Source organism: Rickettsia tamurae, from assembly GCF_000751075.1.
Lineage (GTDB): Bacteria > Pseudomonadota > Alphaproteobacteria > Rickettsiales > Rickettsiaceae > Rickettsia > Rickettsia tamurae.
In genome coordinates this window covers 1-57,671 of sequence record NZ_CCMG01000018.1, presented here as the reverse complement: position 1 = coordinate 57,671, position 57,671 = coordinate 1, and the positions used below count along the sequence as shown (strand labels likewise).

Here is a 57,671-nt window from a genome sequence, read left to right as displayed (position 1 = left end):
CTCGGCTATAGTTCGCCGCTTGTCGTTATAGTTTTTATCGGCGGACTTTGGCATGTACTTTCCAAATCCGTAAAATATTCACTTTTTGATGCTACTAAAGAAATGGTATATATTCCGCTCGATAGTGAAATGAAGACCAAAGGTAAAGCTGCCGTTGATGTTATGGGTACTAAAATCGGTAAATCAATAGGTGCTATTATTCAATTCATATCCTTTAGTATTTTCCCGAACGCCGTACATAACGACATAGCCGGCTTATTGATGTTTAGCTTTGTAATCGTATGTATATTATGGCTATATGGCGTGAAAGTTTTATCAAAATATTATAATAAGATGATACAACGTTGATAAGGGTATCCATTCCTGCGAAGGCTTGCTTGCGTTGATACCTAATCGTCATGAGCTACGCAGCCGTAGGCTGCGTGACAATCCAGTAAGAAATAAAAAGATGCTAAAGATTAGCATTTTTAAACTGGATTGCTTCGTCAAAATTTTCAATTTTTCCTCGCAATGACGGGAAAACCAATCCACACAGGAATGACATCAAACCATACAACAAGGTCGGCTTGACCACTAGTGACAATCGTGAAATCGATCCACGTAATAGTTGATCAAACTACTGTATTTTGAGCATCCTCTCCTATTAATCCTTGATCAAGCAAATCAAAAGCCTCATCCAAGCACTTATATACTGCATTTTCTTGAGCTACTTCCGAATAATCTTCGATTAACCCTAGATTTTAACAAGTAATAACAAGTTTAGCTTTTAAACCATCACTCTCTTGATTTTCAATATAATCTAATATTATTTTTGAAACAGCTTGGCTGCTATCCTTTGCTTTTTCATATTTATTTTTTAAGCTCTGTAATCTGTCAACATATACTCTTAACGTCTCTATTTCTTTACTTTGATGTATTAAGCCCTCTGTTTTTTCAATTCTCTGCCTCTTCATGCGGTTCTTTACATTGTCTTACTAAATTTGCTTTTGTAAAATTAGTATTAGCATTATTATGCATTAATAGTGAAAGAATAATTTTGTTTTCTACTGAGTTACGACCACAGTAATGTAATACTTCACCCATCTGTTTATAGTCATTCACCGTAGCACCATATTCAAGTAACATTTTGGCTTTTTTAAAATTACCTGTAACCTCCATTCTCATCTCGTATATTAGGATCAATACCTTTTTGAAGTAACTTTTTAAGATCTGCTAAGTCAGTTATATAATGTAGGGTACTTTTGTTTTCTGGGCTATCTACCGTATCAAAGCTTACATCTTTACTGTTCTTGCTATTAAGACTATTGTTAATACTAACGCATAAATTGTGAAGCACATCTGGAACGGTTTTACATTCTTTTGTATTACCCCCCTTTCCCACACAAGATTTAATAATATTTATCAACTTAGAAATTTTAGGCATAGTTATTTTATTAAAATTCCATGTTTCATGCTATTTTCGACTCGGCATTATATTAATCTATTTTAATCAAAGTCAATGTGAATGGTTAATTTTTATGAATTAACCTTTTATGAATTAACCAATTAATAATATAATTTAAAAATTCTTTTTTCTTGAATGTATTTGTAATATAGTAATAGGCATATTTAATATTTGTAGAGGGAGTAATGAAAAAAAATCCAAAAATCTCATTAATAGGTAGCGGTAACATAGGTGGTACGCTTGCTCACTTAATTAGCCTTAGAGAACTCGGCGATATCGTGTTATTTGATGTGGCTGAAGGAGTACCGCAAGGAAAAGCATTGGATCTCATGCAAGCCGGTACAATAGCCGGGTCTGATATCAAAATAAAAGGCACAAACGACTATAAAGATATTGAAGGATCTGATGCCATAATTATTACTGCCGGTTTACCAAGAAAACCAGGGATGAGTAGAGACGATTTAATTAGCATTAACACCGGTATTATAAAAACGGTTGCAAAGAATGTTAAAAAATACGCTCCTGATGCCTTTGTAATAGTAATTACCAATCCACTTGATGTTATGGTATATGTCATGCTTAAAGAAAGCGGACTACCTCATAATAAAGTAATAGGTATGGCAGGCGTACTTGACTCATCAAGATTTAATCTTTTTCTTGCTGAAGAATTTAAAGTATCGGTTAGCAATGTTAATAGCACGGTTCTCGGCGGTCATGGTGATGCAATGGTACCTCTTGCAAGATATTCTACAATATCAGGCGTACCGATACCTGACTTGATAAAAATGGGCTTATCAAGTAATAAGCGTATTGAAAAAATAATTGATCGTACTAGAAACGGCGGCGGTGAGATTGTTGCATTACTTAAAACAGGTTCTGCTTATTATGCTCCCGCAGCCTCAGCAATAGAAATGCTTGAAGCATACTTAAAAGATAAACGTCAAATTCTAACTTGTACCGCTTATTTACAAGGTGAGTACGGCGTACATGATTTATATGTCGGAATACCTATTATTATCGGTAAAGAAGGTGTTCTAAAAGTAATAGAACTACAGTTAACTACAGAGGAAAAAGCACTATTTGATAAATCAGTCGAGGGAGTTAAAAAACTCATTGAGACGATAAAATAAATGATAAAATTATATTATTGAAGCACAAATGCAACAAGATTTAAAATATTGAATTAATACTAATTATTAGTGTTGTTAATTTAACATAAATGGTATTACATTTTGGTTTATTTTTATTAATAGAGGGAAATTATGAAACATAAGAATGAATTAGACCGGCTAATAAGAAATCTTTATTTAATAAAAAATACTATATTAAAATAATATTTTAGAAACAGATAAACTAGCTATAACACGTACAACTAATTTTATAGAAGCTCTAATAAATAAAATAGACCCTAGAAAACCGGGATCGTATGTTTCTCAGCAACAAACTAACTTCAAAGTAGCAAATGATAAAAATATACAGGGTGCTAGTAAAGAAATTTATCTAAAAAACCTACCTATTAGTATTGGTAAAGTTGAAGGCTTTAAGGAAGACAGAAAAGGTAGAAAAGCAAAGGCTCAACTTGATGTCCTAATATCCCCTTCAGATTTTTCAGAATTATTAAGACTAAGTAATTCATTACCAGTCACTAATGAGCAAGGACTAGAAATAAAGGACAATATTAATCTATTGCAATTGATGGAAGAAGTTGTTCAGAAAGTAGGAAAAAGAACTTATAGAAGCTTCTAAAAATATACTCAGCAAAAGTATATCGTAAATAAAAATTACTTCCGTAATACTAATAATTCAAGCGAATTAGATTTACAATATAAGATGTTGTTAATAGATCATGCAGATAATATCTCGCAAAATATAAAGGAGGCTCTAGTCTTATATGCCGGAAGTAATAACAATAACAAGATTGATATATTATCTGAAGAATTAGCAAATAAATTTAAAAATATATCAAATTTAATAAAGCAAAATGAATCGGTACTACAAAAAGAAACAAGTAAATATTCTCCTTCTTTAGAAACTATACCTGAAGATTCTATACCTAAGTTATCACCGGCAATAGTACATTCCTCAACAGAACTTTTTGCAAAACTAGAAAACTCATTCAATGAACTAGAACAATTCACTGATAAAATATTAATAGATGCCGGCAAATCTTATGTACAACAGGCAAATATTAATCCTAAATCTAATACCGTTTCTAGATCTTCTTCTATTGATTCAGGAATCGGTTCAAGCCAAGAAGAATTATCCACCACATTTGGAAAAAGCGGCTCTATTAATTTAATTGAAGCTCTTGATTTAGCACAAGCGAAAATTTTATCAAATTTAAATACAGCAAAAGATAAGTTAACGGCGACAAAAGAACTACAAAAATCTATCCAACAAAAAGAAGTAAACAATGAAAGACTTACTCAAGAAAAAATAGATAATATTTATAAGACACTAGGTATATTTGAAGAAATTAAGGAATATGAAAAGAGCGAAAATTCACGTGATCCTCGCTTGTTAAATAAAAATTACTATAAGCTAACTGATCCGCGTCAGGAGCGTAGAAGCGATAATATCGCTTTAGAGTGGGATGACGCCGGAATGCTGCCTCCTTCCCAAAATAGTGCCGTTTTAGATAAATTAAAAGAAGCAGTAGATGATTATATATCTGAGCTACAAAATGAAAAGCTATCTAAAGACACATCCCCAAAACAGGTTAATATCGACAATGTATTACCTAAAATACGTAACTTGTTTAATGATGAATTAGCTAAAGATACGCCTCCAAAGCAGGTTGAGACAATAACTCATCTAATGCAGGAAGCAATACCGACTCCTCCTGCTCTTTCCTGGAATACTCATCCTATATTCGGTGATACAATAAAGTTCTTAAAGAGATTTAAAGAAGAGATCGATAAATTTCCACAAGATTATACTAAAGCCTCTACCATACCTCTATATTTAAGTAATGTTAATAGAAATTTAGGAAGAAGTGAATTTTTAGCAAGTATGGTATCGACTTCCCAAAAAGATGAGAGAATTAACAATATATTAGATAAGCTTCAAAAAATTTCTACTAATTGTAGTAAGATAAGTAATAGTGATGATAAGTTTAATAAAGAGATTAAAGAATCTTTTGTAGAAATTAATACCATATTAAAAAATATAATAGAATATAAAGGACCTGAAATAGAATATTTAAATTCCAATATAGAAAAAGTTCAAAAGAATTTATCTAGTTTAGAATCTTTTACTTATGAATTATCTAAAAATACATCTCCGAAACATACCAAGCAATCAACCCAAGAGCAACCTAAAATATCTACAGGAGCAGTTACCGGTATAAAAGATAGAATAGCAAAATTTGAAGCAGACTCTGACAGCAAAATCAAAAAATACTGGACAGAAGAAAAGAAACAGACTGTAGAAAAACAACATGAAAATACTCAATCTGACTATATAACTCCTAAGAAAAATTTTGAATTTGAAAATCGAGGTAAAGAAATTAAAGAGAATAGTACCAAAAATTTAATAAACAAATTTGAAAAAGGCTTTGATAGTAAAATAACAAGATACTGGACATCACCTGAGGAATGGGATAAATGGGAGGAAGAAAAACAGAAAGGTACAGGGAAAGAGAATGAACTAATAAGACCTCGTACAAAATTTGCAATAGAACATTCTAAACATACTCAATCTAAAGAGCCTATATATCATCCAACTCCTGAAAAATTGAATATTAACGAAATAACTCACGATTTAAAGCTAAAAGGCAATACAAAAAGCTTAAAAGACAAATTTGAAAACTTAGCAAAAGAAGCGAAGCAAATTGGGACACAAGCACAGCAAAGCTCCAAATCTTCAAGTAGTCCTAGCATAAAACCTACAGGTCGCAGTAAAGACGGAAGAAATATCTAAGGCAATTGATGTTATTTCTATGTATATTTTAAGTTGTTTTTTGGATCCCGTGGTCAAGCCACGGGATGACAACGAGTGCGTTTTCCGATCCACACAACAAGCCTTTTTACGAGGATGACATCCTACGTAAAACCAACACTGTACTCATTAATATTATAAGCAAAAATATGAAAAAGCTTAAAGTTAGAGATAGTGACTTAAAATTTTGCCACAACAACATACTAAAGAAAGGAGTAGTTGAGGATAGAATAATACCTCCAAAAGAATGTGATAGACTATAAAGCCTCATTTTAACATTAGTCTTAAATAAGGATTGAACAATAATTTGTAGCGGTACTGCATAAAATGCTACAAGCCCTATTAATATAACGGGACAGAGAATATTAAATATTTGTTTGTATAACATTATTTGCATTCCTAAAGCAACAATAATGCTGGCAAATAAAGCCCATGCAATCTGTCTTAAAGGGTTTATTTTATCGGCAAGCAGCCCTGCAAAAACGGCTGATATTCCATAGGTAGTAGTAAGAGCTATATTCATAAATCTTATTTCAGGATGATTTATAAAAGCTATTTTTGTTAAAAAAACTCCTAAGAAAATTACTAAAAAATGGTATACTCCTCCAATAGCACCGTTTACTAATAATGCTATTATAAAGGATAGTTTATTATCTTTTATAATTTGCCGAGCGTCATTTAGAAAGCTTAATACAAGCGAATTTTTCGGCATTCGTCTGTGTTCACGTACTTTTGTACGCTCCGCAGACTCTTCCTTAAATTCATCTTGTCTAAACCTTTCTAAATTTAGCTCTATAGTACCTTTATAATATAAAAATTCGCTACTTTCTTTAAAAAAATTTCTCATCAAAATAGCAAATAAACCAAATATTGCACCGATAAAGAAATTAAAACGCCATAAATATTGGATATCGGAATTACTAGCGTAATAATAAGCTATAGCCGCAAATAATGCCCCTATTTGGCTACAACATGAAACTATTCCTATATTTAAATTTTTCCGATTATTTCCTGTTTTTTCAGCTACATAAACCTTTATTCCGTCAACTTCCCCGGCAAGGCTTGCTAAAAAAACCATTCGACATAATGTTAGTATTACCGTAGCAAAAATACCTATTATCTCAAAGGAAGGAGTAATAGCAATTAATCCGGTAGAAATGCTACTCATGAACATTGATATCTTGATAGATTTAGTACGCCCGTATTTATCTCCGATAAATCCAAAAATTAAAGACCCTAAAGGTCGCACTATAACGGCTGCACTAAGAATGGCAAAAAAACCGAGTAGTTGTTTATCCTGCTCTATATTAGGTAAGAAATTTTGTGCAAGAATACTAGCCGATAAACCGAATAGAGCATAATCATAATAACGGATAATCGTTGTAAAAAATGCAACTAAAAAAGCTGAATTAGACATATAATATTTTCTTTTGGTGACAACATCATATGATACCAACTATTTAGGCTGTCTGAAAGAAAATTAATTTAATCTATTTTTACTCTTTTTGTCTACAAATTATAAGATTTTTTTGAAATATGAATAACTATTCCAACAAAAATCTTATTAATTTTCGCTAAAAAATAAAATTAAAGAATTTCAAGCATTAGTAAAATCTAGAAATAAATATAACATATCATTAGTTGACTCTTTAATTGAATCAAGAAGAAAGGAATTTAATAATGAATATTGCCTAAACATGGTTGCTTTATAGGACATCTTAACCATTCTTAAGTTATTCTTGTAAAGATGCTGTTGCGTGGATTAATTCCACTCCTGTCACACCGTGACTTGACTACGGTATGACACCGAACTTATTTTTCGATTCATGCAGCAAGTTATATTCCTGTAGGTTCTATTTTCTTTCTTTGTACCGCTATAGCTTTTGCTAGTTCTTCTTTATGATTATCTCCTCCTTGAGGCATTTGTTTACCAATATCCTTTACCTCTTTTTTTATAGTCTTTGGAATTGATATAGGTGGTGGCGGAGGCGATGGGGGAATAGGAATACCGCTTCCAGGCATTGGAGGCGGCATCGGTATAGTACCGCTAGGCATAGTTGTAGTATTTTTTGAAGATTGATTAACAGCTTCTGCTTGCTGCTGTTTTATCTTCTCTTCTTTCATACGTTTTATAGCTGCTAATGCTCCTTGTTACTATAAATCTGCAGCTGTCGGTTCTCTTTTTGTAGAAGTTTCAAACTTTTTTTCTCTATCGGAAGCACTATTAATAGTATTATGTTCTTTTTCTATAGCCTTAAATTGATTATTAATAGCTTCTAATTCTGCAACGATTTTCCATCTTTCTTCTCTAGTAATATTAGAATGAGCTTTTTTTCTTCAAGCCCCTTTTTCCTATCTTCTAGTTCTTTCTGTTTTTGCTTTAATTCTTCTATACGTTTATCTATTTTTTCTTCTGTAATCTTTGTTTGCTGCTCGGAAGAATCCTTTACTTGTCTGCTTTGAACTTTTTTCTTTAACTCTTCATCAAAAGAAAGCGGTTTACTTCGTACAGGCTTTCCTAAATTAGAATGTATTAGATCTTCAAAATTTTCTCTAGAAGCTAACGGTTTTTTACTGGTATCAGGTATTTGAGGATCATGTTTTCGTAAATCTTTTGTAATTTCTTGTATATTTTTTTATGAAGTTCTGTAATCGAAGCCACTTTACCTCTCACAAGTTAATTGATTTTAAAGATATAGTAATTAAACCTCTTTTATAGCTTCAACGCAAGCAAAAGTTGCTATTTTTAGTATTTCATTAGCTGTTGCTGTAGCTTGAAGTATTTGAACGGGTTTTTCAAAACCGTTTGTTATAGGACCTATAAAGCTATTTGATGAAAATTCTTGTAACAATTCAGTAGAAATAGCAGCTGAATTTAAACCAGGCATAATTAATACATTTGCAGATCCTGATAATCTACAAAATTTATATAATTTACGTAAATCACCATCTAAAGCCACCTTAACCGACATCTCTCCGTCATATTCAAAATCTACTTTCATGCCGCTCAGCTCTTCTTTGTCTTTGCTAAAATTATCTAGTATATTTACTGCTTCACGAATACGAGCTGTTTTTTCCTTAGAAGAATTACCGAATGTTGAAAAAGAAAGAAGTGCAACACGAGGAGTGATTCCCATATTTTTAGCAATTTCTGCAGTTTGGGTTGCTATTTGTGCAAGTTCCCAGCTGTTTGGATATTCGGTAATACAATTATCAGCAATAATAATATTATTATCTTTAGTAATCATAATTGAATAGCCAAAGATTCTACGATTAGGTTTTGGTGAAATGGCTTTCATGATATCTTCTAAACTATCGATATAACTTTTCGTAACACCAGTTAAAAGAGCATCACCGTCACCGCATGCTACCATACAAGCAGCAAAAATATTCTTATCAGTTTTAACAAGCTTTGCACAATCACGATATAAATAACCTTTTCTCTGAAGTCTTTTATATAAATAATCAGTATATTTCTCTAAACTATCGCTTAAGGCCGCATTCATTATTTGAATTCCGTCTAAGCTAATATCTTGACCTATCTTTTTTAACGTAGCCTCAATTCGTTCAACACGACCAATTATAATCGGATGACCGTATTTCTCGTCTCGCATCATAAGAGCGGCAGAAATTACTTCTTCTTCTTCACCTTCAGCAAAAACAATCCGTTTAAGCGGTGCATTATGAATTTTTTCAGCTAAGAAATTCATATAGTTAGCAGTAGGGTTTAATCTGCCACCTAATTCTTTCTTATATTTACCTATACTAAAATCTTTAACCCTAGCAACGCCGCTTTCTATTGCAGCAACGGCAACCGCCGCTGCCACTACAGTAATTAAACGAGGATCAAAAGGCACAGGAATAATATACTCATTACCGAAAACCATCTTACGCCCTGAGTAAGCTTTATACACCTCTTCCGGTACAGGTCTACGGGCTAAATCTGCAATGGCTTTTGCTGCAGCTATTTTCATTTCCGTATTAATAGTCTTAGCTCTTACATCTAATGTTCCTCTAAAAATATAAGGAAATCCCATAACATTATTAATCTGATTATTATAATCAGATCGCCCTGTTGCTATAATCGCATCATCTCGCACAAGCTTTATATCTTCAGGAGTAATTTCCGGATCAGGGTTAGCCATAGCAAAAATAATCGGATTATTTGCCATCCCCTTCACCATGTCTTTAGTTACTGCCCCTTTTACCGATAACCCTATAAATACATCAGCATTATTTAAGCTTTCCGCTAAGGTTCTAAATTTGGTATCACTTGCATATAGCTCTTTCCATTTATTCATACCTTCTAGGCGTCCTTTGTAAACAACACCTTTAGTATCACATAAAATAATCTTTGATTTATCGACTCCAAGAGCAATTAATAAATCAATACAAGCAATAGCCGCTGCACCTGCTCCGTTAACTACGATTTTTAAATCTTCAAGCTTGCGATTAGTAAGATACGCAGCATTTATTAGCCCTGCGGCGGTAATAATCGCCGTTCCATGCTGATCGTCATGAAAGACCGGTATATCCATTAAAGATTTTAATTTTTCTTCTATAATAAAACATTCTGGAGCTTTTATATCTTCAAGATTAATACCCCCAAAACTATAACTGAGATACTTCACGGCATTAATAAATTCTTCAGGGTCTTCCGTATTCACTTCCAAGTCAATTGCATCAATATCGGCAAATTTTTTGAATAGTACGGCTTTGCCTTCCATCACCGGTTTTGAAGCGGCAGCTCCCAAGTTACCAAGCCCAAGTACGGCAGTGCCGTTAGAGATCACCGCAACTAAATTACCCCTTGCCGTATATTTATATACTTCCTCTAGATTTTTAGCAATTTCAAGGCAGGGAGCAGCAACCCCCGGTGAATAAGCAAGCGATAAATCTTGCTGAGTAACTAAAGACTTTGTTGCAGAAATAGCTATCTTACCAGGCTTATCTTTTTCATGATACTCAAGTGCTTCAGCGTAATTTATTTTATTCATTTCATCCATTTTAGAAATTCCTGTTTTATTTGTTTGTTTGTTTTAATTTATCGTCATTGCAAGAAGAATGTAATTCGACGAAGCAATCTCAGGCAAATTCTTGAGATTGCCGCGCTCCCTATGGTCGCTCGCAATGACGTGATAAATTCACCCCATTATATACATAATAATTGATATAGTAACTACCGAGAAAAAAGTAGTAAATGTTATAATCGACGCCATAGAATCAGGATCACCGTCAAGCTGACGAGATAAAACATAAGCCGTACTCGCACATGGAAGACAGCTATATAATATTCCTACCGATCTATCTAATCCGTCAATAGACATTAACCATAGTACTACTACACTAACTAGAGGAAATGCAACTAATTTAACAAAGCTTGTAAACATTACATTATATAAAAGCTCTTGTCTAATAGTAAAATTAAGCCCTGCCCCAACATTTAGCATACCGATAGCTAAAGCGGCATTAGAAAGGCTATCTAACGTTTTCCTAAGCCCTAAATGTAATTCAAGATTTGAGTAATTAAAAACGAATCCTACTAAACTTGCGATAATTAACGGATTACGCACAATTAATTTCATCATTAAAACAAAACTAGTTCTAATAGTATTAGTAACGGATTTACTAGGGATATAATAAGCGAAAATCATTACCGATAAAATATTGGTAAAAATAATCATATAAGAAGAAATAACGGCAACAATAAAAAGCCCGCTAGGACCAAGCAGCGGGCTACTTACTCCAAAAAAAATGTAGCTATTATAACGAATCGACCCTTGAAAAATGGAAGTAAATTGGACTTTATCTATGTTGTATTTTTTTTGGTAAATTATAAGACCGATTGATACAAGAATAGTGGATATAATAAGAGCCACTACTAATTTAATTATGGATGCAACGCTTAAGTCGGCAGTAGATACGTAATTAAACAGCATGGCAGGGAATAGTACAAAATACGATAATTTCTCAATACCACGCCAAAATTCTTCCGAAGTTAACCATTTATTTTTGATAATACTACCAAGAAGCGTAATTAAAAAAATAGGTAACGCACTACAAAAAATTTCATTCATTTGTTTTCGGTGTCATACCGTGGCTTGACCACGGTATCCAGTTTTATAATATAATTTGTTCATGGTTTTATGACAATTGGTTTATGTAATGTCATTCCTGCGAAAGCAGGAATCCATAGAACTATTCAATTAAATCTTTTCATTCAGGATTAGTTTTTTCTATCAGCTCTATTTTCCAACTACGCTTCCATTTTTTCAAGTTTTTTCTCTCGTAAGTGCTTCTTTAATATCAGTAAATTCTTCTGTATAAACAAGCTTTATAATATTATATTTTGAGGTAAAACCCTTTATTATTTTTTGTTTATGTTCATAAGCACGACGTATTATATTATTAGTAATACCAATATATAAAGTACCATGCTTATTAGCATAATATATATACCCAATACATTTTAATTTTGTAGTTTTATTTTATGGATTCCTGCTTTCGCAGGAATGACATATAGGTTACAACTTCCCTTCAACCAACTTCATCGTTTCTTTTATACCGTAAAGCTTTATAAAAGTCCCAAGTCTTGGACCTTCATTCTGCCCAAGCAATATCTGATATAAATCTTTGAAGTAATCACGCAGATTTTCATACCCTGCTTTCATTCCTATATCATATATTGCTTTCTGAATTACTTCAGCCTCGGTTTGATCGGATATACTAGATAACATATCTAATATACCCCGTAAAATAACCTTATGCTTTTCAGAAGGAGCTAAATATAATTTATGTGCTTTAATAAAGTCATTATAATATCTTATAGCAAATTCTGCTAAGTGGTCAAGATAAGGACTAGTATTTGGAGTTGCTTTTGGCTCATATTTGCTAATAAATCCCCAAAGTACCGATTTATCGGAAGGATTACACACAGAAGTAAGATTTAAAAGCAACGAATAGGTAATTCCAAAAGTCTCAATTTTCGGTACATTTCTGTGATGGATGTGATAAACGGGATTTGCAAAACGCTTTGCCCTATCCTCTTCTAAATGATATTTCTGATTAAAAGTAATATATTCATCAACATTTTTAGGAATTACATCAAAAAACAAACGCTTAGCTCTAGTCGGATTTTGGTACATAAATAATGCCATACTTTCAACAGGAGCATATTTAAGCCAATCATCAACGCTAATACTATTACCTTTTGATTTTGATATTTTCTCACCGTTTTCATCTAAGAATAGCTCATAACATAGCTGCACCGGCGGCTTTCCTCCTAGGATTCGGCAAATTTCCGAATAAAGTCGAGCATTTGCCAAATGGTCTTTGCCGTACATTTCATAATCGACTTTAAGAGCAGCCCAACGCATACCAAAATCCGGCTTCCACTGTAATTTACAATGCCCTCCCGTTACCGGTACTTCTATATAATTACCGGCATCGTCTTTATACGTAACTGTCCCTGCTTTAGCATCCCATTTTTCTATAGGTACTTGCAGTACTTTACCTGTTTTCGGGCATATAGGCATGAAAGGTGAATAGGTAGCCTTTCGCTCTTCCCTAAAAGTCGGTAGCATCAGCTCCATTATCTCATCATATTTCTCAAGCACCTTTAGTAGCATCTCATCAAACATACCCGCTTTATAACTTTCAGTACTGCTATAAAACTCATACTTAAAGCCGAATTTATCAAGAAATGAGCGAAGCTTTGCATTCATATAATGCCCATAACTTTCACATTCCTTGAACGGATCAGGGATAGAGGTAAGCGGCATATCCATATACTGTGCTACCATTTCAGGGTTGGGGATATTACTTGGCACTTTACGAAGCCCGTCCATATCATCGGAAAAGCAAATTAGCTTAGTCGGAATATCGGATAATTGCTCAAACGCTTTCTGCACCATCACCATACGAGCATTCTCACCAAAAGTACCGATATGAGGTAAACCTGAAGGACCGTAACCCGTTTCAAATAATACATAACCTTTTTCAGGAGTTTTACCGTTTAAGCTGTCTAATATCTTCTTAGCCTCGACAAAAGGCAAAGCATTTGACTTAATTGCATCTTCCCAAATTTCTGACATTTATTTTTCTTGCACTTTAATTAATAATCAGTAACAATATACTAAATAATCAGTAACAATATACTAAATTTATTTATTTGTAAAATATCACTTGAATTTTTTGCGATTTTGAAGCCTAAACTAGCGTCATTGCGAGGAGGAATTGTTGTTGCGTGAACCGGTAAAACCCACTGTGTCACCCCGTGGCTTGACCATGGGGTCCATAAAAACAATAAAAAATACTAATAATTTTAGTATTTTTAACTGGATCCCGCGATCAAGTCGTGGGATGGACACTGAAAAAACTGATCCATGCAACAATGCCTTGCGAGAAGCGAAGCGGCAATCTCGTCAAACTTCCTGAGATTGCCACGCCCCTTACAGTCGCTCGCAATGACATTAAGAATAAAAAGCCCATGCCATTTAATACTATTATAAATTACATCAGAAAAGATAGCTATAAAGTTCTACATTTAGGGCTAATTGCAATTTCTATAATAGCACTTGCTACCGCTTATATTGCTGAATATATATTCCATTACACCCCCTGCCCTTTATGCATTTACGAAAGGTTCCCCTATTTAACGCTAATCAAAATTTGCTTAACTGCTTTAATCATCAGACAATTAAGCAAATATACTTTAATATTCATTCTCCTAACTATCCTTAGCTCTTGCATATTATCAACATATCATAGCTTCGTAGAAAGAGGCATAATACAACCAAGTGCTCTTTGTTCATCAATGATCCGTATCCCGAAAGGTTTATCCATCCAGCATATCAAACAAATGTTCTACTCGCAGCCAATCACTTCCTGCACTAAACCCGCTATCAAAATCCTGGGTATTTCCATGACAGAGTATAATCTACTCTTAAATATCAGTATTCTAATCTGTTTACTCCTCGTTTGGTTTTATCCAAAAAAAACTTAGTTTTAAAAACATTCCTAGCTCAACATGGGGTTGTTACATGCATCGGAAATCGGAAAGCCTATTCGATGTCATTCCCGCATGGTTCGAAAAACCTATGATGTCATTCCTGCGAAAGCGGGACTTTGTTGCATAGATCAGATTTCTCGTCATTGCGAGAAAATTGCATAGCAATTGACGAAGCAATTTCAGGAGTTTGTTATTATTTACATGAGATTGCCACGCAGCCTACGGCTGCTCGTAATGACGATTTTGGTATCCACGCAACAACACCTGGGAATGGCATAATCACCATACACTTAAACTCACCGCAAAAATATTAAATTTGATTAATCAATGATTAAAAAGTCAACTATTGACTTGTAAAAATTAAAAGTATTTCGTATAATGCCCATACGATAAAATAACTTAAACTAAATAGGATATTCATATGATGAATCAACAAATTAATACAGAACTTCCAAACGGAAGTACAGTTTTATATAATGCGGCACGTATAGGAAATGTAAATAATGTTAGACTTTTACTTTCACGCTACAGACGCAGAAGGTAAGAAACCTTTAGAATATGCTTCTAACCCAGAAATTAAAGAATTATTAATTAATTCCGCTAATGCACGCTTAGCACTTCCTGAATTTAAAGCAGAACAAAGATTTTCCGAGATGAAGAAAAATATTAAAAATGAGGACGATAAGAATAAACTTATTAATGGATTAATTATGAATCCTGAATTTTATTCTGATATGGATGAAACTACCATAGCGAAATTAATAGAAAAGCTTTTTAATTACAATATTAACGATAATAACCCCGTAACAGCTCCAGTAGCAGCAATACCAACCACTACTTCTACAACAATAGCAGCAGAGGACAATGTACGTACACTGGATCCCGCAAGACATGATACCTTAATTGAACGACATGAAGACAACCGTAAACTACTTGGTATAGCAGCTTCAAGTGGAAATGCAGATATTGTTAAAGAGTTAATTGAGCAAGATGCTAATATCCATGAGAAAGATGAACAAGGAAATACAGCTTTATTTTATGCAAGCACTAAAGAAATAGCTCAAATTTTATTAGACAAAGGGGCAGATTTTAATAACGTTAAAAACAATTATGGACTTACGCCTTTGCATTATGCGGCAGGAGAAGGAAACAAAGAACTCCTTGCTTTTTTACTTGAAAAAAATATAGATGTTAATATTAAGAATGAACAAAGACTTACACCTTTGCATTGTGCAGCTTTTTCTAAAGAATCTGAAATAATTAAAATTTTATTACAGTCCGGTAGTGAAATTGATCCGGTAGATGGATATGGAGCACCCCCTTTCTTTTATCTTACTAGAAATCGTCAGCCGGAAGAAAATAAGGAGCTAATTGAGTTCTTTTTAAATAATAATGTTAACCTTAATATCAAGACAAACATTACTATTCCAACCATTGGAGGAGAGTCAATTTTTAATCACGCACTAACATCAAGAGATAAATGGTTACTTGAGAAGTTATTATCTAAAGGTGTTAATATAGGAGAAGGCGTTCTATTGCGTAATCCATTCGATCACAGTATAGAAGAGCTTGTAAAGATAGGTGTTGATAAAGAAAAGATAGTTTATGCATTAAAAAAATATAATTCTCATATTGATGAGCAAATAAAAATTAACACCATACAAAAATACTTGGGTGCAAAATCAGCCAAAGATTATAAAGACATGGATGTTAATGATTATAATTCACCGGATGAAGAAGGGTTTGCAAAAAATACACACGAAAAATTATTAAAGGATGTTATGCAACGTCTTAAAAACGGTGAAGCTAAGGATGGTATTATTAATACAATATTTGAGTTTAACGTTGATAGTGCTACAAAAGAAGAGTTAATAGATAAAGTTATAAAGTATGACTTTAATGATAATGATCCGGTAGCAGCTCCGGCATTAGTTACTCCTGTAGCAGCCCCTACAGCACCGGCTTCATTAACTACTTCAGAAAAAGAGTTATCAGCTTATGTAAGGGCACGTCTTGATAAAGGAGAAAACGCAGAGGGTCTTATTAATTTCGTATCTTTTTATCAAGGTATTAGTGATGAGACAAGAGACAATTTAATAGATGAAATTTGTAAATATTCTTTCGGTACTGAATTAGCCGGACAAATAGGCTCAAATATTCATTTCTAATTTAACATCTCTTTAAGTTCTTTTAAAGAAAAACTCAGTGGTTTCTAGTACTACCTTACCACTATCAAGTACTATAAGCCTTTTGCCGTAATTTACGGCATCTTCTAAATTATGCGTAATCATAACGGAAGTTATCTTATGCTTCTCTATAATCTCTGCTGTTCTTTTCATCAATTCCAAAGAAGCTTTCGGATCTAAATTTGCGGTATGTTCGTCTAGAAATAACATTTTAGGTGGATGAGCTATGCTAAGTGCAAGCAATATAATCTGCTTTTCTCCGCCGGAAAATTTACCTAATGGCTGTGAAAGTAGGGACAAGAATCGTTCAGGTGAACCTGTAAGCTCTAACACCTCGCTACTTGTTAATCATTCATTACTAGGGAATCTACTTTCCCACAGAATAATATTTTCCTCAAGAGTTAGCTCGGTAAATAGCCTCTCTTCAGCCTTTTGTGTTAATGTAACTAATGTAGAAGCTTTTTGTCCTTTAGGTATTTTATCGATTCTGACTTGATCTAGAAACACCTTTCCGTTAGTAGGTTTTAGATAGCCAGCAAGTATTTTAGCTAAAGTAGTTTCAGCAATTATAGGCTCACTTCTTTCCTTAACTTTGAAATATATTTTTTCTGCATATAAATAAGGTTTCATAATTTTGTCTTTTAAAGCATTTTTATATTGATGTCATTCCCACGTAGGCGTTGTTGCATGGCTCGTTTATGTCATTCTCGCATATGCGGGAATCCTCCGTTGTCATACCGCGACTTGATCGCGGTATCCAAAAATACAACTTAAAAATACTAAAATTTAGTATTTTTAACTGGACCCCGTGGTCAAGCCATGGGGTGACAGTCATTTTCTGGATTCCCGCCTTCGCGGAAATGACATACAGTAAAAATCATAGAGTACTATACCCTACTTCTTACTCACCGTACTCAACGAAATAAACAATACTATCCCTAATATAAGCTTAAGGTTTATGGGGTCAATGCCAATCCGAAGCAACATGCTCAGAGCAATAAAGTAAAATAATATACCTATAAAACAGGAAAATATCTCTTTTAACGCATTAAAATTATTAGCATGGATTAAAATATGACGCCCTATAACAATCGCACCGATACCGACTAGTGCCATCCCAAAACCCATATTAATATCGACAAAACCGTTTATTTGTGCAGATAAGTACCCGTTAAAGCAGCCAAGCAATTACTTATGCTAAGATAGTGCGATAAAGCTCGGCAGGTTTTCCTAAATTAATCAATAAATCTTTATTAAAACCAAAAGCTTAAAGAAATAAACCGAGCTTACCTTTCAATAAAATTATAACTGCAGATATAATAAGGCAATTGATTATTTTAAAGGCACTAACCAATTTTCGAGATCTAATATAGATAATAGCGTTGGCATACCAAAAACCGATATATTAGGACGCTGCATAATTTGTAAGTTAACGGAATAAAGCATAAAACTTGCAAGTATTCCGGCTATAAGCCCGTTAATGCGGTTATTCTTCTGCATAAAACTAACTATACTGCCAATAATTCCGCCTGATATTACAGCAAATATTAATGCAGGACATAACCCAAATGAAAGACTACGGGCAAATACCGCCGCACCAAGTACATAAGTACCGTCTACGGTAAGATCGGTAATTTTTAGAACCCGATAACTTATATACATACCTAAAATAAGCGGTAGCATTATTAAGGATTGCTCAAGAGCAGCAATAACAATACTCATATACTACTCTGCAATTTCTTTATGAGTGAAAGGAAGTACGGATAAATTTTCTTTAGTTAGAATATCTTGTTTTGACAAAGATTGAAGATTAATAAACAAAGTTAAGTCTTTCATATCCCCAAACGGAATATCTTTCGGCTCTGTTCCTTGCAAGATTTTTTTTGCCATTAAACCTGCTTCCACACCTATTTGCTTTTCTTGTACTCCTACAGCAATAGTAGCCCCGCTGATTACCGAACCTTCATCGGAAGCAATGATCGGAATACGGCGTTTAAATGCTTCTTGCTTTAAAATATTAATTCCGCTAACTATTAAATGATCTTTCAAAATTATAAAACTCTGCGTATTTTCAGGAGCATTTTTTATAGCGACCGGCATATCATTAGCGTGTGCAGAGAAATATTATTGTTTCCAGTATATAATTTTAACATTTCTACTTCAGGTATAACTTTCTCGCTACTGCTATAAATTAAAGTGATATTCTATAAAAAAGGTAATTTACTAATGGTGTCGGTGATTTTTATCTCATCGTTAACACCGGTAACTAAAGGTAGATTTTTGCTATTAATCATAGCAGCAGCACAAACAATAGGTTTATTTTTGTTATATGAGAAATAACAGTTTGGCTGGCTGTCGTGCCTATTGGAATTATTACATCAATATCCTGATCTTTTATTTGCTTTATAATGGCAAGTAAAATATTAGAATCAGCATGAGCATTTTTAACTATAATTTCTGCATCTATATCTTTTAGCGACTCTTTAATTCCTGATATAATCTCAGTCATTGCAGCATGTTCAAGTGGAACAATGACTGCTACTTTTTTTGATCCGCATAAACTGCAGCTATGATGAATAAAACAAAAAGAAAAGAAAAAAATTTTTGAAAAATATTAGAGATAAACATTTTAATATCCTATTATATAGTCAATTCAGTTGAATTTTGTGATAGGCGTGAGGACCGAAGCCTATAATAATAGGCGAGCCGACTAACAACGAAGCACAGAGTTCAAATCAATTGACTAGAAGTTATAATTTAATAATCAAAATCTAAATTTGCATATAGCAAACATATAAACGCAAAAAATTATCTACGCCAACGCCAATTTTGTATTAAACTATTAACCTTTAAAGATATCATAAATATTTTTAACTGTAGAAATATAAAGTAAAGATAAAAAACTTATCTTTCTTTGACTAGAAGCTAAATAGTCAAGAAAGCTCTACCTTAGAGGCTATCTGTAAATAAGTTTTAATGTTTAGCACCATTTTAAGATTATGCCAATAACCAATAAATAGTATTGCCTAAAAGAATTGCTTGAGATAGCCTATACTTCGATGTCATCACCGCTTTTGCGAAAAGTTATTATTGCATAAAGTTGTTGCACGGCTCGAAAAACCTACTCGATGTCATCCCCGCATGACATTGTTGCGTGGATCGAAAAATGCATTTGGTTGTCATACCGTGGCTTGACCACAGTATCCATAAAAGTAACTTAAAATACTAAATTTTTAGTATTTTAAACTGGATCCCGCGATCAAGTCGCGGGATGACAGGGGTGAAATCGATCCACGCAGGAATGACCTAAACAAGCCATTCATCCTCTTAATGACGATTCAGTACTTATGCAGCAAGGCTTGCAAAATGAAAAAGAAATTCATTTCTTAAACTATGCATTTTCTGTTTGTTCTAATACCGTTTGCCCTAGTAATTGCGATAGAACATCTTGACCTGCTTCAGTCCAGCTTACGGGCGGCTCTTCACCTGTTAAACCGGTACCATAACGATCATTAAATACTCTAACTGCTTGCTGAGTAAATTGATCAAATGTACTTGTGGATTCTACTCCATAGCCATATTCTTTTAAATTTTCTTGTAAAGTATTAACTTTTTCTCCAGTACTATCAGGACTTAATAATAATTTACTCTTTTGCTCTTGCGTAGTCTCAAAATATCTACCAAAACCCGCTTCCGCTAATTCTTTCCAAGGAAATTTTGACCCAGGAGCTATATGAGCATTTCCTTCTCGGTTTACAGTTACTTCACCAAGACCAACTAAATCATGTTTTAAATCTAAATCTGGATATCTTTCTGCTAAATCTGTAAGAAAGCTTTTTAATTTCCCTATTTGCTCTTTAGGAAAATCGCTTTTTGCATCATTAATAAGCATGACTCCAATACCAAACTTATTAACACCTACTTCTCCTTTCCAACTACTCTTGCCCGCATAAAAAGCTTGATCTGTTAAATCATTGTGATATTCTTTTTGAGTCCCATCCTTATCAATTATGTAATGAACACTTGCACCTCGCTCATCCAATACTTCACGAGCAGCTTTAATATCCTTGCTTACAGAATAAGTAATTACTACACAGGTAGGTTTTACTCCTTCCGGTCTTGGAGCCATATATTTACCGTTTGGACTATTTGTATTACTAATACCGTTATTTTCTATAGCCTTACTTTTACTCATAAACTTCCTCCAATATATTTAATAATTGTTAATGGTTCAGAATTTACTAAATCTTAACAAAAACTAATACTTTGGTAATGCTAAGTCAATGAAAATTTAATATTATTCACAAGGTATAGATACTGATCTGACAAGTTCAATTATTATTTTTCTAATATTTGGATTTTGTACTCTAGTAAATGCTCTAGTTAACGATAAAAGTTCTCTTTCCATAGTCCTTGATAATTCTTTATAATCAAAAGAGATGTCATTTTCATATTGCCCTTCTTCTTCAGCAATATTATTTAAGAAATCACTTTCTATTTCTTTGAATAGATATTCAATTTTATTATTAGAAGTATTTTCATCGTCAGTTTTTAACTTTTCTTCTTCAGAACTATTAAAGAAATACTTTAAAGGCGTATTTAAAACTTTTGCAAAAACATATAACCTACTTATAGGTATATTACTTAAACCTTCTTCATATTTTTTAACTTGGAGAGCACTAATGTCTAAAGCTTGTCCTAATTCTTTTTGGCTAATACCTACAGCAAGACGTCGTTCTTTTAAACGTTCACTTGCGAGTTTGTCCGGATGTTTTATTGAATCATTCATTTTAACAATAAGCTTTAATTATTAAAAATTAATTATTATAAAGTCTATTCAACTTCAAATGTAGTATATATATTACTTTATATTTAATCAAGCAACTTTATTAAAAATTTAATATAATAATACTAAAACCCTTTAGTTATCAAGAATCAAGGCTAATAAATAATTAATTAAAAATATAAAAACGATGAGTAATAGAATAGTAAAATTACCGAATTGCGAGAATATAGTAGGAGAGGTTAGTTTTTTAGGAATTAAACCTTGGGTATAATTTATTTCATTTAGATTTAGTTTTTTTATTGTTCTGCCAAAAGGATCTACTATAGCTGAAATACCGTTATTCGCTACTCTGATCATAGGTAAACCGTTCTCTACGGCTCTACTTCTACTAATATGAAAATGCTGATATGGACCGCTTGATTTACCATACCATGCATCATTTGTAATATTAATTATTAAATCGGCTATTTTATTATTCGTCCGTACAAAATCAGGAAAAATAGATTCATAGCAAATTAAAGGTTTAATTTTAAGATTATATTTTTCAAGATAAACAAGCCCTCCGTCTCCTTCTTTATAATCAATTAAACCGTGAGTTAATTTTTTAAACGGTAGTATCTTTTTAAGAGGCATATACTCACCGAAAGGTACTAAATGTGATTTATGGTATTCAAATAATTTATGATCATTTTTATCAAGAGCATACATAGCTGAGTAAAGTTCAAACTCATCACCTTGTTTTTTATTATCCGAAATTCCTCCTGTTATCAAAATAGCATTTGTAGAATTTAGCATTTTTAATAATTCTGATTTAACTTGCGGTATATCATCAGGTACTACTAATGCTGCTTCAGACCAAATAATTAAATCGGTAGGTTCCGAATTTTCCGATAAATTAATATATAGCATTAAATTATGCCAAAATTCTTCTTCATTCCATTTTTCGGTTTGAGGGATCGAAGGCTGCACTAATCGCACTTTTATATCGGTAAAATTTGCATGGTTATTACTTAGCCTTACTGCTCCGTAAATGACAATTACGGTTAATACTAGAACTGAACTAGCTAGTAATATTTTTAACTGAGTAAATTGCTTGCTAAATAAAGGATAAGCGAAAGTGGCAATATATATAACTATAAAACTAAGTCCATATATCCCTATTATACTTAAAGACTGTATTAAAATATCTGAAAATGAAAAAGCATAACCGATCAAATTCCAAGGAAGACCGGTAAAAATCCACGAACGTATCCACTCAAATAATACCCAACATAAACAGAATATAAATTGGTAATATTTATTATTTTTAGCGAAAAAACTAAGCGTGCAACTTGCCGATATAAAGAAAGCTAAAACTATAGGTAGTCCAAATAACGCAAAAGGAATTGCCCACCAAAAATCTGCAATATAAACGCTAACACCGATACTTATCCAATATATTCCACTTAAAAAATGCCCAAAACCGAATAAATAACCAAATTTTGCGGCTTCTTGCCAATTTTCGGATTTTTGAACTATATAACATAAGTAAGATAACGTTAATAATGCCGGTATAAAGAAAGTCGGAGCAAAAACTAAACCGCTTAACATACCTAGCAGTAAACATATGATTTTAGGTTTATACATTTTTATTGATTATTTGTTTACAAAATAATACATCATGCTATCATTTCAGCAAGTTTTAATATAATGAGTAAATAAATGACTACAGGATTACTACAAGGAAAAAAAGGCTTAATTACAGGTATTGCAAATAATATGTCAATATCGTGGGCGATTGCACAGCTTGCTAAAAAACACGGTGCCGAACTATGGTTTACTTATCAATCGGAAGTACTAGAAAAACGAGTTAAACCGCTTGCTGAGGAAATAGGTTGTAATTTTGTTAGCGAACTTGATGTTACGAATCCAAAATCAATTAGTAATTTATTTGATAATATAAAAGAGAAATGGGGTAGTTTCGATTTCTTACTTCACGGTATGGCTTTTGCCGATAAAAATGAATTAAAAGGACGTTATGTTGATACTAGCTTAGAAAATTTTCATAATTCCTTACATATATCATGTTACTCTCTTCTAGAACTCTCAAGATCCGCAGAAGCCTTAATGCATGACGGCGGAAGCATTGTGACGTTAACTTACTACGGTGCTGAAAAAGTTATACCTAATTATAATGTAATGGGGATTTCTAAAGCTGCACTTGAGGCTAGTGTAAAATATCTAGCAAACGATTTGGGAGAAAATAATATTAGAGTAAATGCTATTTCGGCAGGACCTATCAAAACTTTAGCATCTAGTGCAATAGGTGATTTTAGTACTATGCTTAAATCTCACGCTGCAACCGCACCGTTAAAACGTAATACTACCCAAGAAGATGTAGGAGGAGCAGCAGTATATTTATTTAGTAATTTATCTAAAGGTGTTACCGGTGAAATTCATTATGTAGATTGCGGTTATAATATTATGGGAAGTAATAAATTATAAATTATTGTAGGGATTGATGTCATTCCTGCGAAAGGTTTGCTTGTGTGGACACCGAATCGTCATTGCGAGCGACTGCAAGGAGCGTGGCAATCCAGAAAAATAATAAAAAATTCTGTAAAATCAGAATTTTTTACTGGATTGCTTCGTCAAAATTTTCAATTTTTCCTCGCAATGACGAAAAAACTGAGCCACACAACAAAATCATTATAATTCGTGATTTCTTTTTTTGAGGTGTTCAGGTTTTGGAGGAACAGGCGGTTTTTTAGATTTTGCCTGAACCTTTTTAGCCTCTGACGACAATGCCGGATTATTTAATCTATTTAACTCTTTTGAGATTTGTTTTAACTGTTCTTGTACTTCTATCTTTAAAGGAGTATGAGAGTTTTTAATTTCACTATTTATTATTTTTCCTATTTTCTCAAGATTTTCTTTAGAAATGGAATATGATTTTATACCTATATAATTAACAATCTTTGACCACCAAGTTTGTCTTTTATCTAATCCTTGATATATTACATCTACTAAATCATTTTTTTTGAATGTTAATATATAATCAGAAGCTCCTTCTAAGGATTTAGATAAATGCCTTTTTATTTCTCCTTGTCTCTTATCTTCAATACTTACCTTTTTGTCTTTCTCGAGTGTTGTTATTGCTTTTTCAATTATTGAAGATATCTTAGTCTCTTTTCCTTCACTTGCTTTATTTTCTAAATTTTCTTTGGTATTAAAATGTATATTGGTTCCTATTTTAGCATCTACTAATTGTTTAACATACTTACCGTTAGGATCTTGTATTTCTCGCTCTATCTCAGCAGATTTTAAACCTAATTTTGTATATATATCTGATTCTCGGAAAAGTGGAGCATATAATAAAAAATTAATACTTTGAGCTATTCTACTATCTATCAAATCTTTAGAATCTCTTTTAGGATAAAATTTTTCTTGTAAAATACAATAGTGATCTAATATTTCCTGTGTTATATCTTTTACATCAAGAGATTGTAATTCTCCTTTATCACTAAATTTTGCTTTCATACCTGAGCGTTTTGCTTCCAATAATAATATTTCTTGAAAAACTTTATTATTAGGAGTACGACAAACAAAATTAGGATCATTATCCGGCATTAATTCATTTGCATTTTCCATTATTGCTTGATTGAGTTTATGTAATTGCTCTTTATTAAGCTTTTTATCTAAAAAACTTATAAAAGCTTCCCTTTGTTTTTGCTTACTTGCAATACTAAAAGCCTGCTGCATCTTTTGCAAAACACCAAAATCAAAATTTTCGTTACCTATTTCTTTGATAACTAAATTTGCTAAATTTTTTGTTTCAGTATTCACTGTTTCTTTTTTATTTTTTGTAGCCATATTTAATATTAATGATAGATTAAATTAATTTCTAGATGTTTTTACTATATTTATAATCAAAACTTTAAGACAGTATCTAGAAAGTCATACTGGGCTTTCGCTATTTCCTAGAATTTCTATTGATTCTACTATCTCACTATTTGACTGACTATGCATTACTAAATCTAAAATATTTGAAAATGTTAAATTGCTAATATAAACACCTTTTACATCATTTAATACATAATCAACCATTAATAATTTAGAATCAGCAGAAGTTCCGTATAATGACATTTTTTCCTCAAATAATTTTTTAAATGTATCTAATTCAAGTAATTCTTCACATACAGCATGTTCTTTAATATCCCTACTTACAAATAAACCCATCATGCTTCGTGCTAAACTATTTTTAATATAAAATTCTTTTAAGCATCCAATAAAACTCTCAAAAAAATTTAGTTTTTCAAAAGAAATTTTGAAATCAGGTAATAATTCTTGATATAATTTTTTCTGCAATTCCTCTTCTTCAATTAGTTTTTCAAAAGAAATTTTGAAATCAGGTAATAATTCTTGATATAATTTTTTCTGTAATTCCTCTTCTTCAAATTTTTTCAAATAAAAATTATCAATTAATAGCTTGTAAAGCTCAAGTACCCCGCTAGGAAAGTTAATTTTCAAAGTTCCTTTTTTATCAATTTCTACAGTAAACTTGTTTTCTTTTGCTTCTAAATATATTAGATCTCGAAATATACTATCCTCTTTTGTCCTACGGAGTAAAAAAGCTGAATCTTTAGAATCAACTAAATCTAAAGCATGTTCTATTATTTTTCCATTAAGTTCATGTAACCTATTGTTAGATATAATATCTTTCACATCTGCTAGAAAAGATTTTTTATCATCTACCTTTAATTTCCTTAAATTTTTTAGAACTTCTAAAGTTATTTCTCCTTGTTGAATTTTTTTAATTAACTCATAATAGTCGCTAGATTCTACTTCTTGATTTTCGTATCCTAACCCGGAACAAACATTGAATCCTGCTTCTTTCTTTTGATCTAATCTAGGATATTTTTTTTCAATTTCTCTAGGTTTACTAATACAAGAGATAATAATTTCTTTTAGCTTCATATAATTTATTCCTTAAATTTAAAAGGCGTATTATATTTAGTTAAAAAATATTAACAAGCACTTTATAAAAGATTAAGATAACTTAATTTTTATTAAGGGGGTGATGCAATAATGCTTTTTTTAGATGATTAGTTTGAAAATGAGTATATATTTGGGTAGTGGATATATCAGCGTGACCGAGTAGCTCTTGAATTACTCTTAAGTCTGCTCCGCCCTCAAGCAAATGACTTGCAAAACTGTGACGTAATATATGCGGAGAAATATGCTCAGGGTTAAGTCCTGCATAAAGGGCAGCAGATTTTAACAGAATAGCAAAATTTTGCCTAGTCATATAACCCGCTAAAGCTGATGAGGGAAATAAATAAATTAGATTTTTTGGTTTAGCTTTATTCACAAAAACATCTCTAATTGCAAGATATTTAGCAATGCTGATAACTGCCTGTTCATTTATTACTATGACTCTTTCTTTATTACCTTTACCAAGTACCGAAAATATTTTTCTTACTTCTCCTTTAGACGTTTTATTAGTCAGAATATCAGCAAGCTTAAGACTAACAAGCTCCGAGACTCTAAGACCGCTAGCATAAAGCAAATGAATCATAGCATTAAGCCGGATACCTCCAGGAGAATTATCTTGAGAGCAATGTTCAAGTAACGATTTAATTTGATCTATAGATAATATTTCGGGAAGTTTATTTTGATATTTGGGCAAATCTACGTTAAGAACCGGATTAAAAGCGGTATGGTTTTCGCTAATTAAAAATTCATAATAACTTTTTATAGTTGAGATTTTTCTGTTGATTGAGCGTGCTTGCAAATCATTAGTTGCTAGATACTCAATCCAATCTCTAACATTCTCTGTGGTAATATTTAATTCTGATAATTTTTGTTTAGCAAGATAATTTTGAAAATCGAATAAGTCACGTTTATAGCTAAGTATGGAATTTTTTGACAATGCTCTCTCGGCTAAAAGCATTTCTAGGAATTGTGAAATAAATTCCATAAGATGTTTTAATTTCTATATTGGAGGCCAGGGTCGGAATCGAACCGACGAATAGAGGATTTGCAGTCCACGGCATTACCACTTTGCTACCCAGCCTTAGTTGTTTTTATGATGTCCATCGTCATTGCAAGCGACTGTAAGGAGCGTGGCAATCTCATGAAGTAGCACAAAATTCCTGAGATTGCCACGTCAAGGCTTCGCCTTTCCTCGCAATGACGTTTTAAAGCCACTACTAAACCGCTGTAATACTACCAACATCCATACAAAAAGCAACTATTTTTATATTAAACTCCTAATCCTTGCAGGATATTTAAACGATTTATCCTTCATAAAATTCAAGAACTGGCTAACTGAATCTACTATATCGTCATTTTTAATGGGGAAAATTCAACAATTCCTTTAAAATTATGCTTGATTGTTTGGATATTAGAACACTAGCTGATTGAAATAAAGGAACTACCGAGGCGAATCTTGTAACTTTATCAAATCTTGGCTTAATCCCGATCACTCTAATATTATCGCCTAAAAATCCTATATCTTGAATCAATTGTTGACCGCTTGCTTTACCTTCGATTAATATAAATTTTGGCTGATATTCTCTAGCTAATTTTTCCGTCAAATTCTTAAGCTCAGGATAATTAATTTTTTTCCGTACTAATGATACTAGATAATATTTCTGCTCAAGAATCCCCTCATATAGTGCAAACACTATAATCGGAATCTTCGGAAATCTTAATTGCCGTATCCCAACTTTGTACAAAATAATCAAATCTTGAAGGTAAATTTTCATAAAAGCTAATATCTTCCTCCATATTAAGTAGCGATGACCCTATAGCTATAGGTTCTTGCAAATATTGAGCATTATAATTATAGCTACCTATTTCCTGCTCTAACTTTGCTAAGCAATCAGGAGGTTCTTTATAGCTGTCTAATACTTCACCACTAAGATATTGATATTCTTTATTCATTAATTTAAAAGAATAATCTTGAATACTAATCGCCAGAATTTTTAAATGATGCCATGAATTGCTATTATTAAGTAGATAACCGGATAAATCATCCGTATGAAGACTCTGCATAACTAAAACTATCGCTCCCTTATTACGATTATTTAGTCTGCTAACAAAAGTTTGCTCAAACCAATCTATAACTTTCTTACGTATTTTATAAGAATGAATTTGCGTAGGATTATGAGGATCATCGGTAATTAAGATATCACCGCCCTCGCCTGTTGCCGATCCTCCGACCGATGTTGCAAATCTAAAGCCGTTAGCTGTCGTTAAAAATTTACTTTTTTGATTATGAGTTTTACTAAGGATAAGTTCCTTATACCAATCGGAATTTAAAATAAACTGACAATCTAGTGAGTGTTTAATGCTAAGTATTTGAGAATAGATGGTAGCCATAATTCTTTTGGTGGGACTTGCCCCAAGTAAATAAGCAGGCCAAGCAACGCTAACACAAATAGACTTTAAACTCCTTGGCGGTATATTAATTATTAAACGATTAATATCACCGCTTTGCACAGCATTTAAATAATCGGTAATTATTCTTATATGTTTACTTGGGTAATACTCTGCTCCGGATAGTATTAAATACCTTAATTATAAAACTGTAAAAATCCTGCCGTAAAATAGAATTCAAGAGTTCTTTGGAGTGGAGCATGTTATTATATCATACTGTGACTTACTGTCATACCGTGGTCAAGCCACGGTATGACATATATCATAAATTATCATTGCCATTAATCCCCTATAGTATATAATTTTGAAAAATAATATGTTTATTTATGAAATTACTAAAAATTATTTTTATCATTACTATATGCATTAATTTTCCTATATTCGCAGAAAATTTAGAGTCGGTTACTACAACCGAGGATATTGAAAATGATGTAATCCCTCTTGATGAAAATCATCCTGTTTTAAATCCAAACGATAATATTAATAATAGTTCTGAATTTAAGAATTACACAAACGGTAAAATTATTGCATTAAATAAAATTACCGCTACTTCTGAAGAGATAGATTTTAAAGTCGGGGAAGAAAAATATTTCGGTAATATAAAAATCAAATTACATAAATGTATAAAAAATCTTGATCCGTATAATGAAGATAATTATTTGTTGATGACCATAACAGAATATAAAATAGACGAAGATCCTAATTTACTCTTTCAAGGATGGATGATTTCTTCAAGCATTTCACTTTCAACGTTTGAACACCCAATCTATGAAATTTTTGCTAAAGATTGTTTTTAGATGCAATATTTAATTTCAAGTTTAATATTTTTAATTCCAAGCCTTGGGATGCTTGCGGGCTTATCAGCTGCAGCTACTGTTACAATTTTTTTGCTAAGTATTGTTGTACGGAATACCCTACCACAAATGTCTATGTCATTCCTGCGAAAGCAGGAATCTAGAAAAAATAAAATAGATTCCAGCTTTCGTGGGGATGACATAAAAACCGAACTATTATTCACCGCTTGGTGCTTTATATCTTGTTTATTCGCAATTCATCCTATTAATAGCTTAGCTACTTTTACTCAAGTTTTCATACTCTTATTCCTTGGATTTATCGTTAGTAATTCTGCTCCTTTTCAAAATCGCTTACAGCTTAAAAAAGCCTTAATATTCGGAATTCTCACAGCAATATTATTATTCTTCATCGAATATTCTTCTCATGGTTTTTTAACAAGAATATTCAAAGCTAGTTTTGGCTTATATATGTTAGATCGGGGCTGTGCTTTACTTTCAATTACTGCTTGGGTAGCGATTATAATTTTACTCTCTAACGGTAGACCTCTTCGGAAACTCGCTTATAGAGAGGAATTTGGAGGAGACACGGAATGCAGAACCGCAGCGTACTCAAATGTACGTGAGGATTCAAGTACCGGATCAACGTACAAATTACCTCTAGAAGTAGAGTTCCCGAAGAGGTCTAGTAAAAGAAGACATGCATTAATGCTATATATATTAGTGCTTTATTTATTAAGTATTTCCGATAGTTTAGCAAGTTTTTTAGGTTTCGGTATAGGAGGAGTAATATTTATTTTAGCAAGACTTATAAAGCCGATATTTTTCAAATTAATTGCAATAAGTTTAATTACCGGCTCATTACTATTCCCCGTTATAGCTAAACAAATAGAACCGCAATATTTATCTGAAAAATATTTAACTACTCAGCCTTCAGCTGCTCATCGTTTATTTATTTGGCATTTCGTCGCAAACAAAATCATCGAAAAGTCGATTTTAGGCTATGGCTTTGCTTCTTCTAAATATATCGAAGTCAATGATAGTGGAATGATCGATTATAAAGGTGAAAAATGGCATCCTTTGCCGCTTCATCCTCATAATAATATATTACAAATTACTCTTGAACTCGGTATAATAGGTTTAATATTATTTTTAAGCTTAACCTATAAATACTTAAAACAAATTGATAAAATAAAGAATAATAATTTTAGGTCAGCTTCTTATGCATGTTTTATAAATTACTACATTATCGGCATGATTTCATATAATATTTGGCAAATATGGTGGATATCAAGCAGTATTTGGGTACTAGTTTTAATGAAGTTACTAGTTAAACCTGATATTGTCGTTGATAATTGATGCTATTTGAGGTAAATATAGAAATAAGTATCATTAAACCTACGTCATTGCGAGCAGGCTTTGTTGCGTGGACCGGTAAAACCCATTGTGTCACCCCCGTGGCTTGACCACGGGGTCCAGAAAAAAATTTAAAAAGTCTGGATCCCGCGATCAAGTCGCGGGATGACATTTTGTATGGTATGACACAGAAATTACATAATAAAAAACATATGCTACAAAACTCAGAGCTTTTACAAGAATACCTACCGATTGCTATATTTTTCGGTATTGCGGTATTGGTTTCCGGTTTAATAATGATTCTACCTAACCTATTATCGACAAAGAAATACAATAAAGATAAGCTAGAGCCTTATGAGTGTGGTTTTGAACCTTTTAGTGATGCAAGGTCAAAATTTGACATACGTTTTTACTTAGTTGCTATTTTATTTATTATCTTTGACCTTGAAATCGCATTTTTAGTGCCTTGGGCTATTAGCCTTAATACAATAGGTAAAATAGGCTTTTTCTCAATGATATTTTTCTTATTCGTACTTACTATCGGGTTCATATATGAATGGAAGAAAGGAGCTTTAGACTGGTAATAAAAATACTTGGGGTCATCCCGTGGCTTGTCCGACTTTGTTGCATGGATCGGTTTTTCCGTCATTGCGAGGAAAAACTGTAAGTTTTAACGAAGCAATCTCAGGAGTTTCTCATTATTTCATGAGATTGCCACGCTCCTTACAGTTGCTCGCAATGACGATTCAGTATCCATGCAACAAAGCTGGACAAGCTACGGGATGACGTGTATGGAATGACTATATTTACTGTATTTAATTTATTAAGAATAAACATGCATAATAACTTTTATCAAGAAGACGAATTATTAAACCATGAGCTTTCTAATAGAGGATTCTTACTCACTAAAGTTGATGACGTTATAGGCTGGGCGAGAACTAATTCCTTATGGCCTATGACTTTTGGACTTGCTTGTTGTGCTGTTGAGATGATGCAGGCAGCAGCAAGCAGATATGATATGGATCGCTTCGGTATGTTATTTAGACCAAGTCCAAGGCAGTCTGACCTTATGATAGTCGCAGGAACGCTTACTAATAAAATGGCACCGGCTCTACGTAAAGTATATGATCAGATGGCTGAGCCTAAATGGGTGCTTTCAATGGGTAGCTGTGCTAACGGCGGCGGCTATTACCACTTTTCCTATTCGGTAGTGCGTGGCTGTGATAGAATCGTACCAGTTGACATATATGTCCCTGGCTGCCCTCCTACTGCCGAAGCATTAATTTACGGGCTTATGCAGCTACAGAAAAAAATTAAACGCACTACAGGTTTTAAGTATGACGCTAGACAAACTCATTGAAAAACTTGCAGCTAAATCTAGCATTTTAATAACTCCGGTCACAGTTAAGAATTATTTAGCTTATAAAATTGCGCCGAATTTTTTATTAACGTTTCTAAAAGCTTTAAAAGAATCGGAAGAATTACGTTTTACTGTACTTACGGATTTATTCGGCTCTGATTTTCCTGAAAGAGATAAAAGATTTGAAGTAGTATATAATTTACTAAGCTTAAAATTAAATAAGCGTTTAATAATAAAAGTAGATATATCTGAAAAAGAAACTATACCTTCGGCAATGAATATATTTAGTGCCGCTTGTTGGTATGAGCGTGAAGTTTACGATATGTACGGGATAAATTTTAATGGTAATGATGATAAAAGACGAATACTAACCGATTATGAATTTGAGGGGCATCCATTACGTAAAGATTTCCCGTTAACCGGTTATACGCAAGTTACATATGATGAGAAGCTAAAGAAAGTAGCTTATGAACCGGTCGATTTAGACATAGAATATCGTGAGTTTGATTTTAGCTCTCACTGGCACAGCCCGACTTACATATTGCCTGGGGATGAGAAAGCTGGGAAGTAACAACGTCATTGCGAGGAGGATACCCAAGTCGTCATTGCGAGCGACTACAAGGAGCGTGGCAATCCAGTAAAAATTATGAAACAACCGACTGTATATATTATTGCTAATAAACGAAACGGTACTATTTACTTAGGAGTAACTTCTAATCTTATCAAACGTATATATGAACACAAAAATAATACAACTAATGGGTTTAGTAAAAAATATAGTTGTAAAATGCTAGTATTTTATGAAATTCATGAAACTATGGATTCTGCAATAACTAGAGAAAAACAAATTAAATCAGGCTCAAGAGCAAAAAAGCTTAATTTAATTGAGCAAATGAATGTAAATTGGAAAGATTTATATGATGAAATTATTTAACTGGATTGCCGCGTCGCCTACGGCTCCTCGCAATGACGGATACTATGACTAACAACACTAAAACTATAACTCTAAATCTTGGTCCGCAGCATCCGGCAACTCACGGAGTTTTAAGGTTAATACTTGAGATGGACGGAGAAGTAGTAAATAACGCCGATCCTCATATTGGATTACTTCATCGTGGTACGGAAAAACTTATTGAGCATAAAACATATTTGCAGGCTATACCTTATTTTGATCGCCTTGATTATGTTTCGCCAATGTGCCAGGAACATGCATTTGCTTTAGCTGTCGAGTCGTTATTAGAATGCGAAGTCCCACGAAGAGCTCAGTTTATCAGGGTGCTATTCTCAGAGCTAACAAGAATTCTTAACCATACTTTAAATATCAGCAGCCAAGCTTTAGATATTGGTGCTACTACTCCTCTATTATGGCTTTTTGAAGAGCGAGAAAAGATCATGGAATTTTACGAGCGTGTTTCCGGCTCTCGTATGCATTCAAACTACTTCAGACCCGGCGGAGTTGCAGAAGATTTACCCGATGGTTTACTTGAGGATATAGATAAGTTCATAGAGCAGTTTCCTCCTAAACTTCACGATACTGAAAGTCTATTAAATGAAAATAGATTATGGAAACAACGTTTAGTAGATATCGGCGTTGTGTCTCAAAAAGAGGCAATGAACTGGGGGTTTTCAGGACCGATGCTTAGAGGTTCAGGTATAGCTTGGGATTTACGCAAGTCAAACCCTTATGACGTTTACGATGAAATGGACTTTAAAGTACCAATCGGCAAAAACGGTGATTGTTACGACAGATATTTCGTTCGTATGCTTGAAATGTATGAATCTGTTAAGATAATCAAGCAATGTATAGAAAAAATGCCGAAAGGTGCAGTTAAAACAGATGATCCTAAATTAACACCACCGACAAGAGCTAAAATGAAAGAATCTATGGAAGCAATGATTCATCATTTTAAGCTCTATACGGAAGGATATGACGTACCAGCCGGCGAGACCTACAAAGCAGTAGAAGCTCCTAAAGGCGAATTCGGAGTATATTTATATTCAACCGGCAATAACAGACCTTATAGATGCCGAATTAAAGCCCCAGGCTTTGCTCATTTGCAAGGACTAGATTTTATGTCTAAAGGTCATTTAATGGCAGATGTTATTACTATTATAGCCACGCTTGATATAGTATTTGGTGAGATAGATAGATAGGTCGTCATTGCGAACAGGCATTGTTGCATGGATCGGAAAATGCCAAATTTGTCATACCGTGGCTTGACCACGGTATCCAGAAAAACAATAAAAATACTAGTATTTTTTAACTGGATCCCGCGATCAAGTCGCGGGATGACAGCGGGAAAATCGATCCACACAGGAATAATATAAGAGATATATGAACACAAATTTTATATTTGATAAGAAAAATTTAAATCTAGCAGAAGAGATTATAAAGAAATATCCGCCGAAAGGTAAAAGAAGTGCAATACTTCCGCTGCTTGATCTAGCACAACGTCAAAATGGCGGTTGGCTGCCCGTGCCTGCTATCGAATATGTCGCAAATATGTTAGAAATGCCTTATATGCGGGCTTATGAAGTTGCAACATTTTATACTATGTTTAACTTAAAGCCTGTCGGTAAATATCATATTCAAGTATGTACTACTACTCCTTGCTGGCTGCGTGGTAGTGATTATATAATGAAAATTTGCGAAAAGAAATTAGGTGTAAAACTCAAAGAAACTACTGAAGATCAAAAATTTACCTTAAGCGAGATAGAATGTTTAGGAGCATGCGTTAACGCTCCGGTCATACAAATCAATGATGATTATTATGAAGATCTAACTCAAGAAAAAATGGAAACTATTATAGATAAGCTGCAAAATGAGTAAAATACTCTTATTAATAATAAAGTTTTATCAATATTTCATTTCCCCGCTACTTGGCAATAATTGCCGATTTCGCCCCACTTGTTCAGAATATGCCAAAGAAGCTATAACAACACACGGCACACTTAAAGGCTTGTGGCTTACCTTTAAAAGAATCATCAAATGCCAACCGTTTTATAATGGGGTTTTATTGCATGATACAGAAGTTCGATGTCATTCCCGCGAAAGCGGGAATCCATCCACTAAAAGGTATAAACACACTAAACTTTAGAATTAAAAGCTCAAATAATTTCGCTTTTTTCTGGATTCCTGCTTTCGCAGGAATGACATCGATATGCTTTGCTAGGGTCATAAATATAAATACTATAGTGAAATGAATTTAAATCCTTTACCTCGTGAATTTTTTGCAAGAGATACTAACCTAGTAAGCACTGAGTTAATCGGTAAAACTCTTTATTTCCAAGGTAAGACAGCTATCATTACTGAAACTGAAAGCTATATAGGACAGGATGATCCTGCTTGCCATGCAGCAAGAGGGCGGACTAAAAGAACGGATATAATGTTTGGTCCTGCAGGCTTTAGCTATGTCTATTTAATTTACGGAATGTATTATTGTTTAAATTTCGTAACTGAAGCTGAAGGCTTCCCTGCTGCGACCTTAATAAGAGGCGTACATGTTATTTCGCCTGAAAATCTATACCTCAACGGTCCGGGTAAATTATGCAAATATTTAGGAATTAATACTTCTCATAATAAATGCAATCTTATAAATAACAACGAATTTTTTGTCAGCGATATTGGTTTAAAACTCCCCTACTCTACTACTACCCGCATCGGTATTACCAAAGGCACGGATAAATTATGGCGTTATGTTGTTACAGATATCACTAATTTAATCTCTCAATATAATGTACAGCCTTAATAAGGTCATATTGACTTACGGCAAAAGGACCTTGAAAAGGTTTGTCTAATATAAATAATAAAAAAAGCATTGATGATGAAGTGATACAAACTAAACCAACCGAAATCTTATGTAGATAAAAGTTTAGTACCAGGCATACAGACAAAAATTAAATTAATAGCGGTCATTATACATACAACTATCCAATATTGAATATTTAAGGAAAAATAGGACATTTTAATCCTGTTATACCTTACGGTATAAAGCTCTTTTATCTCCTCAATGATTTCCTGCTTAGTAAATAGCTGCATTTGCTCGCTTGCTTTATAAGCTTGTAGTCGCTTATTAATATCTTGGAGGAAACTAAGAGCTTCATGACCGATTTTCTTGCCGTCTTTCATTAATTGCCATTCACGCTGCATTACATCTTTGGTATAATTTTTAATATCTAGATAAATTGCAGGTCTCATTTCATGGGGAAGCCAACCTACACTATCTGCAAGCCTCATCAACACTATATAGATTCTGCTACCACCCCTTCCTGTGCTTTATTAAAATTACCGAGTAAATAAATTAATACAAAACCGGTTGATACCGCATACATACTACCGACTACACCCGATAAAACCCGCCAAAACTTCCAAGCTCTTCTTTTTGAAAATTATTAGGAATAATGTATTTTGTTAAATATAAACATCCCGCACAAAAACTCATCAAAACAATATTTATTATGATGAATAAAACAATATTAAGAACGGTGTAGATAAAGTCAATTATATGATTAACCATGTCCTGCTGAATATTTATGTAATATACTAGAAATAAGAGTTTGATAAGGCAATCCCTCATAAGCAGCTTTTTGTTTTATTCTCATTAAATCACTACTAGAAATACGAATATTTATTCGAGTATCTTTTTTTTAATAATTAGCTGCTGCTACTTGTGCTATATGTTTCTCTTGTTCAAAATTTTTAATTCTTTGCCATTCATCATTTTCAAAAGACTCTAGCAATGCTTTTTCTTCAGCATCTAGTATTATATTTGATATATTCTCTTTATTTCTCATTACTTTTTCCTATTTTTAGATATTTCTGAGTAGCTTTTCAACCTGGAATGATAGTCTTTAAAAAAACTGTTCCATCAACTTCAGTAATAAAAGGAACTAAATAGGCGTATTCATTAAATTTAACTATATAATTTTTTGCTCTGAATATTTATCAGGATTTGGATGTTCTATTATATCCAATAAACAATTACTTTCTATAACTGATATTATTTCTTCAAAACTTACCTTTCGCTCACTTATTAACTTATGATTTTTTTCAGCAGAAAAGCTATAATTACATTTCTTTGTCGTCTTATGATATTAGTACAATGTATGCTTTATGTCAACACTACACTTCCGTCTCTTCTAAGACCACCGTAGAATCAGCAAGTTTAGTAATTTTCTCAATTTTTAACCGAGCTTCTTTTAGTTTTTTCTCACAATGATTCTTAAGTAAAATACCTCTTTCAAAGCTATTAACTGCCGTCTCTAGACTCTCTTGTCCGTTATCTATTTTTTTAACAATTTCCTCAAGCTCTTTTAAAGCTTCTTCAAAGCTAATATTTTCTTCTAAAGTTTTAGTATTAGTCATTTATTTTTATTTTTTAATGGTTATCTGTAGTAGTTTTGTCTTCAGTTGTTTGTAGTATAAGTAATTTTTTTAGCTCACTACTATCAAAAGTTTTCTTAGGAGCAAAAATACTCCCTTGCATTTTTATATTAAGATGTGCCAAACTATCTTTATCGGAACTCGTATTTGAGGTATTTAACTTAACAAGCCTTGCCGGTACATAAAATGATAAAATACTCAATGCATCCATATCAAAATTATATATATTAACTGCAAAAGAGGCCGCACCGCTACTATATTGTGTTGCAAATTTTACTTTCTTTAAAAGGGCAATACCTTTTTGTAGTTCAATATCACCGCTTATGCCTCTAATATTTTCTTGTCCTGTGGTTATAGCACTATTTATATCTTTATCTAAATTTTGTACCTTATAATCAGCTGTATTAATTTTTTCTATAAAAGAATCAATTGCAAAATTATTAACATCTATATTGTTTATAGCAAATTGTGATTTTGTAGTAAGGTTATATAGCTGGCTTTGAAGAGTGTTACCGTTAGTCCCTAAACTACCGCTTATACTTACTTTTCCGCTACTTGCAGTAAATATTTTAGGCATAAGAGCCGAAACTTTGTTTAAATCTATTGTATTTAAAGCATATACGAAATTTATAGAATAAGGTTCTAATAAAATATTGCCGCTACCTTGAAGCTTACCGCCTAATAATTTTGCTTCAATATTATTAAATTGTAATAGATTATTATTATTTGCTACATAAAATTTAACATTTTTCAATATTAAATCATTTTGTGATAATGTTGATAATGTCCCGTAAAATTGCAATGTAGCTTTATCTAGACTATAATCATTTATTAATTTATTTCTTAAATTAAGCATTCCTGCCGGTGATAATAAATCAGTAGTAAGATTACCGTCCTTAATTTCTACGATCAAAGACGGTAATACACTCGATGCATCCAAGTTCCAGCTAGTTGATAAATAGCTGTTAGCAGTTTTAAAATCTAAATTACTAATTTTTATATTAGCCGGTACGATTTTAGCAAGCAAATTCATTTTGTCAAATATATGATCGTTATACTTAACGCTATCTATTAAAATATCTAAATTAGCTAAATATCCTATTGTTCTAATAGGAATAAATTTGCTTGGATAATCTAAAGTTTTCATATCTTTAGTTAAATTTTTTGTAAATTCGATAAGCGGCGAAATTATTGGATACGTTCTACTGCTTAAGTCAAGCGAAGATATATTAAGCGTAGCATCTAAACGAGGTGTTTGAGCAATAAATTTACTAGAAAAATTTCCTGATAAATTTAAATTATCTGTTTTGAGTAATAAATTTTTAAAAAATAAATCTATTAAAGTGAGTTTTAAATCCGATGACAAGCTAAAAGGAATAGCTTCTTTAATAGTAAAGTCGTTAAATCCTAAAATATTCAGTAACGAATTTATATCGTTGTGCTTTAAATATAGCTGTCCATCGAACATACTTCTAACGGCATTCTGTGTTACATTACCTGTAAGCTTAAATTCCCCACCTGACTTAATATTACCTGAAAATTCATTTATCTTTAAAGTACCCTTTGATAAGTTAGAAGAAAAAACTATTTTTTCTAGTGCTTCATTATTACTTAAAATTATTTCGTTAATTGCCAAGTCTGCTTTAAGTAATTTATCGGCAAAAATAAATCTAATATTTGAAGAAGAAGTATTAAATGTTACCCCTGCATTTGGAGAAATTAACGAACTTAAATCTATTTTAGGAAAATTTAGTTTCACATTAGTAGTAATATTATCATTTTTAGCAATGTTAACAAATCCATTACCGGTAATAAAAGACGATGCTATTACTATGTCTTTTAGCTCTATTTCATCTTCATTATTTGAAATATTAAATTTAACGTTTACTGCCTCATTTTGATTAAATTTATTAAAAAGATGGTTTAAATCCGGTAATATATTATACATTACCGATGCTAAATTTTTAATCTGATATTCACCGCTACCGCTAGTAAGCTTAGAATCTTTGTAAATTTGCGATAACTTAAAACCATAATCATTATTATCAATATTAAGACTAAAATCTACTGTATCGTCACGTTTATTAATTGAACCTGAAATTTTACCTATATAGTTACTTGTAGTTTTAAATATGTAATTAGACGATAAAGCATTTTCTTTTTTAAATATACAATTATTAAAATTTAAAATAGAATAATCTTGTTTATTAATAATACTTAGATTAGTAACATTTAGATTTATATTTTGTAATTTATATTTAAAGAAATTCTTTATTAACTCTTCATGATTATAAATATTTAATACATTAGAATTTGAATAAAATTTAGCATCTAATATATCTATTTTATTAATTTTAGGATTAAATTTTATAAGCGACCATAATGAAAAATGAATTTTAATCTGCTCTAAATCTAACTTTCCTTCTTCTCTTATCGTCTCAATAACTAAATAGGGCAAAGGAAATTTATTCATCTTTATTTTTCCGATATTTTCTTTTGCAATTCCTAAATGACTGGTAAAATTATTAGTAACCGAATTATAGTTAACAAACGATAATGCACCAAAAATTATAAATAATAATAATGAGAAACAAATTATGATGCCGGCAGCTATTTTTTTTATCATGTCTATAAAAAAGTTTTAAATATATTATTATATATAATTATCAAAATTTAAAGGCAAATTAATGAATTCTTTAGAAAATTTAATTTTAGTCGGTGTAATAAAATCATGTCACGGAATTAAAGGTCATGTAATTTTAAAATCTTTTACCGACCCTACTACAAAAATACTTGAAAGAAATTTAGTAAATGAGTCAGGAAAAAATATACATATTAAGCTAATTAGCCAAAATGCCAAAGGAGAATTAATTTGTACATTTAATGATATAGCTACTCGAAATGAAGCTGAAAATTTAAAAGGTTATAAAATATTTTGCTTAAGAGCAAGTTTACCGGAGCTAGAAGAAGATGAATTTTATATAGCGGATTTAAATCATTTACCGATATTAGACCAAGATCATAAAGAAATAGGCAAAATTAAAAATATTCTTAACTTTGGTGCCGGTGACATAATTGAAATAGAATTTTCAGATCAAACAACTGAATTATTACCTTTCAATAAAGAATTTTTTCCTGTTATAACTAAAGATTATGTGATTTTAAATTATCAAAGAGAAGCTTGAATAATTTACCGTAGTTTTTAAATCTCCTATTTTTGGAGTTCTTCAATTTCTTTTTTTGTAAAACCGGTAAATTCAATAATTTCGTCTAAAGGCTTATTTTTCCTTAACATTTTTTTTGCCATCTCTGCTAATTTCATTTCACCTATATATATACCTTCTTGTCTACCTTCTTGCAGCCAATGTTCCACTATACTTCCCATAATTTGTTCTCCTTCTTCAGGGTTCAAATGTGATTTAAGTATTTTTTCTATTTCTATTATATCATTTTGACTAATTTTGGTCAAAGTATAGCATAAAATTAATTCTATATAATTAATACCAATATTAACTAATTCTATGTCATTCCCGCTTTTGCGGGAATGACATAGAATGCTTAAGCTTTTTAGACATAAATATTATTGATGTATGATACTATAAATACACTAGATGCTCTTGGTGTAATATATCATTATACTCCACAACAGAGATGAGACTGCGGTTGCCATTTGCATATCGGCGGCGGAGGTGCCAACAAGCATGGTAGTAGCAGCAACTATAGTATCGTTCCAGTTAGATAAGCCAGTGCTGCTTGGACCTATGCCGGAGAACTCATGGCCCAGGGAAGAAGTAAGACCGCTCAACGCCTCACCCATTCCGCCCGCAAGTGCCGCTATGTAAGGGTTACCTGTTTGCTCGGCAATTGCCATATTGCGTACATTAACGCTGAATTTACATTTCCAAAACCGGTTCCGTTCATTATTCCGGTTGTAACACCGGCTGCTAGCATATTCTTACCGAGCGATCTTAAACTTTCCTTAGTCGTTGCAGACTTAAGTCCCTTGCCTACATTACTGCCGCTATTGATTGTATTTACCGCTAAGTTAGATGCAAAACCACTGATCCCCGTTGCTATCGCACTGCTTACTGTTCCGGCTCCAATAGTGCTACCTGCACCAGTTGTTGCTGCCGTAACTGCTGTTGTTATCAGCACCTGCCCTTGCGTCGTTAACTGACGCACTTTCTTCTCCCAGTTATTCTCGCCTTGTATCTCATTTATATTTACATTCTGCCCGCCCTGTCTTGCCTCAAGCATACTCAGCCATGCAGGCTTCTTACCAGCTTCAATCTCGACATTAATAGAACCTTGAGAATTAATTACCACTTCTTCTGATATACTTGATGCTTTTACTGGTTTACTTTTCCTTAATCAACTTTAAATGATTATTTTTCTATAATATTTTCTATCGTCTTCCAATTGGGGTATTTAGAATATTTTGCTATCCAACCATCTTCACTATATAATTCTCCGCATAAACCATCGCTAATTTCAGCTAAGGAGTATTGATTATGATCTTCGTCATACATAATTAATGCCATTTCATCTTCATACTCTTGTAGCATAAATAAAGTATAGTGGAGGCATCTATCCAAGGTTTCTTGTACAATTATTTCTATGATTTCTTTACTTTCATTTGATATCTCATTAACTTTTTGAGCTAAAATTTTATTTGCTTTAGTTGTGTTATTTAAAATGCCAAGCATTTGTGTTAGCACACCATCACGTACAAAATCTATATATACACTTCCAAATTTATCTAATAGTTTTTGTTTTTTACTCATATTTTTACCTTTTATTAGTTTTTATTTTTATTATACCAAGGAATATTAGTAGGTGCCAATACCTTATCTTTCCTTAACTGTTGTAAAGCTTTAGCTACAATATCTCGTGCTTGTTGCTCTGTTGCTCCACCCGCTTTTAAAGCTTCAACTGCTATACGTGTATGCTCCTGTAAAGTATTTGGTCTACCGCTTTTATATAGCTCTCCAAATAATTTTCTTTGTGCAGCAGTTATTTTATAATGATCTATCTCATTTCTTAGCATAAACTCTTCACTAACAGCAAAGCCTTTTTTAGGATCATAATTAATATTACCTTCAAAAGCTTTTTTAGCATATGGATGATGTCCTCCTACTTTACCATATGGTCCCATAATATAGTAATATAATTATTTTAATCTTTAATTGAGTAAATTATATGAATTTGACAATTAATCCTTAAATACTATAATCAATATATATATATATAAGGTTAAGCTCTATGCCTAAAACTTTAAAATACTCACTTATTATATTTATAAGTATAATATTGTTATTAATTGTTATTCCTTTCTTTATTCCTTTAAATAATTATAAAGGAGTAATAATAGACAAAGTCAAAGAGGCTACAAATAGAGATTTAACTATTAACGGCGATATAAAATTATCTTTATTACCAAATCCGGCAGTATCACTATCAGAAATTAAATTATCATCCATAGACGGCACAAAAGAACCTCATCTAGTTTCCGTTGAAAGTGCTAAAGCATCATTAAGGCTTTTCCCTCTTTTTAGAGGAGCAATTGAAGTAGCTTCTATAGAACTGCAAAAACCAACTATAAATCTAGAAATCTTGAATAACGGACAAAAAAATTGGCAATTCGTTACATCTAATAATAACCCTAAAGAAAATAACGTTAGTTCTACAGAATCTACTAATGCTAATAGTGAATTAGAACTTCCTATTTTGATTAGTCATTTTAAAATTATAGACGGCAAAGTAATATATATAGAAAAAAATAGTGAGAAAATATTTAACGATATTAATTTAGATACTAAAATTAAAAGCCTTAAAGGTCCTATAGACTTTACTTTAGCTTTAAAGGCTTTAGAACAGCAGATTAATATAGAGGGAAATATTGAAGAAATCGGAAAAATAATTCCGTTAAGTGCCAATATTAATCTTGCCGGTGAAAAAATTAAAATCGAAGGAAAGTTTGATAGCGAAAATAATTCTTTTATAGGTAACGCAAATATTAAAGGCAATACTAAAACTTTAGGTATGCCTGCTGACTTACAAAATGACTATGAGCTAACTACGGCAATTACTGCCGATAGTAAAAATATAGCTATCAAAGATGCTAGACTTAATTATCCAAATATAGAATTACTAGCAAATGCAAATTATGATATAGAGCGTAATAACCTAAAATCAAATATTATTATCAATCCTGGTAACATTATAACCGAGATTAACTCTAATTTAGATAAGACAAGTATTATGCTACAAGCTGATAGTTTAAAACCTATACTTGATGCTCTAAAACTAAAGACTGATAAATTACCTCCTATTATTAACCAAAAACTGAACACTACTTCTAATGTAATTTATAACTCCCCAGCAATAAAGCTGCAAAATATTAATTTATCGGCGGCAAATAGTAATCTAACAGGAGATATTGAGCTTAAAAATTTAGCACAAGATATAACTATTTCTCACAATCTAAAAATTAATAATTTTGAGTCGTTTATGTCTCTTATGGGAGTAAGTAATTTAAGTAAGATTGGGGTGCTGCAGTTAAACGGGGAAGTACAAAAAATTAAAGATACTTTCCATATTAATAATAAAATATCCGCTTTTAATACTAATATATCTATTAAAGGAGATATTAATTTAGCCGCTCAGAAGCCAAATTTTAACCTTAACTTATATAGCCCGTTAGTTAATTTAGAGAAAATTACTTCAAGCAACAACTCTACTGCTAATCCAAGTAAAACTAGTAGCCCTACTACTCAAAATACACCTACAGCTAAAAACAATTCTCCTTGGTCAAACAATCATATTAACTTAGGATTTTTAAATGAAATTGAAGGGCAACTATCCGCAAATATTGATAAATTAACTAACGACTCATTAATCATAAATAATTTAAAAGCAAAATTAAATATCACCGGCGGCACGCTGAATATTACTTCAGTTAATGCAAGCATTTACGGTGGCGAACTAAGTAGCACCGGTTATGTGAGTTCAGGAAAAGATCAAAACGCTTCAATCAAAATCGATCTAAAAAATGCCTATCTCAAAAATTTAACTCCACAATCCGGCAAAATAAAAATAACCGATGGACGACTAAGCTTTAAAGCGGATCTTACTTCTCACGGTAATAGCGTTTATACATATGTTAATAATCTAAATGGACAATTTAACGTAAATAGCGATAACGGGAAAATAAGCGGATTTGATTTAAACCGAATTGCAGATGCGGTAAATAATGCTAAAAATACCGAAGGAGTATTGCTACTTATTAACAGCTCCTTTAGCGGCGAATCCACATCTTTCAAAAATTTAATTGCCAGCGGAAATATAGCGAATGGCAAGCTTAATTTAAATGAATGTAGTTTAGATGCTTCACCTGCCAAAGCAAATGCAGGCGGTCAAATTAACTTACCGCAATATATGATGGATATTAGTGCAAGCGTTACTATTGGGGATTTACCGCCTATAGCCGTTAAATTATACGGATTCATAAATAATCTGCAGCATAAATTAGACGTTCAAGCCCTTCAAACATATTTAGTTAAAAACGTATTTAATAGCGTTATTAAAGACTTAAAAAGCGGAGAGAAGAAACCTGAAAATATTATTAAAGATGCTTTAGGTCTTAGAAAGAAAAAAGATACAAATGCAGAGGAACAAAGCAGCCCTCCGCAGGAAAACCAACAAGCAGATCCTGTAAACAAACTGTTACAAAAAGGATTAAAGAAACTGTTTTGATATGACCGTCACGGGTGTTGTGCGACTTATTATTCCTCTCTGTGTCATCCCGTGATTTATTCACGGGATCCAGCAAAACATATAGTGTAGTAACAATGTTGAAGTTATTTTTTCTAGACTTAGTTAGCAAGCAAACTAGATGACAGTGAAAAACTCGTAAATACCCACGTTTTGATACAGTTATTCCTGTGCCAAACCTAATGGATACACATCCTTTGTTTCCTCAGTATCTAATACCAAATTAGGTATGTTTTTAGGGAAATCTTGAATTGCTTCAGTAATTTTTGCTGCTTCTTCATCATAATTTGCTTTTTTAACAAAATAATAAGGTCTTCATATAATGATTTTTTATTTGGATTTAACCCTATAACTCTTTTGATAGAAGCGAGTGCTTCCTCTGGATTTATTCTATGTAACTTATTAAAAAGCTCTTCGTGGTAGTATGCTTTACTTGGATCTAGTTCCATAGCTTTCTTTAATGATTTAATCGCATTATCTTGTTGTTTTTCCATTAAAATAGAACTTAAGCTATGAAAAACTTCAGCTTCCCTATTGTTATATTTTTCAGTTTTATTATAAGTTTCAATAAAATTTGAAAGTTCTTCAGGATCAGTTTCAGCGAATTTTCGTAAATTGTCTTTTTCCTCTTGATATTGATATCTGTTATGAAGAGCAAGACATTTTTTAAACAGCTCCGCAATTTCATCTTTAGTCATAATCTATCCTCTATTAATCTACTATAATATAAAAAAACTAACTTGGTAAAGCTAATATTTACCCATATTGTTTTTTCCATTCTATTTTCATCTTTTTATACTTCTTATTATCTTCTGCCTCTTGCCATTTTTTGAAAAATATATCGGCACTTTTCACTTTTTTTGGATCCCTCCTCCTCTTTCTAATTTCTTATAATCATTTTCTTTGTCATATTTTTTCCCATCTTTATAATTAGCATAACGTCTACTTCTAGTAAAACCCATCTGCAAATATTTACGAACCATATCAGCTCCAACAAAATCATTATCCTCTAAATATTTTAAAAATATTTCATATATTTTTTCACTACTTTCTTTAGCAATTTTAGGAGTTTTAAACTTCCAATAAGGCAAAATTTCATTTTTATATAGTTGACAAATTAATACTCCTTGCTCACCTTTACCTACTCTATAACTTTCCAGGCATTTACGATAATCAATATCATTTTTCCATTTATAATTTTTATTATCAAAATTTAGATAGCTTGGTTTTTCCATAACTTATGATATATTTGTAATTAATAATTTATAATTACAATTTCGATGTAAGTAAATAAATCTGAAGTTTGTGAAGCTAAGTAAGTATTTTAAATAAACTTTAATTTAAAATCGTATGATTGAAAATAGTACAAAATACGAAAACTTTGCATGTACGTCCTAATGGAAGATCAGCTGATTACATAACACCTAACTTCATATATGGCTGTGCCGGAGGTTGCAGAAATAGTTATTGTTATGTTATGCGTCATAACTATGAATATAAATGAAAATATAGATCAAATACTTGACGTATTGGATAAACATATAGCAAGTTTACCGACTAAAATTTCCAATCAAACAGATTCTAAATATTGGACATATGATATAGGTTATTCTACCGATGTAAGTTTGCATTGGAAACACACTAATTGGTCAAAGATATTTAATTTCTTTAAAGAACATCCACGTGCTAAAGCAACTTTTGCTACTAAATATGTTAATCCTAAACTGCTTAATTTTAATCCTGAAGACAAAATAAGGATTAGATTTAGTTTGATGCCGGCAAGGATAAGCGAGATATTAGAGCCAAAAACGAGTCCGATTATTGAGAGAATAAAAGCAGTGAATATTTTTATTGAAGCAGGTTACGAAGTTCATCTAAACTTTTCTCCTATTATTGCTTATGAAGGCTGGCTCACCGAATATGCAAAGTTATTTGAAGATTTAGATCAATACATAAATAACCAAAATAAACCGTTTATAAAAGCGAAATGCATATTTTTAACACATAACGACAAGCAGCATGAAAGAAATATTGCCTCAAATAGATTAGAGAGTGAAGCTTTAATTTGGCAACCAAACATACAGGAAAATAAAGTAAGTGAATACGGAAGCAAGGCTGTACGTTATAAAGCCGGTATTAAGAGTAATTTTATCCAACGATGGAGTGTATTGCATGACAGATTGATCCCATGGAATCAAATCCGATATATCTTCTAACTCTTCCTACTTATCAAAATTACGAAACAAAAGCATAAAATTTGAAAATTACAGTTATAAATAAAAAATCACTTGCATGAAAATAAACTTATGATATGTTTCTTCACGTTGGGTTTCAATTTTATCTTCCATAAAAGTAACCCAACACTATTATCTCTCAACTGATAGGGGATATAGTGTTAGTTGAGTACAAAAGTAAAAATATAAAAAACAAGTAAAATATCGAATAGGCAAAAAATCGTTTAGCTTGTTTGTTATCAGGGGTGTCATAGAATAAAGAACCGGAATAATATAGAAATACTAACCCAAGAATACCGGAAATTATTAAATATATAAAATTATTCATTCCGATAAAAAAAGGCATTAGCGAAACAATAAATAAAAGAATACTGTAAATTAGAATTTGTTTTTTAGTATATAAATTCCCTTTTACTGCAGGCATCATCGGTACTTTACAGTTTTTATAATCTTCGTTACAGAATAAAGCAAGAGCCCATGAATGCGGCGGTGTCCAAATAAAAATAATCAAAAATAATATAATCGACTCTAGAGATATAGTATTGCTTACCGCTGCATAACCTATCACAGGAGGTAATGCTCCCGATACTCCGCCAATAACAATATTTTGTATAGAACGACGCTTTAACCAAATAGTATAAATACAGATATAATAAAAAATAGTGAATAGCAGTAAAAAGGATGCAAGTAGATTAACACATAAAGCCATAAAAAATACTGCAAAAAATCCCGTTATCAAACCAAAAGATAAAGCTTCATCAGATTCTATAGCACCTCTGACTATAGGTCTTTTTTGAGTACGTTTCATTAAGCTATCGATATCTCTATCGTACCACATATTAATTGCCCCTGCACTACCTGCACCAAGAGCTATGCAAACAACTGCAATACCGGCAATAAAAGGATGCACGGAATAAGGAGCAAGCCACATACCTACAAAACCCGTAAAAATCACAAGCGACATCACACGTGGTTTCATTAATAATATATAGTCTTTAACTGTACTCTGAGAGTAATTTATTTTACCTAAATTTATTGATTTTACCAAAGAACTCATACGATTTTTTTTATTTAAGTATAAAAAGTTTTAGGTTAAAAATCAATGATTGACTTTGATGTAAGAAATGTATATATTTTCTTACAAAGCTAGATTCGGAAAGCTTTAGACAAGATGAATTAACGACTGAGCCTGCAGAGCGTACAAAAAGTACGTGAGCAAAGGCGAATGTCAGAAAATTCGCTTGTATCAAGCTTTTTGAATGACGCTGTAATTCAAATAAAAGTTAAGGATATTATCAGTGACAAAAATTGTTCGTTCTAAATATAAAGCTAGTAGAAGACTTGGGGTAAGTCTATGGGGTGATAGCAAGGATGCTTTTAATACACGAAATTATCGTCCCGGGCAGCATGGGCAGGATACCATGATTAAAACTTCAGATTATGGTTTACATTTAAAAGCTAAGCAAAGATTAAAATGCCACTACGGTCGTGTCACTGAAAAACAATTTAGGAATATTTTTGCACTTGCTCAAAAAATGAAAGGTAATACCGGTGAAAACTTCATTGGGTTACTTGAAAGCAGACTTGATACTGTCGTTTATAGAATGAACATAGCTCCAACTATTTTTGCTGCAAGACAGTTAGTTTCACACGGACATATTAAATTAAACGGTAAGAAAGCCGATATAGCAAGCATAAGACTAAAGGAAGGTGATGTTATAGAAGTTAAAGAATCCGTAAAACAAATACCGCTTATCCAAGAATCCGTTTCAAAACAAGGTCAAACAACACCGGGCTATTTATCATTTGATGTACCTTCATTAACCGGTAAATATTTAAGAGTTCCTGCTCTTTCTGATGTTCCATATCCTTTTGAAGCAGAAATTCATTTAGTAATCGAGTTATATTCTCGTTAATACATAATACTGTCTTTACAAATTAAGCCCACTAAGAATGTTCGTAATGTTCATTCCCGCGAAAGCAGGAATCCAGTTAAAAATACTAACATTATTAGTATTTTTAGTTGTTTTTATGGATACCATGGTCAAGCCACGATATGACATTGAGTGCTTTTTTCGATACACGCAACAACGCCCACTCGCAATGACTATATCTATTTTTAATAAACAATGCCCCATATATAATAATTGTTTCTACTTGTGTATTATTTTTAAGAACATATAATGCCATTATTTTTAATAAAAATTATGGCATTCTCTTTTTTATTTCGTAAAAATCCGGTAATAAAATCTTTTTCTAACTTAGGCTATGATATAGACGATATAATATCTACAATTTCATCTAATAAAGTAAATTTTAATAAAAATAATGCTGCTTCTACCAGAAGTTAGCATATTGAATGCATTTAATAATTAGCAGTATAACTGGTTTTATTGTAAATGGGACAAAAGGAAGCAGTATTTTTGTTTCGGCAACTCTTGCTGATGAAATTTTAATAACCGAAGGGTATTTTCAGAAACATTATCTTACTTCTGCCACATTTAAAGGAAGTTTAATCTACCCTATTACTACAAATCTCATCACAACTTTTCCTAATTATTCAGCACCAATTTATTTAACTTCTACAGCTACCATATTGAGCTTAACATATTATGGGACTGATTTCTTAAATTATCAGGAAAATTTAAAAGAAATTCAGACAAACTTAACCCATAATATTAGGGGTAATTGATCCTAATATACTTTCTAACAATTTTAAAAATGATTCAAAAAATGAAATTAAAGATGTAACCCAAGGATTTTATTATATTTCTAATAATCCAATTATTAGAAATATGGTTATAACAAATGTTTTGGATTTAATTGAAGCATGCATAAATAGTAGTTTTATTAACTACACCGGAAATGATGGCAATACATTAATTGCATTAACCTTACTCATACAGGACCCTACTGCTGCTATAGGACCTCTTGTTTTTCTCAAGGAGCAAAAATCAGTATTTTATGGTGTGGAAAAAATATAATAAGCACACTATTCCAATCATATAAAACTTCTTTAACACAAAATACTCAAGATTTAATTGAACAAAAAGCTTTAGAACTGTTACTAAACGAGGAATATAAAAGTAAAAATCTTAGGATTAAAGGATATAGAAGCTATTACTAATAATTTATTTATTGACCTTCATAATACTTTTACTATTGGAATTTTACAATTAGGGAATTTAACCACTCAAAAAATTATACAGCTTATTGCATTGCAAGATAATTTAGTTCCAGGAGCTATTATATTTAATGAGTTTAAAAATATTAAGCAAGGATTTTTAAATATATTATATCAACTAGATATTTCTTACAGGAAAGAAGCGGAGAAAATTAACAAAAATAAAGCTTCTATAGTAAGAAATATATCCTCTAATACTTCAAATATCTTGTTAACTGATTCTGCTCAATTTGTACAAAATCAATATGCCAAACAACTTAAAGCTAAAAAAGAAATATCAAAGAAAATGCTGTTTTTAGATAGCACAAAAAATACTATAACCACTATATTAGATATCTCAGATAAATTTATAAAATCACTTTACTATATTTATAAAGTAAAAAATGGAGAGATTACACTTGAGCAAGCTCTACTACTTAATCCTTGGCTTGAAACCTTAAAACCATTCTTAACAAGTTCCTCATTAAAAATAATCTTTAGTGGAGCAGTTATATCGCAAGCGAGAATTACAAAATTAATAGAGGCAATTTCTTCTGAGGATAAAAAAGGAATAACATGGTCTACAAATGATGAACTTGTAATTTCTGATTATAACCTAATTATAGAAGAAAGAACTATTTTGAGTTTTGAAAAATTAGTATTAAAATTAGGAGCACATTATCTTCTTTCAGCTTCCTCAGGAAAAGGCAAAACTACTTTTTTAAAGAGTTTAGTAAATTGTATTGCTGATCCATGCCATAGCGTTGGTGAAATTTCCATACCTACCCATTATCAAAATCCAAAAATAATATTTATTGATCAGAATAGTTACATACCGGCTCAATCTACTTTATTTGAAGTAATAACCTCAGGCCTTGATCAATCAATCATTAGAAGAAAAAATTAACACACTATTTATAAAATTAGATCTAGCTACATTAATTACGCACTTAAGTGATAAAAATTATGATGTAATAAATGCACCAAGTGGCGGTCAAAAGAAAAAAATTGGAATCATTAAAGCTATAATTTCAAACCCTAAAATATTAATTTTAGACGAGGTGTTTGCCAATCTTGATAAAACATCTATAGAAAATGCACAATAAGCTTTAAAAGAATTTTTACCGGAAACTTTAATGCTTGTAGTACATCATGACGGTAAATCTCATGACTATAATAATTTTTATGATCAGTATATAAATCTTGAAGATTTGTATGCCGAAATAGAATTATTAGGAGAATAGTCATTCTATTCAACCCTATATATTTCGAGTAAATGAAGAGTAATCCAGTTTTTTATATATGTTTTTTCTTCCTTCCCGCCGTTGCTGGAAGGTATTGTTGCGTAGAGCGTTTTTTTCGTCATTGCGAGGAAATTACGTAAGTAATTGACGAAACAATCCAGTAAAAAATTCTGATTTATAGAATTTTTTTTGTTATTTTTTTTGGATTGCCACGCTCCTTGCAGTCGCTCGCAATGACGATTAGGCGTCTACGCAACAATGCCACACGGGAATGACATAAACCACACTACTAACTAATAGCGATTATAATAAAGTCTTAATTATGGGAGTTTTTTAAGATTTCTTTATAGACTTCAAGGTTTTTTCTTAGCATCAGATCAAGAGAGAAATTATTAATTACCGTATGCCTTGCCGCTTCTTGGATTTTCTTAGCAGTATCAGTACCTAAAATTGAGAAACAATAATCGATTTTCTGTGCTAACGCTTCGGCATTATTTGGTTCTACGTGGAAACCGGTTATATTATTATTTATCGTTTCTACTGCACCGCCGATATTAGTTGCAATAACAAGCTTCTCCATCGCCTGCCCTTCTATAATAGTACGACCGAAAGCTTCAGGCTCGATTGAGGCAGAAACGATAATATTGGAAATCCCATATAGGTTTATTATATCCGAATCATTACCGAAAATTTGAATTTTATTTTGAAGTTTTAGAGTAGCTATAAGCTCTTTTACTCTATTAGTAAAATTGGGATGTCTAGATATATCACCGACCATTAAACAATAAAAATCTCTATGTTTTAACTTACTTAATGCTTCTACTAAAACAAGATGCCCTTTCCAGCTTGTCATTCTAGAAGGCATTAATATTATTGGCACGTTGCTCGGTGCATCATATTTATCACGACATTTTTTAAGTTTTTCGGGTGTTAAATTTGCCGGATTAAAATAATCACAATTTACTCCACGTTCAATTACTACTATTTTATCTTCATCAATTTTATAGTTTTCAAGCAAATGTTGTTTTACAAAATTAGATACGGCAATAACTTTCTCGCCTTTTAGCATTATGCTATTATAATATTTTTTAAAACTATTCGGAATATTATAAACCCCATGAAAAGTAGTCAGAAATTTAGCATTAGTCCATTTTGTTGCTAGATATGAACTCCATGCCGGTGCCCTTGATCTTGTATGAACTATATCAACATTATATTTTTTGATTATTTCTGCTATCAATTTTGCATTATTCAGAATTACAAAAGGATTTTTACTGCTACTATTCATTCCAATATGTAATATATCTTCCTTATCTAACTCTTTAACTAAAGTACCGCCTGCTGAAATTATGATAGGAGTATGACCGAGAATTTTAAGATATTTTGCAACTTCTATAGTACCTCTTTCAACCCCTCCCGAAACTAGAGCAGGAACTACTTGCAAAATAGTATATTTATTGTATCGTTTACTTGACTTTAATGAAGGCATTAAATCTCAATCTATTAAAATAATTATTTAAAATGCACAAGCTTTATAATAAAACACAAGACAAATTTATTGTCTATGATAATTATAGAATAATTAATACAAATATTCCATCTGTAATTTTTTTACACGGCTTGATGTCTAGTATGAAATCAACTAAGGCTATCTATTTAATAGATTATTGTAAAAAAAACAATTATAATTTTATTGTTTTTGATAATTTCGGTCATGGAAACGCATCGGGACAATTTGAGGATCAAACAATTAGTGATTGGTTAGAAGGAGTATCACTAATTTTAGACAAATTAATTGATAAGGAGGCGATATTAGTAGGTTCTAGCATGGGAGGATGGCTAGCACTTCTTGCGGCTTTAAGATTTCCTGATAAAATAAAAGGGCTTGTGTGTGTAGCCCCTGCTCCAGATTTTACTGAAAATATTTGGCAAAATATATCTCTAAATGATCAAAATAAGATGCAAAAAGAGGGAATACTAGAAGTAAGCGGTAAAAATTGTGAGCATAAATATCCTATAAGCTATAAACTGGTAGAAGATGCAAAAAAACATTTATTATTTACAAAGAAACAGATTGATATAAATACACCGCTACATATAATCCATGGGATGTTAGATGAAGACGTGCCTTATAATGTTTCAGTAAAATTATTAGAAAAAATAACGAGTAAACAAATAGTAATTAAGCTAATTAAAGACGGTCACCATAATTTGTCTAGAGAAGAAGATTTAAAGGTAATGACAAATTCCTTAGAAGAAGTAATTAGCCTCTCAAGTAATATTAAATATGTATAGCAAAATAAATAAAGTTCACGATTTTAAAGAAGTTATAGAAGCGGTAAAACAAGCCGATAATACTAACTTGGTGCTTTTTGATGTAGATGAAGTAATTGTAATGGATAGTGATGAATCTAGGTTAACACATGATTATAGAAAAGAATTAATGAAGAGCATTGAAAAAAGACTTACTAGAAAAGAATGTGAATTATTACTTAGCATCGTTCTTAAAGATAGAAAAGCTAGATTTGTTAATCAAGATATATTAACAATATTTGCTCTACTTAAAGAAAAAAATATACCCGCAATGGGTCTTACTAAACTTCCTACCGGTAAATTCGGCGTAATTGAAGATATGATCGAATGGAGAATTCGTGAACTCACTGAATTAAAGGTAATTTTTCAAGAATTTTCACCTTTAGAAGATGAGATAATAATAGAAGATTTTAATGCCGGCTGCGGTAAACCTACATTAAAAGACGGCATAATTTACACCGCAGAATATGATAAAGGAAGCGTACTTGAATATGTATTACGCAAAACAAATTATTATCCGCAATCAATAATATTTATTGATGATATAGAAGAAAATTTATTATCATTACAAGAAATTTGTAAGAAACTTAAAATTAACTATCAAGGATTTGAATTTATTGGTTCTGCTATCGTTCCTGAACCTGATCTTGATGAACAATTAGAAAAAATCAGATTTGAAATTCTAGAAAAAGAATATAAATGGTTAACAGATGAGGAGCTTAAAAAGCACACTTTGTCATACCGTGGCTTGTCCACGGTGTCCAGCTAAAAATGTTACAACAACATACGCTTTTAGTTACCTTCCCTAGATGCCGTGGACAAACTACTAGAATAACACTTATTCACCTTAGAGTATAATATTATGCCTGCAAAACTTATTGTTCTTTTTACCTTACTTATCTCACTTTCTACTATGGCAAGTAAAAAGGAAGAAGAAAAAATTACAGGAGTAAAAGCAACTAAAGTACAAATTGCCGAGCTTTACGACATATTTAATATTGTAGGGCAATGCCAGAATGATAATAGCCGTGATTATTATGCTAATGCCACCAGAGTAGTTGAAAAAGTCTCAGCACATCAAGGAGAAATAGTAAAAAAAGGGGATATATTGCTGGTTATAGGTAAAAACATAGCAGAAACTACTAAATCTAGAGCAGTAGCTTTATTAAATACAAAACAAAAAGATTATAATAGAAAAGAAGCTTTATTTGCTAAAAAATTTGTAAGCAACGAGGAATATAAAAGGTCAAAAAGCGAACTTGAAGATACAAAATTTAATTATTCCAAAGCCCTAAAAACATACAACGAAATGATAATTACTGCACCCTACTCCGGTAAAATAGGCGATTATCTTTTTAGCATTACCGGAACAGAAAACTCACAAAGTATTTTTATTGAATTGCCGGAGTCTTTAAGTGGAAAAGTTGGAGTCGATACTGAAGTTTTAATTGCAGGAAAAATTAAAAGCACAATCGGAGCAGTATCGCATTACTTATCAGAACGGTACTTTAACAGCTAAAATTATTTTACCTATGGGTACAAGAATCCTGCATAATAGCTTTGTAGATGTGATGCTTATACTTAATCCCCATAAAAATCTAACCGTCCCCGAAAGTTGTATTCAACGAAATAATCAAGGTAACTTTATCTATAAAATAGACGGTAATACAGTAAAACAATTATATGTAAAAATCGGTACACGTACAGAAGGTTTAATTGAAATTACCTCTGACGATATTAAAGAAGGTGACTTAGTCGTTACCGAAGGTATGACTAAAATCGGCGACGGCTCAAAAGTTAAGATACTTGAGGAATAGTTATTTATATGTGCTTTCTAAGCCATCTCTGTATTCTAGAGATTGTTGCACGTACTCCTTCTTGCCTTATAGAAGTAATAGTTAATAAAATCAAAATTTTTGTCACAAAGCAATAGGTTCGTATTTTTTGAATTACATAGTTATTTTTGAAAAAAGAAATATTACTTTTTTTATAGTCTTCATTTTTATTTTCTAGTAATCTTAATTGTGTAACAGCTGCTAATAACAAATTAATAGTAAACGGACTAAATTTACTTAAATAAGAATCATTAAGAACATAAGAAGTAATATTTATTAAACCTACTGAATATTTATTTGGGTCCATAAACGTATTAGTACCACCGCTAATTCGTACTTTAGACAATTCTTTGTCTATACCGCCTATTGAGTTTTTACTAGCAATAGATATCCATAAACAACAATCTTCACCGCTTCTTATATTTTCAGGAAATAAATTTTCTTGGAATAACGTCAAAGTTCCCATAACTGTCGGCATTGCTATTGGACAAGTTTGTATGACTTGAGGAAAAACATTTCCACTAAAAAACCCGGAATGAACAGATTCTATATATTTTCCTTTTTCATTTATTTTTTTATATGAAGTATGAGAAAATATAAAATTATTTTCTTCCATAAACTTTAATTGGATTTCTATTTTATCCCTATAAAATAAATCGTCCGAATCAAGGAAAGCAATATATTTTCCTATAGCATTTTTAATACCTAAGTTACGTGCAGCAGCAGGTCCTTCATTTTTTTTATGAAAATATTTTATTCTTTTATCTTTTTTGCATATTGAAGTTAATTCTGATATATCATCAGTCGATCCATCATCTATTATAAGTATCTCAAAATTTTTGTGTGTTTGAATAAGTACACTTTCTATAGCTTCAATTGCCCAATTTATTCTATTATATACCGGTATAATAACACTAACTTTAGTATCATGTAGTACTTGCTTAGCCATAGTATTTGCTAAATCACAGGCTTTATTATATGGAGTATTATTTGATAAAAAATTAGCTGTACGAGTTAAAAATAAATAAGAAGAACCTTCCATTTTTATCATTTCTTCTTCTGTTAACTCATGAAGAAACGATGACCATAATACATTACATTCTTCGTTATGATTTGATATTTTTTTACTACCTTGCTCTGAATGAAAACGAGATTTAATTAGGATAGACTCATCAAAATGAATAGGAGCAACACGGAAAATTTTAAACCATAAATCATAATCTTGCGTTGTCGGTAAAGCTTCATTAAATATACCGACTTCATGAAAATATTTAGCAGGAATTAATAACGAACAACCATGTATTAATCCTCGTAATAAAGGTAATAAAGAAATATTAAGTTTATTTATATGTAGCACACTATCCGGTTTAATATAACGTAGAGAGTTTCCTTTTTCATCAATTAATTCATAACCGCCATAAATGATAGTATC

61 protein-coding genes, 1 tRNA gene and 11 pseudogenes (1 of these 73 running past the window's edge) are annotated in these 57,671 nt (G+C 31.9%); 37 read left to right on the top strand and 36 right to left on the bottom strand.

Annotated elements, in window-relative coordinates; translation table 11 throughout:
* A protein-coding gene (gene tlc2, locus MB29_RS06970) for a nucleotide exchange transporter Tlc2 (RefSeq protein ID WP_032139617.1) crosses the window boundary here: on the top strand, positions 1-348 show its end. 1,176 nt of this gene lie to the left of the window's left edge; only the last 348 of its 1,524 coding nucleotides appear in the window; its start codon lies beyond the left edge, outside the window; its stop codon occupies positions 346-348.
* 392 nt (positions 349-740) lie between these two features.
* On the opposite strand, the gene MB29_RS08850 is transcribed toward tlc2, so the two are convergent.
* From MB29_RS08850 to MB29_RS08845, 3 genes are read right to left on the bottom strand one after another with little or no spacing between them, the layout of a single operon-like run.
* Positions 741-953 (bottom strand): hypothetical protein, encoded by a 213-nt coding sequence (locus MB29_RS08850; RefSeq protein ID WP_233419017.1) that lies wholly within the window; start codon positions 951-953, stop codon positions 741-743.
* Positions 934-1,182 (bottom strand): hypothetical protein, encoded by a 249-nt coding sequence (locus MB29_RS06960; protein WP_233419016.1) that lies wholly within the window; start codon positions 1,180-1,182, stop codon positions 934-936. Before MB29_RS06960 ends, MB29_RS08850 begins: the two co-directional genes overlap by 20 nt.
* Entirely contained in the window at positions 1,142-1,381 is a 240-nt protein-coding gene (locus MB29_RS08845; protein WP_233419015.1) for a hypothetical protein, read from the bottom strand. The genes MB29_RS06960 and MB29_RS08845 overlap by 41 nt, the downstream gene beginning before the upstream one ends.
* Before the next feature lie 248 nt (positions 1,382-1,629).
* Between MB29_RS08845 and mdh the strand changes: the two genes are divergently transcribed.
* The 4 genes and pseudogenes from mdh to MB29_RS10815 all read left to right on the top strand — a co-directional run bounded on the left by mdh (position 1,630) and on the right by MB29_RS10815 (position 5,365).
* Positions 1,630-2,574 carry a malate dehydrogenase gene (gene mdh, locus MB29_RS06950; RefSeq protein ID WP_032139616.1) on the top strand — a complete coding sequence of 315 codons (945 nt, stop codon included), beginning with the start codon at positions 1,630-1,632 and terminating at the stop codon, positions 2,572-2,574.
* Between the two features lie 1,882 nt (positions 2,575-4,456).
* Positions 4,457-4,669: pseudogene (locus tag MB29_RS13880) on the top strand (hypothetical protein); the annotation flags it as partial.
* A pseudogene (locus MB29_RS13875) lies at positions 4,658-5,035 on the top strand (hypothetical protein); the annotation flags it as partial. The pseudogenes MB29_RS13880 and MB29_RS13875, both read left to right, overlap by 12 nt.
* 144 nt (positions 5,036-5,179) lie before the next feature.
* Positions 5,180-5,365 (top strand): hypothetical protein, encoded by a 186-nt coding sequence (locus MB29_RS10815; RefSeq protein WP_008579429.1) that lies wholly within the window; start codon positions 5,180-5,182, stop codon positions 5,363-5,365.
* Between the two features lie 106 nt (positions 5,366-5,471).
* Here MB29_RS10815 and MB29_RS06935 read toward each other — a convergent pair whose 3' ends face one another.
* The 6 genes and pseudogenes from MB29_RS06935 to MB29_RS06915 form a co-directional block, all read right to left on the bottom strand.
* Positions 5,472-6,800, bottom strand: a complete 1,329-nt coding sequence (locus MB29_RS06935; RefSeq protein WP_032139615.1) for an MFS transporter — start codon at positions 6,798-6,800, stop codon at positions 5,472-5,474.
* A gap of 419 nt (positions 6,801-7,219) precedes the next feature.
* Positions 7,220-7,507, bottom strand: coding sequence for a hypothetical protein (locus tag MB29_RS06930; RefSeq protein ID WP_032139614.1), 288 nt, complete (start codon positions 7,505-7,507; stop codon positions 7,220-7,222).
* Between the two features lie 578 nt (positions 7,508-8,085).
* On the bottom strand, positions 8,086-10,389 hold the full coding sequence (locus MB29_RS06925; protein WP_032139613.1) for an NADP-dependent malic enzyme: 2,304 nt from the start codon (positions 10,387-10,389) through the stop codon (positions 8,086-8,088).
* Between the two features lie 138 nt (positions 10,390-10,527).
* Positions 10,528-11,460: an AEC family transporter gene (locus MB29_RS06920; protein WP_032139612.1), complete on the bottom strand. Its 933-nt coding sequence runs from the start codon at positions 11,458-11,460 to the stop codon at positions 10,528-10,530.
* A 139-nt stretch (positions 11,461-11,599) separates the two neighbouring features.
* Positions 11,600-11,851, bottom strand: a pseudogene (locus MB29_RS13870) (GIY-YIG nuclease family protein).
* A 56-nt stretch (positions 11,852-11,907) separates the two neighbouring features.
* The gene (locus MB29_RS06915) at positions 11,908-13,476 is read right to left on the bottom strand and encodes a lysine--tRNA ligase (RefSeq protein WP_032139611.1); all 1,569 of its coding nucleotides are present in this window, start codon (positions 13,474-13,476) and stop codon (positions 11,908-11,910) included.
* Positions 13,477-13,618: 142 nt separating this feature from the next.
* Between MB29_RS06915 and MB29_RS11960 the strand changes: the two genes are divergently transcribed.
* The 4 genes from MB29_RS11960 (at position 13,619) to MB29_RS13165 (ending at position 16,561) form a co-directional block, all read left to right on the top strand.
* Positions 13,619-13,819 carry a hypothetical protein gene (locus MB29_RS11960; protein WP_215426285.1) on the top strand — a complete coding sequence of 67 codons (201 nt, stop codon included), beginning with the start codon at positions 13,619-13,621 and terminating at the stop codon, positions 13,817-13,819.
* A gap of 52 nt (positions 13,820-13,871) precedes the next feature.
* Positions 13,872-14,387, top strand: coding sequence for a disulfide bond formation protein B (locus tag MB29_RS10790; RefSeq protein ID WP_084686999.1), 516 nt, complete (start codon positions 13,872-13,874; stop codon positions 14,385-14,387).
* A 122-nt stretch (positions 14,388-14,509) separates the two neighbouring features.
* On the top strand, positions 14,510-14,707 hold the full coding sequence (locus MB29_RS11955; protein ID WP_215426281.1) for a hypothetical protein: 198 nt from the start codon (positions 14,510-14,512) through the stop codon (positions 14,705-14,707).
* A 189-nt stretch (positions 14,708-14,896) separates the two neighbouring features.
* Positions 14,897-16,561 carry an ankyrin repeat domain-containing protein gene (locus MB29_RS13165; RefSeq protein ID WP_233419014.1) on the top strand — a complete coding sequence of 555 codons (1,665 nt, stop codon included), beginning with the start codon at positions 14,897-14,899 and terminating at the stop codon, positions 16,559-16,561.
* On the opposite strand, the pseudogene MB29_RS08835 reads toward MB29_RS13165, so the two are convergent.
* Positions 16,558-17,209 (bottom strand): annotated as a pseudogene (locus tag MB29_RS08835) (ATP-binding cassette domain-containing protein). The gene MB29_RS13165 and the pseudogene MB29_RS08835 sit on opposite strands and share 4 nt — an antisense overlap.
* Positions 17,210-17,259: 50 nt before the next feature.
* Between MB29_RS08835 and MB29_RS11930 the strand changes: the two are divergent.
* Positions 17,260-17,505, top strand: coding sequence for a hypothetical protein (locus MB29_RS11930; protein WP_215426284.1), 246 nt, complete (start codon positions 17,260-17,262; stop codon positions 17,503-17,505).
* On the opposite strand, the pseudogene MB29_RS08830 reads toward MB29_RS11930, so the two are convergent.
* The 5 genes and pseudogenes from MB29_RS08830 to lnt all read right to left on the bottom strand — a co-directional run bounded on the left by MB29_RS08830 (position 17,474) and on the right by lnt (position 22,991).
* Positions 17,474-18,301: pseudogene (locus MB29_RS08830) on the bottom strand (ABC transporter permease). The gene MB29_RS11930 and the pseudogene MB29_RS08830 sit on opposite strands and share 32 nt — an antisense overlap.
* 3 nt (positions 18,302-18,304) lie before the next feature.
* Positions 18,305-19,207: pseudogene (locus tag MB29_RS08825) on the bottom strand (ABC transporter substrate binding protein).
* A 763-nt stretch (positions 19,208-19,970) separates the two neighbouring features.
* Positions 19,971-20,774 carry an N-acetylmuramoyl-L-alanine amidase gene (locus tag MB29_RS06880; RefSeq protein ID WP_032139610.1) on the bottom strand — a complete coding sequence of 268 codons (804 nt, stop codon included), beginning with the start codon at positions 20,772-20,774 and terminating at the stop codon, positions 19,971-19,973.
* Between the two features lie 102 nt (positions 20,775-20,876).
* Positions 20,877-21,368 carry a helix-turn-helix domain-containing protein gene (locus tag MB29_RS06875; protein ID WP_032139609.1) on the bottom strand — a complete coding sequence of 164 codons (492 nt, stop codon included), beginning with the start codon at positions 21,366-21,368 and terminating at the stop codon, positions 20,877-20,879.
* 132 nt (positions 21,369-21,500) lie between these two features.
* Positions 21,501-22,991, bottom strand: coding sequence for an apolipoprotein N-acyltransferase (lnt, locus tag MB29_RS06870; RefSeq protein ID WP_032139608.1), 1,491 nt, complete (start codon positions 22,989-22,991; stop codon positions 21,501-21,503).
* Between the two features lie 75 nt (positions 22,992-23,066).
* On the opposite strand from lnt, the gene fabI reads away from it, so the two are divergent.
* Both fabI and MB29_RS13865 read left to right on the top strand, forming a co-directional pair.
* Positions 23,067-23,849, top strand: coding sequence for an enoyl-ACP reductase FabI (gene fabI, locus MB29_RS06865; RefSeq protein WP_032139607.1), 783 nt, complete (start codon positions 23,067-23,069; stop codon positions 23,847-23,849).
* 36 nt (positions 23,850-23,885) lie between these two features.
* A pseudogene (locus MB29_RS13865) lies at positions 23,886-24,034 on the top strand (lytic transglycosylase domain-containing protein); the annotation flags it as partial.
* A 19-nt stretch (positions 24,035-24,053) separates the two neighbouring features.
* On the opposite strand, the gene MB29_RS06860 reads toward MB29_RS13865, so the two are convergent.
* From MB29_RS06860 to MB29_RS08820, 6 genes are all read right to left on the bottom strand, one after another.
* Entirely contained in the window at positions 24,054-25,217 is a 1,164-nt protein-coding gene (locus MB29_RS06860; protein ID WP_032139606.1) for a DUF5410 domain-containing protein, read from the bottom strand.
* 84 nt (positions 25,218-25,301) lie between these two features.
* Positions 25,302-26,321, bottom strand: a complete 1,020-nt coding sequence (locus MB29_RS06855) for a DUF5410 family protein (protein ID WP_032139605.1) — start codon at positions 26,319-26,321, stop codon at positions 25,302-25,304.
* 82 nt (positions 26,322-26,403) lie between these two features.
* Positions 26,404-27,324 (bottom strand): site-specific tyrosine recombinase XerD, encoded by a 921-nt coding sequence (xerD, locus tag MB29_RS06850; RefSeq protein WP_032139604.1) that lies wholly within the window; start codon positions 27,322-27,324, stop codon positions 26,404-26,406.
* Positions 27,325-27,345: 21 nt separating this feature from the next.
* A tRNA-Cys gene (locus MB29_RS06845) sits at positions 27,346-27,420 on the bottom strand.
* 277 nt (positions 27,421-27,697) lie between these two features.
* Complete coding sequence (terL, locus tag MB29_RS13160; RefSeq protein WP_233419013.1) at positions 27,698-28,033, bottom strand: phage terminase large subunit; 336 nt, start codon at positions 28,031-28,033, stop codon at positions 27,698-27,700.
* On the bottom strand, positions 28,017-28,850 hold the full coding sequence (locus MB29_RS08820; protein WP_233419012.1) for a hypothetical protein: 834 nt from the start codon (positions 28,848-28,850) through the stop codon (positions 28,017-28,019). Before MB29_RS08820 ends, terL begins: the two co-directional genes overlap by 17 nt.
* Before the next feature lie 263 nt (positions 28,851-29,113).
* On the opposite strand from MB29_RS08820, the gene MB29_RS06835 reads away from it, so the two are divergent.
* The 11 genes from MB29_RS06835 to MB29_RS06795 all read left to right on the top strand — a co-directional run bounded on the left by MB29_RS06835 (position 29,114) and on the right by MB29_RS06795 (position 36,043).
* Positions 29,114-29,584 carry a DUF2155 domain-containing protein gene (locus MB29_RS06835; RefSeq protein WP_032139603.1) on the top strand — a complete coding sequence of 157 codons (471 nt, stop codon included), beginning with the start codon at positions 29,114-29,116 and terminating at the stop codon, positions 29,582-29,584.
* Positions 29,585-30,937: a palindromic element RPE1 domain-containing protein gene (locus MB29_RS06830; RefSeq protein ID WP_032139602.1), complete on the top strand. Its 1,353-nt coding sequence runs from the start codon at positions 29,585-29,587 to the stop codon at positions 30,935-30,937.
* Positions 30,938-31,146: 209 nt separating this feature from the next.
* The gene (locus MB29_RS06825; protein ID WP_032139652.1) at positions 31,147-31,518 is read left to right on the top strand and encodes an NADH-quinone oxidoreductase subunit A; all 372 of its coding nucleotides are present in this window, start codon (positions 31,147-31,149) and stop codon (positions 31,516-31,518) included.
* 251 nt (positions 31,519-31,769) lie between these two features.
* Entirely contained in the window at positions 31,770-32,294 is a 525-nt protein-coding gene (locus MB29_RS06820) for a NuoB/complex I 20 kDa subunit family protein (protein ID WP_032139651.1), read from the top strand.
* On the top strand, positions 32,272-32,865 hold the full coding sequence (locus MB29_RS06815; RefSeq protein WP_032139601.1) for an NADH-quinone oxidoreductase subunit C: 594 nt from the start codon (positions 32,272-32,274) through the stop codon (positions 32,863-32,865). Before MB29_RS06820 ends, MB29_RS06815 begins: the two co-directional genes overlap by 23 nt.
* A 75-nt stretch (positions 32,866-32,940) precedes the next feature.
* On the top strand, positions 32,941-33,228 hold the full coding sequence (locus MB29_RS06810) for a GIY-YIG nuclease family protein (protein ID WP_032139600.1): 288 nt from the start codon (positions 32,941-32,943) through the stop codon (positions 33,226-33,228).
* 44 nt (positions 33,229-33,272) lie between these two features.
* Positions 33,273-34,448, top strand: coding sequence for an NADH dehydrogenase (quinone) subunit D (nuoD, locus tag MB29_RS06805; protein WP_032139650.1), 1,176 nt, complete (start codon positions 33,273-33,275; stop codon positions 34,446-34,448).
* A 27-nt stretch (positions 34,449-34,475) separates the two neighbouring features.
* The gene (locus MB29_RS13155; RefSeq protein WP_233419024.1) at positions 34,476-34,622 is read left to right on the top strand and encodes a hypothetical protein; all 147 of its coding nucleotides are present in this window, start codon (positions 34,476-34,478) and stop codon (positions 34,620-34,622) included.
* A 7-nt stretch (positions 34,623-34,629) separates the two neighbouring features.
* Positions 34,630-35,124: an NADH-quinone oxidoreductase subunit NuoE gene (gene nuoE, locus MB29_RS06800; RefSeq protein ID WP_032139599.1), complete on the top strand. Its 495-nt coding sequence runs from the start codon at positions 34,630-34,632 to the stop codon at positions 35,122-35,124.
* A complete protein-coding gene (gene yidD / locus MB29_RS10765) occupies positions 35,117-35,392 on the top strand; it encodes a membrane protein insertion efficiency factor YidD (protein WP_084686993.1) in 276 nt (91 codons plus the stop codon). Before nuoE ends, yidD begins: the two co-directional genes overlap by 8 nt.
* 102 nt (positions 35,393-35,494) lie before the next feature.
* The gene (locus tag MB29_RS06795) at positions 35,495-36,043 is read left to right on the top strand and encodes a DNA-3-methyladenine glycosylase (RefSeq protein WP_032139598.1); all 549 of its coding nucleotides are present in this window, start codon (positions 35,495-35,497) and stop codon (positions 36,041-36,043) included.
* Here MB29_RS06795 and MB29_RS13860 read toward each other — a convergent pair.
* The 4 genes and pseudogenes from MB29_RS13860 to MB29_RS06775 all read right to left on the bottom strand — a co-directional run bounded on the left by MB29_RS13860 (position 36,009) and on the right by MB29_RS06775 (position 40,303).
* Positions 36,009-36,736, bottom strand: a pseudogene (locus tag MB29_RS13860) (bestrophin-like domain). The gene MB29_RS06795 and the pseudogene MB29_RS13860 overlap by 35 nt on opposite strands.
* Before the next feature lie 205 nt (positions 36,737-36,941).
* A complete protein-coding gene (locus tag MB29_RS13145) occupies positions 36,942-37,088 on the bottom strand; it encodes a hypothetical protein (RefSeq protein WP_233419010.1) in 147 nt (48 codons plus the stop codon).
* 328 nt (positions 37,089-37,416) lie between these two features.
* Complete coding sequence (locus MB29_RS06780; RefSeq protein ID WP_008580037.1) at positions 37,417-37,659, bottom strand: exodeoxyribonuclease VII small subunit; 243 nt, start codon at positions 37,657-37,659, stop codon at positions 37,417-37,419.
* A gap of 13 nt (positions 37,660-37,672) precedes the next feature.
* Complete coding sequence (locus MB29_RS06775; RefSeq protein WP_032139597.1) at positions 37,673-40,303, bottom strand: AsmA-like C-terminal region-containing protein; 2,631 nt, start codon at positions 40,301-40,303, stop codon at positions 37,673-37,675.
* Positions 40,304-40,364: 61 nt separating this feature from the next.
* On the opposite strand from MB29_RS06775, the gene rimM reads away from it, so the two are divergent.
* A complete protein-coding gene (rimM, locus tag MB29_RS06770; protein WP_032139596.1) occupies positions 40,365-40,862 on the top strand; it encodes a ribosome maturation factor RimM in 498 nt (165 codons plus the stop codon).
* 26 nt (positions 40,863-40,888) lie between these two features.
* Here the strand turns inward: rimM and MB29_RS06765 are convergent, their stop codons facing one another.
* On the bottom strand, positions 40,889-41,146 hold the full coding sequence (locus MB29_RS06765; RefSeq protein WP_084686989.1) for a hypothetical protein: 258 nt from the start codon (positions 41,144-41,146) through the stop codon (positions 40,889-40,891).
* A gap of 232 nt (positions 41,147-41,378) precedes the next feature.
* Between MB29_RS06765 and MB29_RS13140 the strand changes: the two genes are divergently transcribed.
* Positions 41,379-41,519 (top strand): hypothetical protein, encoded by a 141-nt coding sequence (locus MB29_RS13140; protein WP_233419009.1) that lies wholly within the window; start codon positions 41,379-41,381, stop codon positions 41,517-41,519.
* Here the strand turns inward: MB29_RS13140 and MB29_RS13135 are convergent.
* The 3 genes from MB29_RS13135 to MB29_RS06745 are packed head-to-tail and all read right to left on the bottom strand — an operon-like array spanning position 41,512 to position 42,832.
* Positions 41,512-42,003, bottom strand: a complete 492-nt coding sequence (locus tag MB29_RS13135; protein WP_032139594.1) for a DUF637 domain-containing protein — start codon at positions 42,001-42,003, stop codon at positions 41,512-41,514. The two genes, MB29_RS13140 and MB29_RS13135, sit on opposite strands and share 8 nt — an antisense overlap.
* Before the next feature lie 59 nt (positions 42,004-42,062).
* A complete protein-coding gene (locus tag MB29_RS06750) occupies positions 42,063-42,461 on the bottom strand; it encodes a hypothetical protein (protein WP_032139593.1) in 399 nt (132 codons plus the stop codon).
* A 14-nt stretch (positions 42,462-42,475) separates the two neighbouring features.
* Positions 42,476-42,832 (bottom strand): hypothetical protein, encoded by a 357-nt coding sequence (locus tag MB29_RS06745; protein ID WP_032139592.1) that lies wholly within the window; start codon positions 42,830-42,832, stop codon positions 42,476-42,478.
* Between the two features lie 107 nt (positions 42,833-42,939).
* Here MB29_RS06745 and MB29_RS06740 point away from each other — a divergent pair, with 107 nt between their 5' ends.
* Positions 42,940-45,432: an AsmA family protein gene (locus tag MB29_RS06740; protein ID WP_032139591.1), complete on the top strand. Its 2,493-nt coding sequence runs from the start codon at positions 42,940-42,942 to the stop codon at positions 45,430-45,432.
* Positions 45,433-45,662: 230 nt separating this feature from the next.
* On the opposite strand, the gene MB29_RS13130 is transcribed toward MB29_RS06740, so the two are convergent.
* Together MB29_RS13130 and MB29_RS08800 are read right to left on the bottom strand one after the other, a co-directional pair.
* Positions 45,663-46,148: a hypothetical protein gene (locus MB29_RS13130; RefSeq protein WP_233419008.1), complete on the bottom strand. Its 486-nt coding sequence runs from the start codon at positions 46,146-46,148 to the stop codon at positions 45,663-45,665.
* A 58-nt stretch (positions 46,149-46,206) separates the two neighbouring features.
* Positions 46,207-46,685, bottom strand: a pseudogene (locus MB29_RS08800) (DUF4385 domain-containing protein).
* A gap of 201 nt (positions 46,686-46,886) precedes the next feature.
* On the opposite strand from MB29_RS08800, the gene MB29_RS08795 reads away from it, so the two are divergent.
* Complete coding sequence (locus MB29_RS08795; RefSeq protein ID WP_233419007.1) at positions 46,887-47,666, top strand: spore photoproduct lyase family protein; 780 nt, start codon at positions 46,887-46,889, stop codon at positions 47,664-47,666.
* Between the two features lie 157 nt (positions 47,667-47,823).
* On the opposite strand, the gene cyoE is transcribed toward MB29_RS08795, so the two are convergent.
* Positions 47,824-48,741, bottom strand: a complete 918-nt coding sequence (cyoE, locus tag MB29_RS06715) for a heme o synthase (protein ID WP_032139590.1) — start codon at positions 48,739-48,741, stop codon at positions 47,824-47,826.
* Between the two features lie 241 nt (positions 48,742-48,982).
* Between cyoE and rpsD the strand changes: the two genes are divergently transcribed.
* Positions 48,983-49,600: a 30S ribosomal protein S4 gene (rpsD, locus tag MB29_RS06710; RefSeq protein WP_032139589.1), complete on the top strand. Its 618-nt coding sequence runs from the start codon at positions 48,983-48,985 to the stop codon at positions 49,598-49,600.
* Positions 49,601-49,703: 103 nt separating this feature from the next.
* Here the strand turns inward: rpsD and MB29_RS10740 are convergent, their stop codons facing one another.
* Positions 49,704-49,874, bottom strand: a complete 171-nt coding sequence (locus tag MB29_RS10740) for a hypothetical protein (protein ID WP_215426279.1) — start codon at positions 49,872-49,874, stop codon at positions 49,704-49,706.
* On the opposite strand from MB29_RS10740, the gene MB29_RS13120 reads away from it, so the two are divergent.
* From MB29_RS13120 to MB29_RS13110, 6 genes are all read left to right on the top strand, one after another.
* The gene (locus MB29_RS13120) at positions 49,868-50,035 is read left to right on the top strand and encodes a hypothetical protein (RefSeq protein ID WP_233419006.1); all 168 of its coding nucleotides are present in this window, start codon (positions 49,868-49,870) and stop codon (positions 50,033-50,035) included. The two genes, MB29_RS10740 and MB29_RS13120, sit on opposite strands and share 7 nt — an antisense overlap.
* Positions 50,036-50,043: 8 nt before the next feature.
* Positions 50,044-50,376: a hypothetical protein gene (locus tag MB29_RS11905; protein ID WP_233419005.1), complete on the top strand. Its 333-nt coding sequence runs from the start codon at positions 50,044-50,046 to the stop codon at positions 50,374-50,376.
* Positions 50,377-50,479: 103 nt separating this feature from the next.
* A complete protein-coding gene (locus tag MB29_RS11900; protein WP_233419004.1) occupies positions 50,480-50,668 on the top strand; it encodes an ABC transporter ATP-binding protein in 189 nt (62 codons plus the stop codon).
* A gap of 234 nt (positions 50,669-50,902) precedes the next feature.
* The gene (locus MB29_RS09225) at positions 50,903-51,754 is read left to right on the top strand and encodes an ABC transporter ATPase (protein WP_233419003.1); all 852 of its coding nucleotides are present in this window, start codon (positions 50,903-50,905) and stop codon (positions 51,752-51,754) included.
* Positions 51,723-51,953, top strand: a complete 231-nt coding sequence (locus MB29_RS13115) for an ATP-binding cassette domain-containing protein (RefSeq protein WP_032139588.1) — start codon at positions 51,723-51,725, stop codon at positions 51,951-51,953. Before MB29_RS09225 ends, MB29_RS13115 begins: the two co-directional genes overlap by 32 nt.
* A gap of 30 nt (positions 51,954-51,983) precedes the next feature.
* On the top strand, positions 51,984-52,091 hold the full coding sequence (locus MB29_RS13110; protein ID WP_032139587.1) for a hypothetical protein: 108 nt from the start codon (positions 51,984-51,986) through the stop codon (positions 52,089-52,091).
* A 135-nt stretch (positions 52,092-52,226) separates the two neighbouring features.
* Here the strand turns inward: MB29_RS13110 and MB29_RS11890 are convergent.
* Together MB29_RS11890 and MB29_RS06685 are read right to left on the bottom strand one after the other, a co-directional pair.
* Positions 52,227-52,315: pseudogene (locus tag MB29_RS11890) on the bottom strand (lytic transglycosylase domain-containing protein); the annotation flags it as partial.
* A gap of 92 nt (positions 52,316-52,407) precedes the next feature.
* Positions 52,408-53,580 carry a glycosyltransferase family 4 protein gene (locus tag MB29_RS06685; RefSeq protein WP_032139586.1) on the bottom strand — a complete coding sequence of 391 codons (1,173 nt, stop codon included), beginning with the start codon at positions 53,578-53,580 and terminating at the stop codon, positions 52,408-52,410.
* A gap of 32 nt (positions 53,581-53,612) precedes the next feature.
* On the opposite strand from MB29_RS06685, the gene MB29_RS06680 reads away from it, so the two are divergent.
* The 3 genes and pseudogenes from MB29_RS06680 (at position 53,613) to MB29_RS08785 (ending at position 56,221) form a co-directional block, all read left to right on the top strand.
* Positions 53,613-54,386: an alpha/beta hydrolase gene (locus MB29_RS06680; RefSeq protein WP_032139585.1), complete on the top strand. Its 774-nt coding sequence runs from the start codon at positions 53,613-53,615 to the stop codon at positions 54,384-54,386.
* Positions 54,379-55,173, top strand: coding sequence for a DUF2608 domain-containing protein (locus MB29_RS06675; protein ID WP_032139584.1), 795 nt, complete (start codon positions 54,379-54,381; stop codon positions 55,171-55,173). The genes MB29_RS06680 and MB29_RS06675 overlap by 8 nt, the downstream gene beginning before the upstream one ends.
* 90 nt (positions 55,174-55,263) lie before the next feature.
* Positions 55,264-56,221: pseudogene (locus MB29_RS08785) on the top strand (efflux RND transporter periplasmic adaptor subunit).
* Positions 56,222-56,225: 4 nt separating this feature from the next.
* On the opposite strand, the gene MB29_RS06665 reads toward MB29_RS08785, so the two are convergent.
* Positions 56,226-57,671 (bottom strand): glycosyltransferase family 2 protein (locus MB29_RS06665; protein WP_032139583.1); only part of this gene is annotated, 1,446 nt, incomplete at its 5' end.

Coding starts and splice junctions, on each gene's coding strand:
- mdh (WP_032139616.1), top strand. CDS start 1,630: ATGAAAAAAAATCCAAAAATCTCATTAATAGGTAGCGGTAACATAGGT.
- xerD (WP_032139604.1), bottom strand. CDS start 27,324: ATGGAATTTATTTCACAATTCCTAGAAATGCTTTTAGCCGAGAGAGCA.
- yidD (WP_084686993.1), top strand. CDS start 35,117: ATGAGTAAAATACTCTTATTAATAATAAAGTTTTATCAATATTTCATT.
- fabI (WP_032139607.1), top strand. CDS start 23,067: ATGACTACAGGATTACTACAAGGAAAAAAAGGCTTAATTACAGGTATT.
- MB29_RS13155 (WP_233419024.1), top strand. CDS start 34,476: ATGGATCGGAAAATGCCAAATTTGTCATACCGTGGCTTGACCACGGTA.
- MB29_RS06775 (WP_032139597.1), bottom strand. CDS start 40,303: ATGATAAAAAAAATAGCTGCCGGCATCATAATTTGTTTCTCATTATTA.
- MB29_RS06815 (WP_032139601.1), top strand. CDS start 32,272: ATGACGCTAGACAAACTCATTGAAAAACTTGCAGCTAAATCTAGCATT.
- MB29_RS06925 (WP_032139613.1), bottom strand. CDS start 10,389: ATGGATGAAATGAATAAAATAAATTACGCTGAAGCACTTGAGTATCAT.
- MB29_RS06875 (WP_032139609.1), bottom strand. CDS start 21,368: ATGAATGATTCAATAAAACATCCGGACAAACTCGCAAGTGAACGTTTA.
- MB29_RS13145 (WP_233419010.1), bottom strand. CDS start 37,088: ATGAGAAATAAAGAGAATATATCAAATATAATACTAGATGCTGAAGAA.
- MB29_RS08850 (WP_233419017.1), bottom strand. CDS start 953: ATGAAGAGGCAGAGAATTGAAAAAACAGAGGGCTTAATACATCAAAGT.
- MB29_RS13130 (WP_233419008.1), bottom strand. CDS start 46,148: ATGACTAAAGATGAAATTGCGGAGCTGTTTAAAAAATGTCTTGCTCTT.
- MB29_RS13165 (WP_233419014.1), top strand. CDS start 14,897: ATGTTAGACTTTTACTTTCACGCTACAGACGCAGAAGGTAAGAAACCT.
- MB29_RS06920 (WP_032139612.1), bottom strand. CDS start 11,460: ATGAATGAAATTTTTTGTAGTGCGTTACCTATTTTTTTAATTACGCTT.
- MB29_RS11905 (WP_233419005.1), top strand. CDS start 50,044: ATGCATTTAATAATTAGCAGTATAACTGGTTTTATTGTAAATGGGACA.
- MB29_RS06780 (WP_008580037.1), bottom strand. CDS start 37,659: ATGACTAATACTAAAACTTTAGAAGAAAATATTAGCTTTGAAGAAGCT.
- MB29_RS06680 (WP_032139585.1), top strand. CDS start 53,613: ATGCACAAGCTTTATAATAAAACACAAGACAAATTTATTGTCTATGAT.
- MB29_RS10790 (WP_084686999.1), top strand. CDS start 13,872: ATGCCATTTAATACTATTATAAATTACATCAGAAAAGATAGCTATAAA.
- MB29_RS13110 (WP_032139587.1), top strand. CDS start 51,984: ATGCTTGTAGTACATCATGACGGTAAATCTCATGACTATAATAATTTT.
- nuoE (WP_032139599.1), top strand. CDS start 34,630: ATGAACACAAATTTTATATTTGATAAGAAAAATTTAAATCTAGCAGAA.
- MB29_RS13140 (WP_233419009.1), top strand. CDS start 41,379: ATGGTAGTAGCAGCAACTATAGTATCGTTCCAGTTAGATAAGCCAGTG.
- MB29_RS06835 (WP_032139603.1), top strand. CDS start 29,114: ATGAAATTACTAAAAATTATTTTTATCATTACTATATGCATTAATTTT.
- MB29_RS06855 (WP_032139605.1), bottom strand. CDS start 26,321: ATGAAGCTAAAAGAAATTATTATCTCTTGTATTAGTAAACCTAGAGAA.
- MB29_RS06830 (WP_032139602.1), top strand. CDS start 29,585: ATGCAATATTTAATTTCAAGTTTAATATTTTTAATTCCAAGCCTTGGG.
- nuoD (WP_032139650.1), top strand. CDS start 33,273: ATGACTAACAACACTAAAACTATAACTCTAAATCTTGGTCCGCAGCAT.
- MB29_RS10740 (WP_215426279.1), bottom strand. CDS start 49,874: ATGGCATTATATGTTCTTAAAAATAATACACAAGTAGAAACAATTATT.
- MB29_RS06915 (WP_032139611.1), bottom strand. CDS start 13,476: ATGTCAGAAATTTGGGAAGATGCAATTAAGTCAAATGCTTTGCCTTTT.
- rimM (WP_032139596.1), top strand. CDS start 40,365: ATGAATTCTTTAGAAAATTTAATTTTAGTCGGTGTAATAAAATCATGT.
- MB29_RS06810 (WP_032139600.1), top strand. CDS start 32,941: ATGAAACAACCGACTGTATATATTATTGCTAATAAACGAAACGGTACT.
- MB29_RS06825 (WP_032139652.1), top strand. CDS start 31,147: ATGCTACAAAACTCAGAGCTTTTACAAGAATACCTACCGATTGCTATA.
- MB29_RS06860 (WP_032139606.1), bottom strand. CDS start 25,217: ATGGCTACAAAAAATAAAAAAGAAACAGTGAATACTGAAACAAAAAAT.
- MB29_RS06745 (WP_032139592.1), bottom strand. CDS start 42,832: ATGGGACCATATGGTAAAGTAGGAGGACATCATCCATATGCTAAAAAA.
- MB29_RS06880 (WP_032139610.1), bottom strand. CDS start 20,774: ATGAGTAAAAGTAAGGCTATAGAAAATAACGGTATTAGTAATACAAAT.
- MB29_RS06750 (WP_032139593.1), bottom strand. CDS start 42,461: ATGAGTAAAAAACAAAAACTATTAGATAAATTTGGAAGTGTATATATA.
- MB29_RS06795 (WP_032139598.1), top strand. CDS start 35,495: ATGAATTTAAATCCTTTACCTCGTGAATTTTTTGCAAGAGATACTAAC.
- MB29_RS06935 (WP_032139615.1), bottom strand. CDS start 6,800: ATGTCTAATTCAGCTTTTTTAGTTGCATTTTTTACAACGATTATCCGT.
- lnt (WP_032139608.1), bottom strand. CDS start 22,991: ATGTATAAACCTAAAATCATATGTTTACTGCTAGGTATGTTAAGCGGT.
- MB29_RS06820 (WP_032139651.1), top strand. CDS start 31,770: ATGCATAATAACTTTTATCAAGAAGACGAATTATTAAACCATGAGCTT.
- MB29_RS06685 (WP_032139586.1), bottom strand. CDS start 53,580: ATGCCTTCATTAAAGTCAAGTAAACGATACAATAAATATACTATTTTG.
- cyoE (WP_032139590.1), bottom strand. CDS start 48,741: ATGAGTTCTTTGGTAAAATCAATAAATTTAGGTAAAATAAATTACTCT.
- MB29_RS13120 (WP_233419006.1), top strand. CDS start 49,868: ATGCCATTATTTTTAATAAAAATTATGGCATTCTCTTTTTTATTTCGT.
- MB29_RS06740 (WP_032139591.1), top strand. CDS start 42,940: ATGCCTAAAACTTTAAAATACTCACTTATTATATTTATAAGTATAATA.
- MB29_RS06675 (WP_032139584.1), top strand. CDS start 54,379: ATGTATAGCAAAATAAATAAAGTTCACGATTTTAAAGAAGTTATAGAA.
- MB29_RS06930 (WP_032139614.1), bottom strand. CDS start 7,507: ATGAAAGAAGAGAAGATAAAACAGCAGCAAGCAGAAGCTGTTAATCAA.
- MB29_RS08795 (WP_233419007.1), top strand. CDS start 46,887: ATGGCTGTGCCGGAGGTTGCAGAAATAGTTATTGTTATGTTATGCGTC.
- MB29_RS11900 (WP_233419004.1), top strand. CDS start 50,480: ATGGTTATAACAAATGTTTTGGATTTAATTGAAGCATGCATAAATAGT.